We start from the raw sequence: 57671 nt of genomic DNA, 5'->3' as shown, positions 1-57671 counted from the left end.
CAATGGCAAATGGCACGAATTGCTGGAGGCTGCGGCACAGACCGATACCTCAATACTCGATAATCTGGTGCGGCGTTTTGCTGCAGCACGTTTTCAGGAAGGCTATCAAAAAGGTGTACATGATCATGATGCAAGCGCCATCCTGCGCGACCTGGTTCCCATGGTGGAGAATGCCGGACTATTGCGCTACAAGCCACTGGCAAGGGCAGTCGCTGTGCTGTACTGGCAACATCTGAGCAATACCCCCAGCCTGCAAGTAGCAGCGCAGACTTTGCAGCATCAGGCTGAGCAGGCGGAACTGATGAGCAAGCAATTTGGCAATGGCCGCCTGTTACGCCAGCTCGCCGTTGAACAACAGCAAGCTCTGCAAAAGTATGTGCAGCAACAGCACCTGGATTTCAGTCACTGCATGGAAGCAGGCACAGAATCCATGTCCATGTTAATGGAAGAAGCAGCCAGCTATTTACTCGATGAACTCAGCCAGGATGCTGGTGGCGTCAAACGTGCAACGGCGCATGAATGGATATGCAGCCGCGCTGCTAATGACATCATGCAGGGCATCTTGCAGCATCTGACCAGAAATGCCATCCCCCTGCCGTGGCAAGAGCAAACCCTGGCATTGCATGCACGCTGGCAACTCGCCAGTGAATGGGTGCATGGTTATATCACGCATCAGCAACTGGACCACAATCTTTTGCCAGAAGTCAGTGCAGCCTTGCTGTGTAATTTGCCGCGCCGCATACATTCAGCAGATTTGCAGGCACAGGTTAGCGGTATGCTGGGTGAACATGTGCTTGTCACTACGCCAGCAGATGCGCAAGACAAGAGCCCGGTCTTGAATCTGCAGCTCAATGACTACCTGCGCAAGCTCTCGCACCATGTCAAGCTCATCGTTCCTGCTTATCAGGAATTGCAAACCCTGCGCCTGCAACTGGTACAGGAAGAAAAAGCCCGTCTGCATCTTGAGCAATTCCAGGCCAAGCCTTTGTCCAGCTTTGTCCGCAATCGTCTGATTGATGAAGTCTACCTGCCCATGGTGGGTGATAACCTGGCCAAGCAGATAGGTGCAGCCGGGGCGCAAAGGCGCACTGACTCCATGGGCATGCTCTTGCTGATTTCACCGCCGGGTTATGGCAAGACTACGCTGATGGAATATCTGGGTGACAGGCTGGGGATGATCTTTGTCCGTATCAATTGCCCGGTGCTGGGTCACAATGTCACTTCGCTTGATCCTGCGCAAGCCAGCAGCAGTGCTGCCCGCATGGAATTGGAGAAGCTTAATCTCGGTCTGGCCATGGGTAATAATGTGATGCTGTATCTGGATGATATCCAGCATACTCATCCTGAGTTCCTGCAAAAATTCATTGCCCTGGCCGACGGTACGCGCCGCATCGAAGGCGTCTGGCGCGGTGCCAGCCAGAGTTATGACTTGCGCGGCAAGCGCTTTGCCATTGTCATGGCTGGTAACCCGTATACTGAATCGGGCGAGATGTTCAAGATTCCCGATATGCTGGCAAATCGTGCCGATATTTATAATCTGGGTGATGTGCTGAGCGGCAAAGAAGATGCCTTTGCCTTGTCATACATAGAAAATGCCCTGGTATCACACCCGGCCCTGCATTTGTTGAGTACGCGTGACCCGCAAGACACCTATCAACTGATCAGGATGGCGCAGGGTGAACTCATACCGGCCAGCGATTTGAAGCACGTCTACAGCCAGCAAGAAACTTCAGAAATCTGCGCGCTTTTGCAACGCCTGTTCAAAGTACGTGATGCCTTGCTGAAGGTGAACCGGGCTTACATCGCTTCTGCCTCGCAAGATGATCATTTCCGTACCGAACCGGCATTCAAGCTGCAAGGTAGTTACCGCAATATGAGCAAGCTGACGCCAAAAATATCAGCACTGATGCATGATGATGAACTGGATCTTTTATTACGTGATCACTACCGTGGCGAGGCACAGACCCTGACCATGGGTGCAGAAGAAAATCTCTTGAAACTCGCACATCTGCTGGGCCAGCCCCAGCCAGAAGAGCAGGCACGCTGGCAAGACCTGCTGCATGAATTTGGCCGCTTGCGCAAGCAGGGCGGTGCAGATGCGGATGGTGCCACCAAGGTCGCCAATTTGCTGGCTGATATCAGTCAACAAATTGCTGCGCTGGGACAGAAGGCACGCAGTGATGTACATATCAACATGCCGGACCAGGAGGTATTGCAAGCAACCCTGAAGCGTCTGGCAGAAAGTTATGAGCAAACCTTGTTGCCCATCATCAGCGCCATGAACCACAAGATGCGCCTTGACCATAGCATCTGGGACAATGTGCGCGAAATGTCCACCAGTCTGCATGATCTGGAAAAGCATCTGATCCCAGGACGTTATGCAGAAAAAAAGAAAAAAGAGAAAGATGCCAGGCCTGCGGAAGACAAGTCCTGAATATTTGCCTCCTGAGTGATGAAGCTGATACTTGCTGTGATGAAAACCCGGCAAGCAAAAATTTCAGTGTGATTGCGCTGCTATACTGCAAAGTATGGATACCAGCATCTCTCATACGTCTTCAAACCCTTTGCCGCAGCCTGCGCCACAGACCTGGCAGGCGGCAGGCAAGGTATTGCTGCTGAATATAGTCCTGTGGAGCACGCTAAGCCTGATCGGCGCACTGACTTCGCTTAATGATGATTTGCGCGAGGGAAATCAGGGTGATTTCTGGCTGATATTTCAAAGCTGGGGCAGGAGCGCTATCGCACTGGCGATACTTGGCTACATCCTGGCGTATTGTTTCAAACGCTGGCCGTGGTTTTACAGTAGTGCTTTGCATATTGCTGTTGGATATGGCTTGTTATTGCTGATCGTTCTACCAGGACAGTTGCTGTATGTAGGCAAGCTGTTTACCCTGGATGGCCCGCATGATATAAACTGGGGGCAGATACAGGCAGAGTTGCAGGTCTTCGACAAGCTGGCGGCGCTGTTGCGCTTATCTTCCATCAGTGCCGTATATTTTGCTGTGGTCGCCATCAAGATATGGCAGCAAAGCCAGGAACGGGGTCGTGCCTGGGCGCAGGAGCGAGAAGATACCCTGGCCCTGCGGCTGGAGCTGGAACAGCAAAAATCCCTGGCGCTGCGGGCGCAGTTGGAACCGCATTTCATGTTCAATGCCCTGAATGCGATCAGTGCCCTGGTGATTTCTGACAACAAGGATGTTGCCCTGAGTGGCATACAGGGTCTCAGTGAACTCTTGCGCTATGCACTGGCTGCCGGCGATAAAAACTGGGTCAGGTTTGCCGAAGAACTGGCTTTTGTGCAGGATTACCTGGCCCTGCAGGCCCTGCGCTATGGTGAACGCCTGCATGTCGCCATCGTCGGGGTGGATGAACAGGTACTGGCCTGTGATTGTCCACCCTTATTATTGCAGCCGCTGATAGAAAATGCACTCAGGCATGACCTGGATTGCCATGAAGAAGCCAGTGACATCTTGTGCAGTTTTGAATGCCGGGAAGGTAATCTGCTGATACGCATCAGTAATCCCGTACATGTTGAGGCTGCGGCCAACCCCGGCGTTGGCCTGGGTTTGCGCAATACCATGGCGCGGCTGCAACTGGCCTATGGTGATGCCGCATCCTTGCAGACAGGGATAGACGCAGGCCGTTTCCAGGTCACGATCAGGCTGCCTGTTAATACTGCTGGCAACCTGGCATGACTATGGCTATCCGCAGCATCATTGTCGATGATGAAGAGCATGCACGCATCACCCTGGGTTATGCCCTGGGCAAATATGCTGAATGGCAGGTGTTGGCCGTGCTTAAAAATGCGGCGGCAGCGCGTGATTTTCTCGCGCAAATACGGTCGATGTGGTGTTCCTGGATATACAAATGCCCAGGGAATCAGGGCTGGAACTGGCCCGCAGTCTGGCTGCGCAGTCGAGACCACCACTGATCATCTTTGTGACTGCTTACAATGTCCATGCGATAGATGCCTTTGAGCTGCATGCACTGGATTACCTGCTCAAGCCTTTCAGCCAGGACAGATTTGCCACAACCCTGGAGCGTGCCAGGCAAATGCTGAGCCTGACACAGCAGCCTGCGTATGCTCAGGCTCTGGCAGCCTGCCTGGTTGCCGGCCAGCATAAAGCTGCTGAGCCAACATATCTGCAGCAAGTCACGGTCAGGTCGGTGGGCGAGATGGAGTGCATACGGCTCGCTGACGTGCACTGGATAGGGGCGGCAGGTAATTATGTAGAGCTGCACCTGGGCCAGCGTGTAGTCTTGCACAGAGTAGCGCTCAGCAAGCTGGAAGAATATCTCGACCCCCGCCAGTTCATCCGGGTACACCGGGGTGTCATCGTCAGGACAGACCAGCCCATCCATTTGCAGGTAATGGGCAACGGCGGCTACCAACTGACATTGCGTAGCGGTGACGAAGTCGCCGTCAGCAAGAATTATATTGATGCCCTGCGCCAGCTCATGCTGGAGCCCGCCCTGCCCCGAATTTGAGCACGCTCCTGAACTTATCCCCGCCTATTGGGTCTGATTCCCTGTAATTCAAGCAAGTCTGTTTGCATTTCAGTACGCCAAATCAGCATTTCATCCATAAAAAAGTGCACTTCAAAACCAAGGCGATTGAACTGGACAGGACTACAGGGAATACTCTCTCATCCAATTTCCCCACACTAATAGCGACAGGGACCATCATGTTACGTAAAACTCTACTTGTTCTTGCCATAGCCTCAGCGCTGGCAGCTTGCAGCAAAGACAAAGCTGCAGAAAAAGCAGACGCGAGCTCCAGTGCAAGTGCCAGCTCTAGTGCCGTGGCTGGCAAGGGTGGTGCAAACGACAAAAAAGACAAAGCACCCGTCAAGCTCGTCATTGCACCGGAAGACGTGATGACAGTACAGAGCAATGCGATGGCATCTGGCCCGGTAGTGACAGGCTCAATACAGCCAGAGCGCAAGGCTGACCTGCGTGCAGAGGTGAGCGCGGTTGTTTTGCAGGTATTGAAAGAAAACGGTGATGTCGTCAAGCGTGGCGATATCCTGGTCAAGCTTGATGAAACCTCTATCCGCGATAACCTCAATTCAGCAGAAGATGCATCCCGTAATGCGGCCCTGGCGCTGGATCAGTCAGACCGCGCCCTGCAAAGGCTCAAAACCCTGCGTGCATCCGGCATGACATCCCTGCAGGCACTGGATGATGCAGAAGTACGCCGTAACAGTGCCCAGAGTGAGCTGTCGGCTGCTAAAGCACGCGCCGTGACGGCACGCCAGCAATTGCAGCGCACTGTCGTGCGCGCACCATTTGATGGCGTTGTCAGCGAACGCAAAGTATCGGCTGGCGATACTGCCGCCATAGGCAAGGAACTGGTCAAGGTCATCGACCCGACCAGCATGCGCTTTGCTGGTCGCGTATCGACCGACAAGATTGCCATGGTCAAGGTTGGCCAGCCGGTAGGTTTCCGCATCAATGGCTATGCCGGGCAAGAGTTCCGTGGCAAGGTCACCCGCGTTGATCCGGCAGCGAATGATGTTACCCGTCAGGTTGAAGTGCTGGTGGCCTTTGCCGACAGCAAGCAACCCAGCGTGTCTGGCCTGTATGCCGAAGGCAATATAGAAGCAGCAACCGTCAGTGCCCTGATGTTGCCTGAAGCTGCCGTCGTCAAATCTGGCGACAAGGCCTATGCCTGGAAAGTGGCAGGCAAGACGCTCAGCAAGGTAGATCTGCAAATTGGAAAGCGTGACCAGCGCACCGGCAATTATGAAGTCCGTAGCGGCCTTGCCGCAGGGGATGTCGTCATGCGCAGCCCCAGCTCCAGTTTCAAGGATGGCCAGAACATAGAGCTGGCTGCTGCCAAAGTGGCAGTGGCTGACGCGACCCCAGCACAAGGGAAATAATCATGTTCTTATCTGACTTCAGTATCAAAAAGCCGACGGCGACCATCGTCCTGATCGTCGCCCTCATGGCTTTGGGTTTGCTGGCTCTCAGCAAGCTCAGGGTGAACCAGAACCCTGACGTCGAAGTACCTGGCTTGTCAGTCGTGATTGCCTATCCTGGCGCTTCGCCGGATACGGTAGAGCGCGAAGTCATCAACCGCCTCGAGAAATCCCTGCAAGCAGTGGCCGGTGTCGAAGAAGTCTGGGCCACGGCATCAGAAAACAATGGCCGCTTCGACATGCGTTTCAGCTTCAAGAAAAACATGATCGAGGCTTCTGATGAAGTCCGTAACGTCATCTCTGGCCTGCGCTATAAGATGCCGACAGAAATGCGCGAACCCATGATACGCCGCTGGGACCCGGGTTCACAGCCTATCGTCAATATGGCTTTGTCATCCAATAAACAGAGCCACGCCGAAATTTCCCGCCTGGCTGAAGATACGCTGGCCGACAAACTGCGCAGTATCAATGGCGTGGCAACCGTAGAAGTCAGTGGCTCGCTGAAGCGTGAATTATCTGTGCTCCTGCGTGCAGAAAAATTGCGTGAATTCAATGTCTCCGTCGGCGAAGTCGTCAATGCCCTGCGCAATCAGAATACCAATGCGCCAGTAGGCAAGATACGCGGCACGCTGGATGAAGAAAGCATACGCCTGGTAGGCCGTATAGAAACACCAGAAGAATTCCAGGGCATCGTCATTAAACGTACTGGCGACCAGGTAGTGCGCCTGTCACAGGTAGCGACCATAGAAGACAGTTTTGCTGACAAGGATGGCCTTAGCATACGCAGTGGCAAACCGAATGTCGGTATCTTTGTGACCCGTGCACGTGATGCGAGTACCGTCAGCGTCGCAAAAGCTGTCAATGATAAAGTTGAAGAAATCAACAAGGAACTTGAGAAAACACAACCGGGTACCAAGTTGGAAATCACCCGTGATGGTGGCAAGGATGCACAACGCAGTCTGAACAACGTTATCGAATCCCTGGTGCTCGGCGCTGGGCTGACCATCTTTGTTGTATATGCATTTTTGAATTCATGGCGTTCTACCCTGATCACGGCCCTGAGTTTGCCAACTTCCGTCATCGCTGCTTTCATCGCCGTCTGGCTGTGTGGCTTTACACTGAACTTCATGACTTTGCTGGGTCTGTCACTGGCGATTGGTGTGCTGATTGATGATGCAATTGTGGTGCGGGAAAATATTGTGCGTCACATGCAAAATGGTTCAGACCGCCGTACTGCTGCACTTGAAGGTACGGCAGAGATAGGCCTGGCCGTAGCAGCAACGACGTTTTCTATCATAGCGGTATTTATTCCTGTCGCCTTCATGCCTGGCATGCCCGGTGAATGGTTCCGCCCGTTTGCCCTGACTGTGGCTTGTTCGGTGCTGGTCAGTCTGGGTATTTCGTTCACGCTTGATCCTATGTTGTCGGCATACTGGGGTGACCCACCGGACCACCATACTGCACCGAAAAAAGGCATCAGCAAGGTTCTGGCACGTTTCAATGACTGGTTTGATCATCAGTCTGACCGTTACGGTAATGTGATTGCCTGGGCCCTGCATCACCGCCGTTCCATGGGCGCGATTGCCCTGTTGACGCTGGTGGCTGCGCTGGCTGTACAAGTCAAATGGGGTGGCACCAGTTTCCTGCCGGCCTCTGACTCTGGCAACCTGATGATCACCGTGCGCACTCCTGCTTCATCTTCACTGGAATATGCACGCCTGAAAATGGAAAGGGCAGCAGAAATAGCACGTACCTTGCCAGAGACTAAAGAAACCAATAGCAATATCACGCCTGCCGGTGGCCGCATCTATGTCGATATCGGCAAACGTACCGAACGGAAACGCGGTGCCAAAGAAATTGCTGCCGAATTGCGCGAGAAAGTACGTGTCCTGGTTGGCGCAGAATACGTGGTGCTGGATGACCTCAACAATGGCGCACAAAAACCGGTGCAGATAGAATTTACCGGCCCCGATTCACGCAAGTTGCTGGAAATTACCAGTGCCTACATGGATAAATTGCGCCAGGTGCCAGGCGCAGTTGATGTCGGCTTGTCTGAGCAGGATCCGAAAAAAGAACTGAAGATAGAACTGAACCGTGGCCTTGCCAATTCCATGGGTATTTCTTCCAATGATGCAGCGCAGGCCTTGCGGGTTGCCTTTGCCGGTATCGAGGTTGGCGACTGGGTAGATCCTACTGGTGAGACCCGCGATGTGGCCGTACGACTGCATCCTGATGACCGCGTCAGCAAGGAAAACATAGAACGCCTGCCTATCGCTGTATCAGGCACCAGCCAGATGGTACCGCTCGACCAGATCGCCACCATCACCATGGGCAAAGGGCCATCAGGTATCGAACATGCGAATGGCAAACGCACGATTACCGTATCTGCCAATGCGCAGGGCCGCTCGAATGGTGAAGTGATTGATGACGCCATGAAGCTGGCCAAGTCCTTTGACTACCCGCCTGGTTATGGCCTGTCACTGGGTGGTTCTGGTCAGGATCAGCAAGAAGTATTTGGTGCCATGCTGATCGCTCTTTTGTCTGGCATAGGTTTGATGTATCTGATACTTGTGATACAGTTCGGCTCCTTCACGGCACCGCTGGGCGTCATGTTGTCCTTGCCGCTGTCACTGATAGGTGTCGTACTGTCCTTGCTGGTCACCGGCAGTACCCTGAACCTGATGAGCTTTATCGGCATCATCATGCTCATGGGCTTAGTGGCAAAGAATGCGATTCTCTTGCTCGATGCGGCCCGCAAACAGGAAGCCGAAGGCTATGACCGTGAAGAGGCATTGATGCATGCTGGCCGTGTGCGTCTGCGCCCTATTCTGATGACAACCTTTGCGCTGATTGCAGGTATGTTGCCAGTGGCCTTGGGCCTGGGTGAAGGTGGTGAGTTCTACCGCCCGCTGGCGATCGCGATTATCGGTGGCACCATCACTTCGACGATCTTGACTTTGCTGGTCGTGCCTACCTTCTATGACAGCATAGAAATTTCACGTGACCGCATGATGGCAAAAATGCACAGACGCATGGAAGAGCGCAACCCATTGCTGGGATTTTGCATGACCATGCTGGAAGCATTATTCACTTTGCTGTTGGTACGCTTTATATATCGCATGTTGATGAAACTTTTTGGTCTCGTCACTGGTCGAAACCGTAAAGCAAATGCAGGTATGGATATCAAGGCAGAAAATGCCTGAGACACATCTCAGTGAAACTTGAAAGTGTGCAGCATTGCAGCAGTAAAGAATTGTAGTGGTAAAAAACTGGAGTAGTAAAATTTTGCAGTAGTAAAAAATTGAAGTAGTAACGCTTCCCTCTTGCTGATAGATCATTGTTCTCTGGTCAGCAATTTAACAGCCTGCGCAACGAGGTGTGCGCAGGCTTTTTTTTATTTTAAAATTACACCCCAAAAAAAACCCGCAATCTGCGGGTTTTTTGTTGCTCATCATCCTGCCTGCACTTATCTGCTTTTTACCAGGTCCGCTTCTACAATTTTCAAGAAATCATTCATCGACCAGGCTATGTCAGTCACCGTGATCGCAGGTGTATAAATCTGTCCCGCAGCGCGTGGCCGGTTGACATACACCTTGTTGGGAATGACGACCCGTGCCAGGCCTGACGGCAGTGGCTTGATACGGACTTCCATATAAGTGGAATCCGCAGAGCTGGGCGCGCCTATGAGTTTGGTATTGTCAAAGCGAGTGAATACATCCAGAGCATCGAGGCAGGCACTGGCACACTGGCCGGGAACAATGACATAGACCGGGGTTTTGAGACTGGAAGTATCTTCTGGCAAAGCCTTGTTGCCAGTCTTTGCAGCATCTTTAGTCACGCTGGAAGATTGCACATAAAAGAGCTCACCCTTGTCAAGCGCCGCCTGCATACCGCTGGCATTCGCTTGTGCCCAGGCTGCACTGTCTGCCCTGTGTTCGCTGTTGAATTGCGTTATCAGATTTTGCATATACGCAGTGTTATCCCTGGATGCGCGCCACCAGACATCCGTATTCGGGGAATAAGCCTGCATCAGCTTAGTCACTCTATTCTTACCCCATAATGCTTCGGCAAATTTTTTACTCCACTCGGAAGATCCGCCCTGGTTTTCGCGCAAGTCAATCACGATGGCATCGGCATGCAATGCACGGTCACGGTGTTCAGTGATCTCCTGCGTCATTTTATTGAGGGTTTCGCGTTCAGCCTGATTCGGTTGAAAGCTGGGCATCGCGACCCATAAGAGATTCTTTCTAGGCTCGGTCAAACCAGTGGGCAATGACTCCCCATTATATGAACGTGCGCGCCAGGTCTCGAAATTATCATTGACTGGCTGCCAGGCCAGCGTCTGTGTCATCGTCTTTGTCAGCGTCTTGTTCTGATGGCTGAATACACATTGTTTAGGCATCTGGATAAAGGGATTGCCATAATCGATCATGAACTGCCTGGCAAAATACCACCAGTGACCTGCTTCATCACTGCGGCCCTTGAAGGAAAAAACGTTTTCCATGATGAGGTCTTTAACTGGCTTGCCATCGCAACTGACTAGTCTGGACCCAACGGCAGGCTGATCGGTTTCTGATGCATAGACATACAGCGCATCACCACGCCAGACTGTGATGAAACCCGGCCAGCGTATGCGTGGCGCCAGAGAAGGAGGCAACGTTGCCTGTGCACCTGCATGCCCATCATGCAGGCTGACATTGAAGCGATTGAAAGCTGCCTCGTAGCCTGCCGCATCTTTTACTCTGTCAGCCAGAGCCATTGCATTGCTACGTGCCAGATCAAGGTTCTTGCGAAAATCCGGATTGCGGGGATCATGCGAACCCGGATGGTTTTCCAGGGTTTCCTGATAAGCCAGGTCCAGGTCTTTTTTGAATGCCTCAGTCCAGGCGGCTGGTGTTGCAGGCAAATTGCTTTGTGTCTGAGCGACACCATTCAAGCTGGCAGCCATGAACAGTGCTGCAATAGCTGTGAGAGTAAAGCGATGCGAGATATTTTTCATGTTCTTTTTTGTCAACAAAACTCAAGTGTAGCTCAGGACAAGTAAAGAACTCTGGAAATTTTTTGGGCACTCGCGCCGCTTTACAGCCATGCCATATCAAATCTTGACTGCAGGTTTAATACGCAAACCTGCCTGTGCAGCAATCTCATAAGAATGCAGACGCGCAGCATGATTGTGAATTTGCGCCGTGATCATCAATTCATCTGCGCCAGTGTAGTTGATGAAGGTCTGCATTTTTTCAGCAACGGTATCCGGCGCGCCTAGTGCAGAACAGGACAAAACCTGCTCCAGCAAGGCATGCTCCTGCGGGCCGATTTTTTGCAGGAAGCCATGCACAGGCAAAGGCAGCTTTGCCGGACGGCCACTACGCAAATTGATAAATGCCTGCTGGGCAGAGCTGGCCAGGTAATAGGCTTCATCATCCGTATCAGCCGCAAACACATTAAAGCCCAGCATGACGTATGGTTTGTCCAATTGCGCCGATGGGCGGAAGGTGGCACGGTAAATTTCTATCGCCTGCATCATTTGCTGGGGCGCAAAATGTGAGGCAAACGCATACGGCAAGCCCATGGCTGCCGCCAGTTGCGCACCAAACAGGCTGGAACCCAAAATCCAGATAGGCACTTTCAAACCGTGCCCAGGCACAGCACGCACCGCCTGCTGTGAATCTTCACTGAGATAATCCATCAGTTCAGCCACATCCTGCGGGAACTCATCGGCATCGCTGGAGAGATTGCGACGCAAGGCACGCGCAGTGCGCTGGTCTGAACCAGGTGCACGCCCCAGGCCCAGGTCTATGCGGCCAGGGTAAAGCGATTCCAGCGTACCAAATTGTTCAGCGATGACGAGTGGCGAATGATTTGGCAACATGATGCCACCAGCCCCAACGCGTATGCTTTTGGTACCGCCAGCAATATGACCTATCATTACAGAAGTGGCAGCACTGGCAATACCAGGCATGCCGTGGTGTTCTGCCAGCCAGTAACGCTGATAACCCCAGCTTTCGCCATGCTGCGCCAGACTGAGGGAATTGCGGAAAGATTGCGCAGCATCACTGCCTTCGGCAATCGGTGACAGATCGAGTATGGATAAGGGATATGGAGAAGACATAGCCTGCAATTTCAAATGGAGAGAAAACCATTATGGTTGAAATTGCGATTCTCTGTTGGCAGGCTCAAATTTCTTACGATTGTTGCAAAACAAATCGGACTAACTGTTCGAATTACTTTAACGCCGGCCTGCGTCTGGTAGGGTGCGCCGTGCGCACCGCTTTTTTTATGGCAAGGACAACAGTGCGCACGGCGCACCTTACAAATTTACGCGGTATTTTTCATCACCGTCTCCAGCAAAAGCCGGTCAAGCACAGAGAAATCCATATCGCCGGTGCTGCTGGTCCTGACACTGTCCAGCCTTTCCAACTGGCTTTCAATAAAGCGGTTGATGACAGGCATGGGGACTGATAATTCTGATTCCTTGGCACGGCGTTTGATGACGAGCAATTCAGCGATGGCTGCCAGCAATTCCTGGTCTTCAATTGTCGCATCCACCATGTTCTGAAAACGCATGGGTACAGGACCCAGGTCCCGTTCTATCCACAAACAAGCCAGCAAGGGGCGCAAGACATACAGGTATTTTTTCAGCTTGACCATTTCCCCCTGCAAATGCTCGCGATAATTTTTGCTGGCCATGTGCAGGTAATGATAGTAAGCCCTTTCCGGCCTGTGCACTTCACGTGCGGCTGCCTGCAAAGCTTGCAAAAAGACTGGATCGGCGGCATACACTACCGGTGAAGACAGCCACTCTATCAAAGTCGCATTGCCATTGCGCAGCAAGCCCAGGGCCTTGCGCACTTCCCAGCCGCTGACATCATAGATTTCATTGACAGGCAATTCGATGACATCGCGCCCAGGGAAGACGGTCAGGTACCAATCGAGCTTGTTGGCATAGATAAAACGCACATCATAGTCGCTGTCTGGGGAAGCAAAGCCCCAGCCACGGCTGCCTGATTCGCAGGCAAACAAGACTTTGACATCATGCGTCTGTTCTATGCGTTGCAGGGTCGCATTGATCTCTGCGCGTATCGCCGGATCTATAGGATGTTCTTGTTCTTCCAGTGGCAGGGTAGTCGTGTTCATGATGATCTTTGAGAATGGTTTTGCAGAAAATGATACATGTTTTCAGCCTGGCAATTTGTAAGAAAATGCAATTCGTATTGTCGGCCCAGGATTTCAAGACTAGTCTGATTTTCCCATGCCGTATGTCAAGAGTAAAACCATGCCACCATATTCCCTGTCAAAACTGTCTGCCCTCGCATTGATACTGACCCTGGTTGCTTGCGGCGGTGGCGGCGGTTCTGCACCTGCCAATACGGGCACGACTGGTACAACGACTACCGGGACCACTGGTAGTGGCGGCACCACAGGAACCACTACTGCTACTGCGCCAGTGATCAATAGCTTCAGCGCCAATCCTGCGAGCATCAATGTCGGGTCAAGTACGCAACTGAGCTGGACAGTCACTGGTGCCACCAGCCTGACGCTGAATGGTACTACGCTTACTGGCAACAGCCTTGCAGTCAATCCGGCTACGACCACGACTTATACACTGACAGCCAGTAATTCTGCCTGCAGCACTGCCTGCAATACCGGCGCTACGGTCACAGTGACTGTGAACAGCGCAGGTACAGGTAACACGGCAGGCAATGCAGTGTATGGCGATTTGCGCAAGGCTGACCTCGGTGCCGGCGCCAATCTGAATGGCAGCCTGCCCTTCCCTGCCAACAATGCCTGGAATACGGATATCTCGGCCGCGCCTGTCGATCCTGCTTCCGACGCACTGATCAGCAGCATAGGCCTGGGTACCGGCCTGCACCCTGATTTTGGCGCTGGCCTGTATGACGGCTCACCGATAGGCATACCTTATGTCGTCGTCGCAAGCAGTCAGCCCAAGGTCAGCGTGCAATTTACGGATTATGGCGATGAGAGCGAACCCGGCCCTTACCCCATACCAGCTAACGCACCGATAGAAGGGCAAAAAGCCAACGGCAGCAGCTTTGACGGCGACCGCCATGTGCTGGTCATCGACCGCGATGCGAATCGTCTGTATGAAGTTGGTAATGCCTATCCACAAACAGGCGGTAGCTGGAAGGTCAGTGGCGGTGCGATATTCGACCTGACATCCAACATAGTCCGGCCTGGCGGCAAACCAGGCTGGACCAGTGCCGACGCCGCAGGCCTGCCCATCTTCCCCGGCCTGGTACGCTATGAAGAAGCTGCCAGCGGCGTTATACGCCATGCCTTCCGCTTTACCGTCAGCCGCACCCGTCGCGCCTATGTGCCACCAGCGACTCACTATGCTTCATCAAACACCAGCAATACCCTGCCACCCATGGGCATGCGCGTGCGCCTGAAAGCCAGTTACCAGATACCTGCGAATTTTTCCAATGAGAGCAAGGCCATCCTGCAAGCCATGAAAACCTATGGCATGCTGGTGGCCGACAATGGCTCCAACTGGTACATCAGCGGCGCGCCAGATGCGCGCTGGAATAACGATAAACTGCTGTCAGAACTGGGCAGTGTCAAGGGCAGCAGCTTTGAAGTAATCCGCATGGACGGTCTGGTTACCCCCTGATTGCGCAGGCAGCCTTATTTGGGAAGTTCATGACGGCAGGATTAATGCCGCTTCCTTTAAAAACCTGGCTTTGACAACCTCAAAGTCAGCTTCAAGAAAGAAGTTTTCAAAACTGGTTTCATCAATAAATGAATGACGCACTTGCGCCATCAATTCACCTAGCCGTTTGCCAGACAGGCCAGTGATGTCAGCCGCAAGCTCACCATTGAATTGTTGTTTCAATTGTTTCTTGCGGGCGTATTTTTCCAGCGCCTGATCATAAGCCTGCTTGAAGTCAGGAAAGCGCAAAAAAGTCGCTTCCAGAAATTCCTGTTTTTGCTCATCACGCGCAGCCGTGCCTGCTACTGCCCAAGGGTAGGCTGGCAGTGTGATTTCATCCTGCTCGTCCAGCCACGATAAAAAGGCATTGTAAGTCGCACGCTTGGCATCACGTATCCTGGCCTTGTGATTACGGTTATCCAGCAGATAAATCTCGCGATTGACATACGGCGAAGACACAACATAGCGAAAAATATCTTGCAGGTTTTTGAATTGCCCGTTCACTCGCATATTCTCATACAGCGGGGCATCATATCCGAGCAGCTTCAGTGCTTCACTAAAGTCCCTGGTGATGCACAATTCTGCAAGCAAATGATCTTTGTCATCCGGAGCACGTAGTGGATACAACAAGCCCAGGTGACCAAACTTGGCACCAAATTTATGCGCTATGCGGCCTATCAGGTTACCAAAGTCATTGTAGCCAAAATAGCGTGAAGCAAAATCAAATGAGTCAGACTCTGTCCTGATCAGATCAAGCTGGAACACGCCTTCTGTTACCGCCAGGCCTATGCTGGTGACGTCACCATTCAAGACGATTTCGGTCGCCTGCAATGCCGCAGCGAATTGCGCTGCATCGTAGTCATCATCAGCTTCGATCAAAATATCGAGATCACCAAAGTCTGCCTTGTCAGCGTAAGCGGTGATTGCCTCGATACGGCGTTGTGGAAAATGCCGCTGCAATATAGTCACAGCTTCATGTTCCACTTCGCGATAGCGTGCAGCAGGCAAACGAACCGATTCAGCTTTTAATGCATTTCCACCCATGATCTTCCTACCTGTCTCCGTGTTTCAGCAAATATGTGTTTGAAATCGCCTTGAACGACATGCTGCCATCGAGACGTTTGAAGACTACACCTTCCCTGGACGTGGCCGGGTTCAGCGAACCGCCCTCAGCATAATCCAGCACTTTACTCACATCGCCGCCAAAGCGTTCCAGTGTCATGTTTTCCAGCCACGGCACTTCATGCACAGTAGCACCCAGGGCACGTAGCCCGGCCAGTACTTCCTGACGTTCTGCCCTGCCCAGATATCTACTGGCATCAATATCAAAAATATCGAACAGATAAAAATCCTGGCCGCGCATCTTTTCAGGATTACCCTGTATGCCTTCACCTATGATCTCACCTTGTAGGGCCAGATTACGACCATAAGCAAGCAAAGCAGTCAGTATTTGATTTTGCTTTGCCACACGCCACAGGCTATTGGCTTCAGATTCCCTGATCCACCAGTTTCTGCCGCACACACCAGAGACACCTGCATTGTGAAAGACCGTCATGCTGGAACCATCGAGCTTGATGGTGACTTCAAATTCTTCCTGTGCCTGAGTGCTCAAGACTTCAGTCAGGTTTTGTATGCGCTCTTGATCCGTCTTGCGTATGTATTCAGGAAAAGCGCCTTCCACTTCACCAGACAGTGAGGCTGGAATGACAGGTTCCCATTTTTCTATACCCAGTACCTGGCTAAAATCTGCGTTGCCGTCATCGGTAAGTTCAATCAATTCTGGAAACTGATTCAGCGGCAGTATCATGCCCTGTGAAATCTGGCCACGCAGTTTAATCGTGCGCAGCCTGATTCCGTTTTTTTCATTCCAGATGATTTTGTTTTTTTCAAGAAAAACAAAACGTGCATCGCTCAAAGGCAGGAAGGAATCGATCTCAAAATAGACACAGGCATCACCAACCTGGAATTCATTTTTCTTGACGACCACAGACCAGCCATCCACGCTGGCGCATTCTATGGCATCTGCATCAGGGATAGGCCTGATATTGCTGACGGTTCTGATAGTGACTAATTTTCTCATGGGGATTCCTTTTTATTTTTATGTGATTTTGAATGACGGCAATTGTAAGCGAATGGAATTAAGTGGGGAATGAAAACGGGAAATAGTGGTCTAGATTGCTGGATTTGAACCAGCGACCGCTCGCATATAGCATCTTGAAAAAAGCGAATGCTCTGCCAACTGAGCTAAATCTCGTATGGTCAAGGGATGGAGGAATGATCGCCACGAATCGGCAAGGCCGAAACGGGTCTGTGTGTGGCGATCAAAGATGGTGCGTCAGGCGGGATCAGTGGACTGTAATAGTGAAAGCGAAAGTGAAGGACATGCGCCCGGCGAACCAGGGCAAGGCGCAAAACACAGCGATAGCGGGGCTATCGCGAGTATTTGCAACGCCGCCATGGTCGGCGCGCGCATGGCAGGCACTTCGCTTTTCACTGTTACAGTCCACTACAACCCGCAACAGTCGGTGTAGAAGACCGGGGCTCTATCCTTTGAGCTACTGACACGAATTGAGATGGAGGAAGCGGTGAGATTCGAACTCACGGGCCCCATCGGGCCTACTGTTTTCAAGACAGTTGCATTACCACTCTGCCACGCTTCCATAGATGGCGCCCTATAGCGGAATCGAACCGCTGACATTTCGCTAGACAGGCGAACACTCTACCATTGAGTTAATAGGGCAAAACTGGTGCCGGCTGCAGGATTCGAACCCGCGACCCACTGATTACAAATCAGTTGCTCTACCAGACTGAGCTAAACCGGCAAAACTGGCGGAAGATGTGCGACTCGAACGCACACAGGCTCGGGAGAACCATGCCGGGTTAGCAACCCGGTGCAATACCATTATGCGAATCTTCCTTTGTTATCAGGGCGTACGTAAAATTGTCCCAGCAAGGCTATCGCTTTAGGAAACCACCCTTGCAAGGGTGGTTCGTTGCGTTGGCGGACAACATGTTGTCTGAAACCCCAAAACACCGTAGCGACGAAGACAGTACTTTAGTACGCGGCTCCTAGGAGAGGAGCTGCAACGAAGCTGGGGCGGTTTTACGTAAGTCCCAATAAAAAATACCGCGCATGTGTGTGTACACATCCCACTGGTGAGGTAGTGAGGATCACATGATCACACGGTAAAACTGGACCCGCCTGCAGGGGTCGAACCTGCGGCCTCAACATTCGTATTGTTGCGCTCTTCCAACTGAGCTAAGGCGAGAAAAAATGTTTGGCATCCCAGGCAGGACTTGAACCTGCAACCTTCGGTTTTGGAGACCGCGACTCTGCCAATTGAGCTACTGAGATAATGGCTATGCATTTCATGCTGATGAAATGCATACAAAAACTGGTACTTGCAGATGGAGTTGAACCATCAGCCTCTGCCTTATCAAGGCAACGCTCTGACCAATTGAGCTATGCAAGTAAAGATAAAATGGTGCCCCTTGCTGGTTTTGAACCAGCGACCCACCGGTTATGAGCCGGTTGCTCTCCCACTGAGCTAAAGGGACGTTATGGCTCCTCGACCTGGATTCGAACCAGGGACAGATGCATTAACAGTGCATCGCTCTGCCAGCTGAGCTATCGGGGAATTAAACTGAAATACAGCTCTCATTGTTGAAGAAATACGTTCAAAAACATCGGTTAAAACGACTACGCTTTAATCGGTATTCTTGTTGGTCGGGATAGAGAGAATCGAACTCTCGCCGTCCGGTTAAAAGCCGGATGCTCTACCTTTGAGCTACATCCCGTGAGATGATTAAGTGTGGCATCTGACGATGCATGGTCTTTCGCTTCATGATTTACTCCTGTTATTGAAATGAAAAAAATGGTGGAGGTGGACGGAATTGAACCGACGACATACTGCATGCAAAGCAGGCGCTCTTCCAACTGAGCTACACCCCCGTAATCTGTAAGGTAATTGCACGTGACATTGAAAATGCCATGTTATTTACTGCGAATAAAATGGTGCGTCCCCGTGGTAACGATCCACGCTCTCCGATTCTTCAAAACGGCGCTTTCACCTGGTTAGCTTGAGACACAAAAAAATGGTGGATGGTGATGGAATCGAACCACCTATGAGCGGGCGCTCGTGCGATTTACAGTCGCATCCCTTACCGGTCGGGTAACCATCCTTAAAACTGTTGATACTGGAGTCTCTGAGCGGAATCGAACCGCCATTCGCTGATAGAAAGTCAGCTGTCCTCACCATTAGACGACAAAGACATCATGAAAAAAACCTCGGCAATAGCAAGTACTTATAAAGTCACTTTCATGATGGAGCGGGAGAAGAGAATCGAACTCTTACCGTAAGCTTGGAAGGCTTCAGCTCTACCTTTGAGCTACACCCGCATATAAACGTGTTTCATCTTCAATGATGAAACGAGTTTTTGTATTCAGCCTTACCCCAAAAGCAGATGTTCCTGCCCTTGGGATAAAACTGTTTGAACTTCCCAAATTGTTAAAGAGCTCCCATGATCCGGTGTTGTCCGGTCACGACCGCCTTGGCGGGTTTAACTGCTGTGGTTTGCCTTGGATACTGCAAGCAAACTAAAAATCTAAATAAAAATCAAAACCAAAAAATCAAAAAGCCCGGAGCTTTTCAGGGCATCCGGGCTTTTCAGCGCTAGGGTCTTGGGTGGCTTTAACTGCCGCCTGTGACCTTCAGGGTTTCCCCTCGAATGCTTGTGTTGCTAAACCATGTGGCCGCAAAATTAATTGGGCTGACATCATTGAACATCTCACTATCTGTATCTTTAGTTGTGCGTGTATCTGTATTTGTACGATACGAGGCTTCATAGGTACTCCATGTGCCGCCTGCTGCACTGCCAACTTTGGCAACCGACGCCAAAGCCCGCGCTGTCTTGCGCAAGTTTTGTATCAGTTGTTGTGTCAAAGTTGTTTTCACGATCATTCCTAAATAGTGTGGTGTTGCTTGGTTGATGTACGTATCTTGCCACAGCTTTTTTTAAAAAACAAGCATGGCATGAAGAATTTATTCAAATTAATGATGTTTTTGTGCGACTGATGCAAATGTGAGGCTTGTTGCTTCATATCTGCAAAAGCGCTTGCTGGCCCTCGCCGCACTATGAAAAGCTGGCCCAAATCGCGCCTCATTTATTGCTTTGACCATCATTTGGTATGGTGATTTTGATGCGTCTGATTTTCGCAAAATGTTTTGAACAGAGTTTTTCGACCTCATCTATAGATGCGGGCTGTCAGGTACCTATATTTGCATAAAGCACTCAACTACAAAAATAATGTAGTCAAATTACTTAATATGCATTGTTGTGTGCCAACAACCGTAAATACACTTGATTTCAGCAAATTCAAGAATGAATTTCAAATTTACATACTAAATCCTTGCTGCATAACAGCATGAATATATTTATATATTGATAGTTTTTGTATTAAAACTACTGCACAATTTTTAAGCTTATCAAAATCTCATGTGGCAAATCAATAGCCGCAGAGGTAGGTAAGCCTTGCAGCTGAGGTGGATTTTTCACTTGGCTTGCCATCAATGGTGCCGCCAGGCAAGACGGGCGGTGAGTTTGGGGCTGTTGAGGCAGGGCACGAATTAAGCTGCATGAAATTGGGGGCAGTTCAAATCCTCAGGGTTTGAGTTTGCCAAGGCAAATAGTGAGGGGACAATATGAATCAAAATACAAGCAAGGAAAGTAGTAAATGCGATAGCAGAGGCGGTATCAAGGACGGTATAAGGGGCGCATTACAAAAAGCATTTTTTTGTGGTGTGGCAGGCATGACTATGGCGGCAGCAAGTGCGCCTGCTCACGCCTTTAATCCGCGTGACACTTCGGTGCAGATGTTTCACTGGAAGTGGACCGATATCGCCAAAGAATGCAGCAATTTCCTCGGCCCGCAAGGCTATGGTGGTGTGCAGATATCACCACCCAGTTCAGCCAATCGTGGCAGTAACTGGTGGGATATTTACCAGCCTGTCGATTACACCAATCTGACCAGCAAGATGGGCTCGGGGGCCGAACTGCAGGCCATGATCAATACCTGTCACGCTGCAGGCGTGCGTGTGTATGCGGATATCGTCGTCAATCATCTGGCAGCAGGCAGTGGCACTTCTACCGCTGGCGCAAACTGGGTAGCTGCCAGCAGTTACCCGCGTTTCAGCGCTGCTGATTTTCATCCGGCCTGCGATATCCAGGGCAGTGATTACAGTAATAACCGCAATGCCGTCACGCAGTGCCGCCTGGTCGGCCTGCCCGATCTGGATACGGGTGCCAGCTATGTACAAGGCCAGATCAGGAATTATCTGAGCAGCCTGATAGGCATGGGCATAGATGGCTTTCGTTTTGATGCGGCCAAGCATATACGCCAGAGTGATTTGCAAACCATCGTGAATGGTGTGACGCATACGACCACTGCTGGCGAGCCTTTATGGATCACGCAAGAAATCATTACCGATGGCACGGTAGATCGCAATTCTTACCTGAGCATAGGCACCATCAATGAATTCAAGTATGCAACGGCGATGAAAGAAACTTTCCGTAACCTCAATGGTGCCAGCATTTCACAAATGCGCAGCATCATGGGCACGCCCGGTAACTGGGGTGGTACCTGGGGCTTTTTCACAGACAGCAGCAAGGCCACCGTGTTTATCAATAACTGGGATACTGAGCGCAATGGTGATTCCATGAACGCCAGTAACCGCAGTGGTGCGACGAATGATACACAGGGCAGCAAACGCTATGACCTGGCGAATATTTTCATGCTGGCCTGGCCTTATGGTGAGGCGCAAGTGCATTCCGGTTTTATCTTCACGAACACCAATGCTGATGCCCCGGCAGCCAGCCCCTTTGATGCGAATGGCAATCCACTGATCAACCAGCAATGGGATTTCATCCATCGCTGGGCTGACATCGCCAATATGGTGGCTTTTCGTGCGGTGACATCGGGCCAGGGTGTCGATAATTTTACCAGCGGTAGCGCCAACCAGATCGCCTTTAATCGTGGCAGCAAAGGTTTTGTCGCCATCAATAATGAGTTCAGTGCATGGAACCAAAGCTTCCAGACCTTGCTGCCTGCCGGCACCTACTGTAATGTCGTGCATGGTGTCGCCAACGCTGGCAAAACCGCGTGTACGGCAGATGCGGTGGTGGTCGCGGCGAATGGCATGGTCACTCTCAGCATACCCGCAAATGGTGGCAGCACAGTGCCAGCGGTGGCCTTGCACATCAACCAGAAACTCGGTAGCGCATCGAATGACACGACCGCCCCCTCAGTACCAACCAGCCTGACGGCAACTGCCGCCAGCAGTAGCAGCATCAACCTGAGCTGGAATGCTGCTACCGACAATGCCGGTGGCAGCGGCGTGAAAGGCTATAACATTGCACGCAATGGCGGCAGCTCTGTGTTCAGCGCCAGCACCAGCTTCGCTGACAGCGGTTTGTCGCCAGCCACCACGTATAGCTATACTGTCGCAGCGGTCGATAATGCCAATAATGTGTCAGTCAGCAGCATTGCGGCCAGTGCAAAAACGCTGGCGGGTGCTTGTCAGGTACAAGTGAATTTCCAGGTGACCAATAACACTACCGTGGTCGGGCAGGATGTTTACCTCACCGGCAGCGGGGCAGAACTAGGGAACTGGAATACCGTAACCGCCACGAAGTTGTCAGGCAACCTCTGGCCCTTGTGGACAGTGTCGCGCAACCTGAATGCCAGTACGACTTATGAATACAAATACCTGACCCAGGGCGTCAAACCTCTGGCTTGGGAAGTGGGGGCAAACCGTGTAATTAATGTACCTGCCTGCGGCAGCGCGCCAGTGACTGTACCGGCCAGCACTTTTCGCCAGTAAGCTATATCAGGTAGCAATTTCGTCCGGTAGAAAATAACCTGGACCAAGGTGAGTATGAGGATCAATGACAAATGCTTGTCATTGATCCTTTCTTATTTTTGCAGTGCCTCTATCTGCTTTTGCAGGGATGGATCAACAATGAACCCCGGATAGCTGGCACGGAATTTACGCCACTCTTCCAGTGCTTCTTTGTTACGGCGGTTCTTCAATAGCTGTTCAATTTTCTCCAGCCACTCATAGGCACCCGGATGTATTTCAGGCACCAGTGCGGCTGACAGCGGCGGTGCAGCTGCCACAGGTGGTGGCGCCATGACAACGCGTGGCGCTGACTGTGCGGCAGGGAATGGTACAGCCGCAGGCATATCAGCTTTTTTATCTGCCGATGCTGTCACTACTGGCTTTTCTGCCATGGCTGCTGACGCCCTGGATTCTGTTTCACTGGTTTTCGCCAGCATGCCTGTAGCCTCTGCTTTGGCGGCACTGGCATTCGCCGCTAGTGCACGCATTTTTGCGTTACCGGTATATTGGCTGTCTGCTGCCACTTTTTCTTCCGCGCTGACCACTTGCGCGGGTGCCGCAGCCATGTCTTGCCTGCGTATTGCCGACCCTGTGATTGTCACTCTCGGAGGCTCAGGTGCTGCGGCCACCATGGGTGCTGGAGCCGGGACAGGAGCCGGAGCAGATCTTAGTGCAGGCGGCAGTTCGGCTTGCTGCTCAGCTTGCTTGATTTCGCTGCGTGGTTTTGCCGCGCTGGCACGTCTGGCGTCATCGGCCACCTGGCTTTCTTTGGCCTTGCTGGCCTCCATGGCAGGTGCTGCTGTACTGTTCATGTTCGCTGCCGGTGCCGCCGCTGGCGGGGCAACTTCGGCGGCGACCTTTGCCTGCTTCGTCAAGTCTGCTTGTGCCAGTTGTGGCAATGCTGATGTGTCTTTTTCTTGTATCGCAGGTACCGCAGGTGCATTTGGAGCACGCACAGTCACTGGATCTGCCGGATAGGATTCCTGGTTTTGCTGCATGACCACGGGTATGGCAAACAGTATGCTGGCAGCCAGACTCAGTGGCAGCTTCCAGCGCCATAAAAATGATGGCGCTTTGCCGCTGCCTTCAGGGCCTGTGGCATCATTGGCTGCGGGTGGCACAATGGCTGGTGCTGTCCTTGTTGCTAATGGGTCCGCAAGGGCACGTTTTGCCTCAGCGATGATCGCCGCATCCAGCTCTGCCGATGGTTGTGCTTGCGGCAAATCTTGCAGCAGGCTGGCGAGTTCGCCCTTGCCTTGCAGGAAATCCTCAAATTCAGCTTCGTGCATATCGTCATTCCTGGATGTCATGCTGGCTCCCCTTGTGTCTGGGTATGCAATTCGGCACGCAATTTTTGCATGGCATAACGTAATCTGCTTTTTACGGTCTCCGTGGATACGGCGGTAATGGTGGCAATTTCTTCCAGGCTCAGGCCATTGAATTGCTGCAAGACCAGCGCTTCTTTCTGTTCGCTGGGCAGGCTCCTGATTGCTTCATGCAGACGCTCGGTCTGCTGTTTTTTTTCCAGCCGGGTTTCTGGCGACCTGGTCAGCGGCGTCGATTCCTGTGTGCTTTCCAGCGTGTGTTCATACTGGTCAGGGTCGGCGTCAAGCAAGCTTTCTCGCTGGCGCAATATGTCAATCAAACGGTTGCGGGCGATCTGGTACAAATAGGTTTTGAAACTGGCAAGCGCTGTGTATTGCGACCGTGCCGCATGCAGTGCAGCCCAGCTGTCCTGCACGATTTCATCTACCCATTCCTGACGTGGTGAACGCCAGTCTATAAAGCGGTACAAACCCAGGCGATGACGCTGATACAACTCTTTGAAGGCGAGCAGGTCGCCATCGCAATAGAGCAGCATCAGTGCCTCGTCTGTTTGTGGTTCGGTTATCATGGCCGCTAGTTTAACGGAAAATCCCGTCTCACCAGCATAATTTCCATGCACTGTCAGGGTAAAACTGTCATGCATCCAAGCCACTTCCGGCGTTTTTCTGACAATCAGCAACTTGCCAAAAAAACGCCCTGATAGTGCTTTAGCTGATGCTAAGGCGCGATGCGTATTGCCAGCGGAGTTGTCCACGTCTTGTCAGTATCGTTATAGTACAGATAGGCAGAAGAAGCGGGCCCGGTATAGCTGCCTGGAACTGTTGCCACCAGATCTACCGCCAGTTTTTTCACTTCGCCCGGTTTCATGTCACGGAAATACAGTATCACTTCACGGGCACGGGTTTCATAGAAATCTATCTGTCCTTTCTCACGCATTTCTTTCAACTGCCAGTTCTGGAAAGTCAGGCCACCAGGCAAGCCCAGACGTACCAGGCTCATGGGCTGGCCGGTTTGTGTCTTGTTGCTGATGACCGCATTCAACCTGACGGTCTCACCCATTTTTAAATCAGCTTTAGCAAGGCTGGTGTTCAGGTTAATGACGGCAGTATTGGATGATGCCGGTTCATTGCTGCGGTATTCAATCGCCATGGAATACGGCAGCGCAGATCCGCTGCTGGTTTTGAGCGTGATATTATGTTTGCCAGGTGTCAGCAGGTTTTCAAAATCATTGAACAATAAAGGTTCACGCTTGCCAGCCTCATAGCTCTTCTCGCTGACCACGACACCATCAACCAGCAGGCTGACTTTGCCGGCCGTGGGTGCAACCCTGGTCGCTTCGTCAAAGGCGATCATTGCCTTCAGGGCCAGCACAGTGGCCTGGGTTGCGCCCCATTGACCAAAGCCGCTGCGATTTGCCTGCAACCAGGTGATGCCTTTGCGTGCCTGTTCCAGGTGGCCATCTGATTTGAGCATGGTCAGTATCGCCAGCGAGGTGGTTTCTATATGCAGATTGCTGCCGCCGCTGCGGGTGATGGAATGATCCGCATTCGTCCAGGAACCATTGGCATTTTGCATGCCCACCAGTTTATCTACTGCAGCGCGCCTTGCCTTGTCTGATACCGCCGTTTTTGCAGAGGGTGCCAGCATGGTGCCGCTGGCCAGTGCCAGTTGATATGCATCTTGCGTGGTTTCCGCCAGTTTGACGGATTTACCTATTTCTTTGTCCAAGCCGCTTTCACCAGCGCTGACCAGGGCCCAGGTGATATAGGCATCAGTCACTTCTGGTGCTGCACGGCCAAAGCTGTCGAGCGCCTTGGCATCGCGTTGGTAACCGCCATTGCCATCACGTCTGGCTTTAAGCCAGTTTGCAGTACGCGCCAGCATGGCGGTATCGACGGAGCCATAGATATTTTTCATATCCGCAAATTCCAGCAAGCCATAGGCAGTCAGCGCTTCATGGCCGGGGTCGCCACCAAACCATTCATAGCCTTTTTTCGGCGATTCAAAGCCCGCCAGTTTCTTGTAGCCGCTATCGAGCAATTTGCCGGTACGTTCCAGCAAGGCGCTGTCGGCCACATCATGCTGCTTCAGGTATTGCATGATCATGACGTTAGGGTAATTGGTCGATGAGGTTTGCTCGAAACAGCCTGACGGTTCGCGCAACATGCCTTCCAGGCCAGATACCATGGTAGCGAGTGGCGAGGTATATACCTTGATCGATGTCTGCACACTACCCTTGTTGGCTTTGCTTAGATCGATGTCATGCGTAACTTGTCCCTTGATTTGCCCTGACTTCTCCAGCAATTGCGGAAAGCCAGGGGCGACCACCGGTATGCTGCGCAAGACTTCATCTTTCAAGCCTGAGGCAGTCGCCGACAACTGTACCTGCGACAAACCCTGTGTGCCCGTGACTTCAAGCGGAATGAACATGCTCTTGCGCTGACCAGCAGCAATAGTGCCCACTTTGTCATTGCTGTCACTGGCTTTCAAGAGTCTGCCAAAATTGCTATTGAGCGTGACATTAACAGCCTGCTCGCCCTCATTGCTCAGGGTGACGGGGATCAGCGGCTTGTCACCTGCTGATATTTCCAGTGGCAGCTTGGCCGACAAAGAAAATGGCAAGGAAGATTTGAGGATGTTTTCACTATGCCCGGCCTGCCCGCCACCAACACCTTCTGCCGTGACGCGGAAGGACGTCACTGCATCTGACAAGGCTAGCTTCAAGGTCGCTTTGCCCTGCTTGTCGGTTTTTACTGAAGGAGCCCACATCACGGTATCGCGGTAATCATCACGCGGCCCGGCATAATCAGGCGTATAGGCAGGAACCGGAAACACCCGCACTGCAGCCCATGCCCGTGGTCTGACGTCCAGGTTCTCATCGGCGCGGGCGAAGTCCTTGTCAGCCATGGGTTCTGCCGGAAAATATCTGGCTTCCATCTGCACCGGAGCCGCGGCCACAATCCGGCCCGCAGCAAATTCTTCTTTCATTTTTGCTGCGACAGGTTTTTGTGGTGCCGCCGGTGCAACTGCTACTGTAGCTGCAGCCAGTTTTTTCAATTCTGGCAGCGCTGCCGGAACAGGCGCAGGCGCAGGTGCAAGTGCTGGCATGGGCGCCGCCGTTGGTAACGCCAACGGTGCTGCTTTCATCAAAGGAACAAGGTTGGCTGGTGCTACGGCATTTGCCTCTTGTCGCCTGATATTGCTGCCAGTAACAGTGACACGCTGAATCGGGTTGGTTACCTGTACCCAGTCAAAGCGCCTGTAGCCACGCGTACCCATCAGCATATCCAGCGCCAGGGCACTTTTGTCTTCACCCAGGTCGGTATAAAAATTAGGCTCTTCTATCTTGCCGGGCAATTCACTTTCCAGCAAAAGACGCGACAGCATATTGGCGCTCTTGTCATCGGCAAATGACAACACCGTGTCATCAACAACCGACAGGGCCAGTTCTGCTGGCACAGCTTTGCCGCTGGCATCTTTGGTTGTGATGTTCAGGGCGACTTCGCCGCGCGGTACATAGGCTTTTTTGTCTTGTTCTACCTTAATCTCAAGCCGGTTACGGCGATTGCGGAACACCAGGCGCTCTGCGAGCGGATCCAGGTTCTGGTTAAACAGGGTAACACGGGCGATGCCTGCAGTAGCAGTCGTGGCCGGGTCTTTGGCTTGCAAATACATAACAGCCGGTTTACTTGGGCCTGCTTCCATGCTGCCCGCATCAAATAATTTATCGCGCACGGTGGCTGCGACCACGACCTTTTGCGTAGTGCTGCATTGCACGGCTACGCGCAAGGCTTTTTCCTGGCCATCCAGATCATCATAGCTGCGCATGACACAGCCCGCTTCTTCTGCCAATGGCAAAGCATAATGCTCAGTCACGCTGCTGGGTTTGCTGACTTCTGCATGATAGATACGACCTGTAGCTGGCGTAAACGCCATACGGCCCAGACCATTTTTATAGGTACTGAATCTGGCAACAGTATTACCCAGATCATCGACCAGTTTGCCCTCAGCATCTGCCGGTTTTCCCAACCTGGTTTTGGCCTCAAAATAGAGACGGGCAGGCAAGCCCGCCACCATCTTGCCACCTTCAGGGAAGAAAGACAGTGCCAGCTTGTTTTGCAGGATGGGTATGGATTTTGAAATCGATTCAGTGATGCCGCCATCTTCTACCAGTATCGTCAACAAGCCATCACCGGTGCTGATGTTCTTCGGTAAATCAAATTTCACCAGTGCCTCACCTGTGGCATCTGTCGTAACATTCACGCGGGGTAATTCCACACCATCGACAGTAGCCACCGCAACCAGGCGCTTGCCTGACATGATCTCACCAGTAGGACGCTTGACGGCGATCGTGGCGCTAACCTGTTCACCCGCACCATAAGATTTTTTGACGAATTCCAGGGTTTTCTTCATGCGTGGTGCTTCAAATGCAGAGACGATGATGGCGCGTTCCAGGGTTTTTCCATTACTGCTGGTGATACGTATCTTGTATTCACCACCCTGCGCCTCTGCTGGCAATTCAAAATCATTGGCAGCACTACCAGCCTCGACACGCAAGCGTTTCTTGATCACGCTGGCGCCTTTGGGCGAGATCAGCTCCACCGTTGCTGCTTGCGTTTCGCTGCCAGTCAAATTGCGGGCTTTCAGGTCCCAGCTCTTGAACCAGATGGTTTCACCGGGTTTGTAGAGCGGCTTATCTACCTGTATGTACAGGTTGCGGCTCTCATGCGTGTCGAAATAACTATTGATCAGGGCTGGCAATTCCTCCGCGCGCACTTGCTTGATCCTGGTCGATGCCGCCGGGGCTGGTTCAGCCGCAACCGGACCCAGCACCGGTTTTTGCCCGTCCTGAGAGGCGATCGTTTTGTTCTTCTTGTTGCCAGCTTGTCGGGAAGCTGTTTCGTCAGACTGCGGGATTACAATCACATCACCCGTGGCAGCCACGGTCTCTGCGACATCGCCAAACTGACAACCGCCCAGCATCAGTAACAGCAAGGGACACAAGATCGGTGCTTTAAAGTAGTGGCCAGATTTTTTCATTATTGACAATTTCCTGTATTTTTAGTGTGAAAGGGGGCCTGGGGAACCCCCATGGAAGTGCTGCATGACATCAGGTAGTTGTGGTGCGCTATATTTGCGGCGCTTTAATTCGGGTCAGGTACGAAACCGCCAGGGAAGGGATTGGCATCCTGATAGCGGTTACGCGGGATAATGCCGCGTGCTACCAGATGAGCGTAGGTGTCATACTGAATACTGATGATTTCGTCAGGCTGCTGGCTGGCACGGCGAAAATCGGTGTTCCGCACGCTGCTGTCTATGCGTTCACCATGGCCTGTACCTATCCTCGCATCCATAGATTTCTCTGCCATGTCAGACTTGCTTTTTGCCAGATTGCCGGTCGCTTCAACAGGAGGTAAGGCAGAAGCAGTTGGGGCAACGGGTGCAGGTGCAGCAGCTTCACTCCGGCGTGAATACCAGGGTTCTACAGGGAGAGGTTCCCTGTATTCCCTGAGTTCCCTGAACAGGGCCACGCCGATGACGCCGACATTGTCAGGCCTGCCAGTGCGTGCCGCATACGAATCAGGCAACTGGGTAAAATAGAAAGCCGCCACTTCATCCATATTCTTGCGCCAGCCTTTGATCTCTACTGGCTGCCTGCTCGCCAATACATAGCCTGATTGCTGTGGCGATGCCGTGGCACCCGTCAATACATTGACACCATCGACAGACAAGACCGACAAAATACGCCCACCAGTCTTGTTGGTGATTTCTACCGCATAACGCTCACCGGGCTTGCCCGCTACATAATTATTGCCCTGATGACGCCATATAGGCAGCCTTTCACCCGTGCTTTGATTGATGATGCTGACGCCAGCAAGCTGCCCCGCATGTGCGATTGTGCTCATCGACGCCATTGTCCCTATTGCCAGGGCTGCCAGTAAAGATGTCCATTTATTCATTTTGTTCTCCATATTGTTCTACATAAAAAGCGAGATTCATACTCATTAAACGGAGCAGCAAAACAAAAGGGGTTAAGATTTTTAAAAAATAATTGAATAGATGACGGCGTTCTTATGATGCAGTGTCACATTTTCAATTTTTAGGGATAATATGAAGCCATCGCGAGCTTAAGTTTCTTAAATGGGCCAAGTTGCCTAAGTTATTTGAGTTGCTCGCAGCAATCACCTCAGGAAGAGCCATGAACACAGAAAACACCAGCGAGTCAGCCAGCGCACCTGCCAACCCTACAGCAGATGCGCAATACCTCGATGCAGTAGAAGTACGCGTCCTCGGCGTGCTGGCAGAAAAAGAAGCAGCCACTCCCGACAATTATCCCCTGTCACTCAATACCCTTGTGAATGCCTGCAACCAGCTCACCAGCCGCGACCCCGTCATGTCGGTCACCGAGTCTGAAGTGCTGGAAGCCATAGACAGGCTGGCCGCCAAGAAACTAGTCAATGCCATCCACCAGGCCGGTGCCCGCGTCGCCAAGTATGAGCACCGCATGCGTATCAAATGGATGCTCGACCAGCCCAAGGTCGCCGTGCTGACCATACTCATGCTGCGCGGCTTCCAGACCGCCGGTGAAATCCGCGCCCGCGTTGGCCGCCTGCATGAATTTGCCAGCGTCGCCGATGTTGAGAAATCCCTCGACTACCTGATGGACAAATATCCACCTCTGGTCGCGCGTTTGAACCTGACACCAGGCACCAAGGAGCCGCGCTATGCGCACCTGCTGTCTTGCGATGAAGCCAGCCTGGATCAGGCAGAAGCTATTGGTTTTTCCAGCGGTGGTGGTGCTTCAAAAAATGACAGGGTAAGCCAGTTGGAAGCAGAAGTCCTGCAACTCAAGCAACAGGTCAGCGATTTGAGTGCGCAGTTTGCGGAGTTCAAGAAGCAGTTTGAGTAAGATTTTTCAGATACTCTATTTTCATATTCATGCTTAAGACTCACATATCAACCTTGCATTATTTGTTGTGCAAATTATTGGATTCGACAATTACCGAACAAAAATTCCATTCCGAATTTGGACACGCGCTCTCTAAATATGCCAAGTACATTAATGACAGACCGTATTACCCACTGAACGACCTGACATCAATGTCGGGTGAAAAATTGCGAAAGTACGCGTCAGATGCGTTAGCGCGGCTTCCGAGAGAGGAATTAGATCGAAGTACCAGGAAGTGGATCGAAGATAATTTGGTCGATGAGGATGCGTTCAGTTTTCATGATAAAGATGGGCAACCAAAATTTGGTCAAATTTTGCAGCTTTATCATACTGAAATTGAAAAAGAGTCTTTTCTACTCTCTGCACTGAATGGAACAATACAACAACCAACATTCAAATATGCAGATTTACTGGCAGTCTTAAAGGAACAAAGTTCGAATGAATTGGGGGCGTGGGTATTATGCAATGAGCCCGATAATGCTTTTGCAAATATTGAATACCTATGGACATTGGGTGAGGTTTATGAGGAGCCGGAGCAGCTTGCAAAAATTGAGCGGATTCGAGGTGACTCAGTACAATGGGGTAATTGTTTTTTGATGCTGCTGCCGAAAAGCAAGAATTGGTTGCTATTGAATACCTACCGTTTTTCGAGCTTTGAGATTTCGCTACATGCAAAAGAGGAATTTTTTGACGCAGTGCTTTCTGACGCGCGTCTTTTCAATTCCATGTCTGCCAGAGTGCGGCGAGGGGATTAATTTGCAAAGTTTAAGAAATAATTTGAGTAGTACGAGGCGGTATGAGCCGGAATTGCGTGATTCAGCATGATTTCAAAACAGTACGTCAGCCGCGTCAGCCTGCGCAGAGATATCGTCGAGTCTTTTGAACGTTACCCTTTCTCTTTGCCTGCGATAAAAAACTTCGAGTATGTGGATCTGCATCCCAAGATCACTTACTTTGTTGGTGAAAATGGCTCGGGCAAATCTACCTTGCTCGAAGCGATCGCGGTTTCTTTGGGTTTTAACGCTGAGGGTGGTACCAAGAACTTCAGCTTTGGTACACGTCGCTCACATTCAGTACTGGATGAGTATTTGCGTATTGCCAAAGGCATACGCAAGCCGCGCGATGGCTTTTTCTTGCGGGCTGAGAGCTTCTTCAATGTGGCTACTGAAATTGAAAGACTGGATGAAGAACCAGGTGGCACGCCGATTATCAATTCCTACGGTGGCATCTCATTGCACGAGCAATCACACGGCGAATCCTTCCTGAAGCTGATGACAGAACGCTTCGGTGGCCAGGGCCTGTACATACTCGATGAACCTGAGGCTGCGCTATCACCACAAAGGCAACTCGCGGTCTTGTCTCGCATCCATGATCTGATAGAAGATAATTCCCAATTCATTATCGCTACCCATTCACCGATACTCATGGCTTATCCTGATGCCTGCATCTACCAATGCGGTAAAGACGGTATCTCTGAAATTGCCTATGAAGACACCGAACACTACAAGGTCACACGGGATTTTCTGGCGAATCCCAAGCGCATGATGGATGTGTTGATGGAGCGTTGAGTTTTTGAATTAGGTTGATTTCTGAAAGACCAAAAAGCTCACCACAGAGGCACTGAGGGAAGAAAGACTGCTGGCAAGCAGCCTTCGTTACGCAGGCGAACGGCATGCCGTTCGATTTCCCTGCTACACCACAGAGGATACACAGAGAAAATTCTTTGATGAACTCTCTGTACAGCCCCAGTGTCTCTGTGTTGATAGATCTTACCGTGACTTGATTACTTGTGATTGAGCATGGCAATCACGACGACGACAGCGATGGCCAGCAACACCGCCCCTGCAATCTTCCACGCTGAATACGGACGCTCACCCTGCACCTGGCCGGTCTGGCCATTCACCAGAAAGCGGTAAGTTTTGTCGCCATATTTATAAGACGACAGCCAAATAGGCAGCAGGATGTGTTTAAAACTGATATTCGAATAGCGCGGCTGCATGGCAATGATGCGCTGGTGGTCACCACCAATGTCGCGGCAGATGGCATTGCGGATTTCGCCTTCCATCTTGCCCTGGGCATCGACAAAGCCAGGTTCCAGTCCCACCTGGTATGCCTCTACCGTAAAGCCTGAAACATAATCGTCACGGTAACCCTGCAGTTTTTCGAGGCGCCATGGCGCGAGGTTTTCTGCATACGAAGTTGGCAGGGTTTTTGAACCCACGACCAGTACATCGTCAAACGATACCTGTACTGCACCCACTGCCGGGTACCAGTTGGTACGGGTCACCTGGCGGCTCTTGGTTTCGCCGTTTTCAGTATAGTTTTCTGTGACCGTGTAATCAACACCGCGCTGGCCTTGATAGGTGGTGTCGCTGTCGGCATCATACGTCCAGTAAGGGGTGTAGATACCCTTGAGGCCACGTTCCGCTCTATAAGCCTGCTTCAGCGCATTTGGCGCGAACCACAGGCCAGTAATCCAATTGGAAAACTTGCTGCGCGCTTCTGATTCCTTGATATCAAATGGGGCAATCGCCTTGGGCCTGATCTTGCGTGCAGAATAAGCATTGGCAGCGATCAGCGGCACCGCGCAAAACGGGCAGCGGTCAGACACCAGATTGGCCGCCAGTTGCGACTCTGCCCCGCAGCCTGTGCATTTCACATGCTGGCTGGCGAGCATGGGTTCATTGCCAGCCTGTTCTGCCAGGTAAGCCTGATAGTCCAGCTCTTCTACCGCTGCGACCGTGGCTTCCTTGTCTTCAGGGATTTCATTCTTGGCACCGCAATACGGGCATTGCAGGGCGTGCTGACCAGGCGCGTATTCAAGCTTGGCACCACAAGATTTGCAGGGATAGTTTTTTGTCGTCACAGGTGATGATTCCAGAACAAAATAGAAGGCGTCGCTACCATCAGGCGCGACGCCACATCAGAGGATGATTTATTGCGGTGGCAGCGGTGGAGGCATCGCCGCAAACAAGCCAGACAAATCAGCCTGTTCACCGGCTTTGCCCCAGGCAGCCATGCCCTGACGCCATACCAGGCTGTCACGCGTCAAACTGCCATTGCCCACATGAGATTGCAATACACCCAGATCAAACGGCCCGGTCTGCGCACCGTTTTGCGCGACAAAATAAGATACCGCCGTTGGCAAAGGTGGTGGCATACCGCCGCCTGCCGCCGGTGCAGATGCTGCAGGAGCGGCAGCAGGTGCTGCTGCCGGTTGTGGATTATTACCAAACATCGTGCCCATGCTCTGGCTCAGCATACCACCCACGCCCACGCCCATCATGGCACCAGCCATGCCCGGGTTTTGCGCTGCATCACGCAAAGCCTGCGCCCCCTGATACTGAGCGAACTGGTTCATATTACCGATCACGCGCATGGCACCCTGCTGGTCGATGGCTTTTTCCACTTCTTCCGGCAAACCTATGTCCTGCACCTGCACTTCGCACAGTTCCAGACCATATTGCACAAAGTCCGCAGCAATTTTTTCCTGTATGCGCTTGCCCACTTCAGTGACCTTGGCTTCCAGGTCAATGACAGGCACGCCAATTTCAGGCATCACTTCCTTGATGCGCATGCCTATCTTGCCGCGCAGGTTTTCTTCTATATCCGCAGTCGTAAAATCAGCCTTGGTGCCGACCAGCTCAGACAGCATGGCCTTGGCATCCACGATGCGTATGCCATAGATACCAAACGCAGTCACACGCACCACGCCAAATTCAGGGTCGCGCATGGTGGCAGGGCCAGCCGTGCCCCACTTCATATTGGTAAAGCGGGTAGTCTTGAAGAAATACACTTCCGCCTTGAAAGGGCTGTTAAAGCCATATTTCCAGCCCTTGAGCGTACTCAGCAAAGGCATGTTCTCGGTCGATAGTTCATACATGCCCGGCGTGAACACATCCGCCACCTGCCCCTTGCCCACCTGGCCCTCATTGACCATGATAGCAATCTGCCCTTCGCGCACCGTCAGCTTGGCACCCATCTTGATTTCATTCTGATAGCGCTCAAAGCGATGCACCATCACATCGGGACTGTCATCCAGCCATTCGACAATATCGATAAATTCATTGCTGAGCTTATTCCACAGACCCATAGTGTTCTCCAAAAAACAAAATTCTTGCAGGATGCTGGCAGGCAATTCTATTGATAGCGGCCAACAGCTATTCGGCGGATACCAGTATATCCGGCGTAGGCGAAGTATTGCTGAATTGGTACATTATCACAAGGGTTGGGAAGGGAAATTGTGATGTAAGCATTTGTAAATGTTTAAGCGACAAAAAAATTGCTTATGCTTAAGCATAGTTGGTATGGTGTTGATAGAAAATAAATAATAATTCGAAGTAAAATTGAATCTCGCGCCTTATAGAGATAGTTACGTTTAGGTAAACATAAGACGTATTTTGAATGTGAACTTATTCTTCTCTGAAAGGTTTGCAAATACTGATTAAATGCTTTTCAATTTTTGAGACAAATATGAATCGCCCAATTCTTGAACTTCGATTTTATGAAACTTACTATTTTGCCAATGCTGTGCAAAATATTCTAAAGGATCAATTTTCATTTATCCGACATCTCAACGATTTTTATGGGGATGATAAACACTTTCATTTTACAAAACCATTTCAACGTTTTTCAGCTTTTCATTGTTTTTTGGAATTTGTGATTGATGTGTTGCTTTGCGAGCCAACCGAGCAAGTTGACTTAAGTGAAAGACTTCAAACTATTGAGAGATTTAAAGATATTCCTTCGGCAATTGCATCCCAGAATCCAATGACTCTGCCCATTGAGGCTGCTTTTCGCTTTCATGGATATAAATACGAGAGTTTTTGTGAATGGCTTAGTGAAAACGACACCATATTTGAAGATGCGACTTCAGATCACATATATGACTATCTTAATGAACTTCGTTTAAGTGGTCCGTATGATGATCTGCTGCTCCACTCCGTAAGGGAAGTGTTTTATCTACTTTTTCGAGATAGACAAGTCTTACTGTTATTTAATGACATGATTGCACGCCAAGTATCAAAAAGTTCAATCTCTGAAATTCCTACGGAGTTTACGCCTTATTTTTCAAGATCTGGAATATTAAAACGAACGCACATTCCGGAATGGGTCCGAAGAGCTATCTTCTTCCGAGACCGAGGAATGTGTGTTGCATGCAGGATTGATCTTTCTGGGATTCTGAATATATGGTCTGAAGATCATTTCGATCATATAGTTCCACTTGCTTCGGGAGGACTAAATGATGTTACAAATATTCAATTGTTATGCGCTGCCTGTAATTTGAAAAAGGGTGGAGATAAAATTTTCACCTCGAATTCCTATGAAGATTGGTACCCATTCCCTTAACGATTAACTAAAATTTGATCTGTCTGAGACATTGGTTTACTAATGTAGACTTGATCGATTTACCTCAATCACTTTGCTCACCATCGTCACGGTCTTTTTCGAAATAGGCAAATCCCATGCAGTATTCTTGAAATCAGCAGCAGTAATTAACTCCAACATCTCATCAATAATATTCTGCGCTTCTTTTTCTTTCATTCCACCGTCTTGCGCAACTTTCAAAATATGTGCCCGCGTTGGTGATTTCCCTTCACCTGCAACATCCATAAAATGTTCGCCGCGATAACCGGCACAATAAGTCAAATCATAGGGTGGTGCGAGTTCCCATTCATTATTTTTGTTGAGCAGGTAAGACAGGTTTTTGGCGTGGTCGTCGCGGTTGTTCATCAATACGTTGAAAACGCAACGTTGTAATGCTTTTTTTAGTTCTCTTGCATCCCTTGTCAGCCTGCGGGTTGCTCGCATGAATTCGCTATAACCTAAAGAGGGTATCTGGAAATGAACGTGCAACATGCCCGCCAATGAATGGACGTGAACGCGCTGCTCATTATCGCGGTCAAAACGTTTGGTGCCGAATGCTGTTATACCGTCTGGTAATTCAAAGAATTGTGTTTCACCCATGCCGAGGCCGCATTTGCGCGCCAGCCGGGCATACAGTTCTTCCAGTGCGCAGCTATCGCTGGCATCGTCTTTTGCCGGGAATTTAATGAGCCAGGATTCTGCATCTGGTATGTATTCAGTGCTCATTTTTCCTGTCGCAGGCTGGTAGTAAACCAGTGCCTTCGGTCGTGCACCACCGGGTGAGCCACCTGCCTTGGCTAGCTCGTCCAATACTTCATGGCTGTCATCTGTGAGTATTGCCTGAACTTCTTTCGCCAGATCGATCAGGGCAAGGTCGCTGACTGCCAGATGGGTTTCGCTGCCGGGTTCATAGGTCAATGCCCCCATGGTGTTGTCGCCAAGATAGGCGAGCATGTCCAGCACGGAGACAGTGTCGGTATCTATGCCTTTGGCTTTCATGCGGCGGCTCATCAACTGCAAGCCCCAACTGTCGGGCAAGGAATCGTAGATTAATCCTGGCAGACGCATGATGGGCAGGTAATCTGCCTGTTTGTCAGGGTAGGCAGATGACCGCAGTGGCAGGCGTATGGGGGATAGTTCCAGGCCACTTGCGAGTGCTGCTGGCGAATACTGGAACAAGATATCGCTGCCATCATCGGCCAGTGTGCCCAGCCAAAGCGACTCGCCTTGCGCCTTGTAATTGACCTTGAGCTCTTTCATGATGGGCTCTTGGGTTTGCGATACGCCCGTTGCCTGACTTGCACTGCAGACTTTGCCCGCATCTCTTCTATGGTATTGGTTTGCGGCACCAGAACTGTCTGCAAATCTGGCGTGGCATTCAATGACTCAAGTATGCGGACAAAATTGGCCAGAGTGCATTTGCCAGTGCGTTCAAAACTGCTGACAGTTTGGGCGGAGATACCTGTGCGTTGCGCCAATTCTTCTACACTGATGTTCAACAGCAAGCGCCGTTCGCGTGCTCGTTCGCCGAGTTTGAGGCAAATCTCATCAGGTAAGAGTAAGGAGAAATCCATTGGTTTTATATAGGTTAGGCTTAGATAATCTAACTTTCCAATAGAATTATACTGGTTATGATCTTGATATAGGCTTATTTTTGAGCAGATTGCCCTGTAAAATGTTGCTTTTTGATTAGCCCTCATCCTCGATATGACAAGAATGAGGGTATTTGTAGCATGGGATTCGGATAGTTAACTTACCCTGCCTGATCCACCCTTTCCAATCTCCTCTGACCGGCTCCCCAGCTCCTCAATTTATGCCCCTTCACCGCATAAAAGAAAATCATCAAGTAACAAGGCAGCATGACCCAGTAGGCGGTTTGGGAATTGCCTGCGTCTGAGAATTTACCGTACAGCATGGGCAGCAGTGCGCCACCGGCGATGCCCATGATGAGCAGGGCGGAACCGGCTGCGGTGTATTTGCCCAGGCCTTGCAGGGCAAGTGGCCAAATGGATGGCCAGACCAGGGCGTTGGCGAGGCCCAGCATGGCGAGGAACATCACGGTGTTTGGCACTACTGGCACGCCTGCCCAGCCGACTATTGCCTGGGCAATGCCGGTGTCCGTGGCAGAACTGGTGGCGACGCCAACGGTGAACAGCAGGCCGCTCACTGCCGAGAACAACAGGGCAGTTTTTTGTGTCATCAGTTTGGGGATGGTAGTGGCACCGAGGATGTAGCCTATGACCATGAAGCTCATGGTGTATGAGGTCAGCACGGTGTAGTTGTGCACACCGAGGTTGCGGCCATACAGGCCTATGGTGTCACCGGCGATCACTTCTACACCGACATAGGCAAACAGCGACAATGCACCCAGTACCAGTTGCGGGTATTGCAGCACGCCCCATTTGGTGACTTCGGGCTGGTTTTTTTCTTCTTCTGCCCGCAATTCCGGCAGTGAAGAAAAATGCACGATAAACATCACCACCAGCAAGCCAGCCGCCATGATGGCATAGGGATAAACAAGGCGCGATGACAGCTCAGAACGCAAGGCCAGACGGCCAGCATGATCAAGTGCTGCCAGTGCCGTGTCAGAATATTTTTCTATACCGGACAAGATCAGTGCAGAAAACACCAGTGGCACGACGATGCCTGCGCCCTTGTTGAACAGACCCATGATACTGATGCGCATGGCGGCACTCTCGCGTGAACCTATGCAGACGATGTAGGGGTTGATGGCAGTTTGCATGAGTGTCATGCCGGTTGCCAGCGTGAACAGAGCGAGCAAAAAGAAGGCGTAATAGCTGGTCTTTGCGGCGGGGATGAATAGCAATGCCCCTACTGCCATGATGCCCAGGCCCAGTGTCATGCCGTTCTTGTAGCCGGTACGGCTGAGTATGGCGGCGGATGGCAGGGCCATGACGGTGTAAGCGATATAAAACGCAAACGTCACCCATAGCGCCTGGAAGTTATTGAGGTCGCAGACTATTTTTAAAAACGGGATCAGCGAGCCATTGAGCCAGGTGGCAAAGCCCAGGATAAAAAACAAGAGGCTGATAAAGAACATGGCAACGACCACATCCTTTGTTGATCCCGTTGCTTGATCATTGTTGTTCATGAGGTGTTCCAGACATATTTTAAATGGTCACTTTGAGCTGACGAACTATCATCGTCCTTGCCAGGACATCGGGCAAAAAAGCCTCCCCCACAGAGTGATCAGGGGAGGCTTTGTGCTACTGGCCTGGATTGCTCCTGGCCATCATCGTGCAGATCAGAACTTGGCCCTGACACCTACGCTGTAACGTGCGCCGTTTTCATAGACGCCAACGGGCAGGCCATCTGTAGTGTTGGTGCGTATCACAGAATTGGTCAGGTTGACGGCTGTCGCAAACAGGCTGATCTTTGGTGTGATGTCCCAGTTGGCCGTAGCATCCCACTGACCATAGGCGCTGGTGACATCCTGTCCACCTTCATCCAGGCCACCGTAGGATTTGGAACGGTAGTTATACGACAGACGGAAGCTGATGCCGTTCTTTTCATAGTAGCCACTGGCATTCAACTGATTGCGTGAGTTACCGATGACATTCAGTTTTTGTCCGCCAGCGATGGAGCCAGCTTTTGCATCAGTGAAGGTGTAGTTCACGATGGCGCCAAAACCATTACCAAAAGCCTGTTGCCATTGCAGTTCCAGACCATTGATGACCGCACCGTTGTCGGCATTATGCGGACGTGTTACCGGACGCGTTACGCCGCCTACGTTTTCTTGCGCAGTCGAAGTGTAGATGAAGGTATCCAGGCGCTTGGTGAACAGCGTGGCAGACAACATCGAGGCATCAGCAAAATACCATTCTGCACCTATCTCTGCCTGGTCGGCGTGGTAAGGTTTCAGCAAAGGGTTACCAGCTGTTGCGGCATTGGTGGTGCCGCTGACTTCGGTACTGGCGCTGAGGTCGCTATAGGTGTTACGTGCCATGACGCGGGCTATGGCACCGCGTATGATCAGGTCTTTGCGCAAGTCATACACGACGTTCACGCTAGGCAAGACATCGTTGTAAGTACGTGTCGTGCTGCCAATGACGTAGTTGCCCTTGCCGGTCAGGTCCTGGTAGGCTTCAGATGTCTGTTCAGTCTTGACCAGGCGTACACCAAAGTCACCGCGCCATTTGTCGATGGCATAGTCAGCCTTGACATAAGCAGCAGTAATTTTTTCTTGTATCTTGTAGTACTCGCCCTTGGCTTCGTTATAGACCATGCCCTTGTCATACATGGCAAAACCCTTGCTCGCAGCCAGTGCATCATTGACCCATGCATATTGGGTTAATGAACCTGAGGTCGCTGCAGCCTGGCTCAATAGTGGTGATGGGCCAGTGGACAAGTCTGCCAGACTGAATGATTGCCAGCCTGGGCTGCCCGGTCCTACCGTGCCTATGGTGCGGTGATTTTGCACGGTGTTGTCACGGTATTTCAAGCCAAATTTCACATCCTTGATGAAGGAGCCAGTCAGGTCCAGCGTCAGGTCACCCTGTACATAATTTTCTTTGCTCTCCATCTTGCGTATCCAGTCACGTGCATTTTGCAGCGTGAGCTTGGTCGGGTCCAGCGGGCTCATGTCCAGGTAAGACACTTCATAAGTATCCGGCGCAATATTCACAGTGGCGCGGGTATTGCCAGTGAACCAGAAGTTACGGTCATGCTTGCTGCCACCCTCAGCAGAGGTGGAACCTAACTGGCCGTGCAGTTTCCAGCCATCGCCTTCATAATTGCCTTCCAGATCGAGTATCTTGGATTTGATATAGGCTTCACGATAGATAGGTTCAAACGACACGCCAGTTGTCGGGCCGACTGTGCCGCCGACCACGGCCTTGGTGCCATCAGAGGTCGTGATGAAACGTGGATTGGTGATATTGATGACATTTTGCTTGTTGGCCAGGCCACCTATCTGCCAAAGGTAGTTCTGGTTATTATTATCCATGTTCATGTCTGAATTGATGTAATTCAGAGAGATATCGCTGTCACGGTTAGGCTTGATCTGCAGGGTCACATTGCCAGTCGTGCGTTCACGGTCCTGGCGGAAAATCGCTGAACCACCACCCCATGATGCATAAGCGTTCGGTGTCGCTACATTGTTTTGATCGATGATGGTGTATTTGGTGGAATCAGTAAAATTCTCCAGACCATCGCGGCGCATGGTGCGTTTTTGTTTACTCAGGGACAGCAAGATACCCAGCGTGTTTTCATCATTCTTCCAGTTCACCAGACCAGAGATTTGTGGGTCAGTCTTTTTGGGCAAGTCAGAGTAAGTTGCTTCCAGTGAGAATTGCGCGGTCAAGGGTGTTTTGAATTGCAAAGGCTTGCGCGTCTTGACATTGACCAAACCGCCTATGCTGCCCTCATCCAGATCAGCAGATGGGCTTTTGTAAACATCAAGACTGCCTACCAGTTCAGAAGGCAAAATGTCATAGTTGAAGCCACGGCTTTGTGAATCGTTTTTCCACCAGTAAGCTGAAGCGACTGACTGACCATTCAACTGCGTCATGTTCAGGCTTTTGTCGGTGCCACGTACGAAAATGTCGCGGCCTTCACCCCAGGTGCGGTCGACAGAAATACCTGGCACGCGTTGCAGTGAATCGGCGACGTTTTTGTCCGGGAATTTACCGAGGTCTTCTGAATTGACTGTATCAACAATATTTTGTGAATCGCGTTTGCCAGCAAGGTTTTTTTTCAATGTGTCGCGTATGCCGCGCACTTCTACGACTTGTGAACCTGGTGCAGTTTCTGGTGTTTCATCGGCAGCATAGACAATATTAAACGCGGTGGTGCTGACGATCAGGGCAATCAGTTGCGGTAACAGCTTCTTCTTGAATACGGGGGTGTTCATGCAAATCTCCTTCAGTTGGTTTTACTCGTTGGTATCACATCTTCTTCTTTTGGCGCAGCAATTTTGACCTCGTTCTGAATTGCTTTAATCAAGGCAAAAAATCTTTACTATCTTCTCTAATGCTGGAATCTTCAGTTGCGCATCAAGCGCTAAAAAAAGCCGACGCCGCGCTGGGCGTCGGCAAATCAATCATACGACTTGGGGGAGGTATGATCTTAACGCTTGAACTCTCATCGCTTAAACTCTCATCGTTTAAACTTACTTGCACTTGCAACACTGTTTTGTATTCTTGCAGCGGCTTCTTTACCTGTGACCGTGCCATTCAAAAGATCGGCATTCACATTCCATAATTCCTGTTCCATGCTCGGCTGGCCACGGTTCAATATCTGTGCATTGACACGTATGCTGGATTCGCACGCTGTCCGCCACTCCATCATTTGCTTGCCTATCGGGTCACGCACTGCGATCAGATGATTCGACAACGAAAAAAATCCGGTGACGCGATTGGTATACAGGTCAGCAAATTCTTGTGAGCCCAGCCATTCGAGAAATTTGTAGGCATCTTCTTTATTGCGTGATTTTTTGTTGATGCCTATGCCTATGTCCATGTGATCGAGGATGTAGCACTTGTCACCGGCTGCGCGCACGGGTGGTGCAAATACACCAAAATCCAGGCCCTGTACCTGATTGAAATAAGAGATATCCCAGGAACCGACGGGGTAGACTGCTGCCTTGCCAGAAGCGAATTGATGCTGGCTGTCGCTATAGGTTTGCGTGCTGGCCGTGCTGGGCAGATACGACCCCAGCTTTGCCGCATACTCAAAGGCGGCGACATACTGTGGATCAGTAAATCTTGCCTTGCCTGCGATAAGCGCCTTGCGGCCTGCTTCACCATGCCAGTAGTTGGGGCCTATACTGGTGAACAGAGTTTGTGTGGCTTCCCATTTTTCTGCAGTACCCAATGCGAGAGGAACATAGCTGCCATTCTTTTTTACCGCATCCAGCACCGTCAAAAATTCTGCCTGAGTTTTTGGCGCCTGCAGATTGAGTTTCTTGAAGATTTTTTTGTTGTACAAGAAGCCGTGTATGACAGAAGCCACCGGCATGCAAAAAGTCGCTTTTGCGTCATCGGTTTGCCAGGCCAACAGGGCTGTTGCTTCAAAATGTTCCATGCCCGGTTTGCCATCCAGCTTGTCCAGATAACCCTTGTTATATAAAGACTGCGATACATCAAAAGGGCGGCAAGCTACCAGGTCACCGGCGGTGCCATTGGCAAAATGTGCTTGCAGGCTGCTGTCGTATTCCGTCGGTGTGGTAGGTGCAAAGCGTATGTCTATGCCGGGATGGCGTTTGGCAAATGCCGGTATCAGGACTGTCTCCCACAAGGCCTTGTCATCTACGCGCCAGCTTTCCAGGACGAGCGTGCCAGCATTGGCGGTGCTCATCATGGCGGCGGCGCATAACATGGCGATGTGGCAGATGCGGTTCAAGGGAAATTCCGTCAAGAATATTTTCAGGCTCAACAATTCGGTATAAATAAATTACTTGAAACCGATACTAGCAATGCGATGAATGTAATGCCACTTGCATATCTGTTTAGTGCATTTTTTTATAAGTGTTTGATTTTTTGGAGTTTTGTGTGAACTGGTCAGGTGAACAGCTTACAAATCCTTACCCGGTTTTTTCGTCGGTATTGCTGTGCACTAGGGCGTGAATAATTTACAGGCGTGTGAATTCCTAAGCTGACAAAACTTAACTTAAGAATTCCTTACAAAACTTTACAAAAGTCCAGATTCAGGTGTTGTGAATCGTGCAGAGAGACCTGAGCTTGTCCGTACGTGACAAGCTGGAACAGGAAAGGATGAATGGGAGAAGTGCCAGGTCAGGCGGTGTCTTCGTTAGGCAGGGTGATGATAGCCTTCAAGCCGCCTTCAGCATGATTTTCCAGCACCAGCGTGCCGCCATGGGCTTCGATGACGCTGCGGGCTATACCCAGCCCCAGACCCATGCCGCTTTCATTCTGGTTGCGGCCATGTACCAGACGTACATAAGGATCAAACAGGCTGGGTAGAGCGTCTTCCGGCACGCCAGGGCCGTGGTCGCGTACTTCTATGATGACGCTATCGGCAGCAGCACGTACGCAGATTTCTGCGCGTTCGCCATAGTAAAGGGCATTGTCGAGCAGATTACCTATTGCCCGTTTCAACGCCAGTGGTTTGCCATAGACGGTCACGCCTGAGTCTGCAAACTCCACATTGTGTTTGGCCAGATGGGCGCTGCGTACCAGCCTGCGTATCAAAGGGTCCAGTCTGACTTCGGTCGGGTTTTCATGGATGTCGCTATCTTTCACGCATTGCAACGCGCCCTTGACCATCATGTCGAGATCATCCAGGTCTTCTTCAAATTCACCACGCAAGACATCATCATCAAGTAATTCTGAACGCAGCTTGAGACGGGTGATCGGCGTGCGCAGGTCGTGTGAGATAGAGATGAACAGGCGTTCACGGTCTTCGATATAGCTTTGTATGCGCTGGCGCATGGCGCTAAAGGCGCGGGCGGTGTTGATGAATTCCTTGCTGCCAGTCTCTGGCAAGTCTGGTACCTGCTCACCCTTGCCAAACGCGGCTGCCGCATCTGACAAGGCCGCCAGAGGCCGCGTGATCCAGCGTACTACCATGATGGAGAGCAGTAATACCGCAGCCAGTGACAGACCCTGCAAGACCAGGCGGTCAAAAGACAGAGGATCGTTGCCCTTCAAAAAATAAGGGTTGGGCATGAGGGCAGCCAGGTATAACCAGTTGCCTGGTTCCAGCTCGGTCTGTATCACCAGCACAGGAGCAGGTTCAGGCTTGATCAGCAAAATATGCTGTACCCAGCTCTCGGGCAGGTCGGTGATACGGGTGCCATCGACAGCCGTAGTCAGTTGATCTGGCCAGGCGAAAGCCAGCTTGAATTCAGGGTACTGCGGCAAGTCAGCCTTGAGGGTATTGCCGACCTTGCCCAGCACGGTATGGGCCAGTGCCTGCGGTTCTATTTCTGTGATGGGGACATAGGCATTATTCGCCTGTACAAAAAAACGCGTGCCCCCCATCTCGCGAAACTGCTGTATCAGCACGGTGCGGTAATTCGGCGGCAGGCTGCGAAAAAACCGTATTGCGCTTGACGCACTGTGCGCCAGGTATTGTGCTGCCGTGGTGGCTTCTATCTCGGCCTTGGCGCGTTGCTGGGTGGTCCAGATGGCGCTGCCTACCAGCTGTGTCAGCAGCACGCCGCACACCATGACCAGCGACAGGCGGCCCAGCAGCGATTGCGGCAGCCAGCGCCGCAGCACAATGGCAGCTTCAGGCACTGGCCACGCTCACGTCAGCAGAGAATACATAGCCGGCACCGCGTACAGTCTTGATCAGGGTAGGCTGCTTGCTGTCATCCTTGAGCAGCAGGCGCAGGCGGCTGATCTGTACGTCGAGTGAGCGATCCAGTGGGCCGGCATCGCGGCCACGGGTTTCTTCTGACAGTACATTGCGGTCGAGTACATCACCCGGGTGTTCGACAAAATATTTCAGTAACTGATAATCCAGTCCCGTCAGTGCCACCAGTTCTCCAGTGTTGTCGGTGACCTTGCGTTCTATCAGGTCCAGCGTGAAGCCCAGGAAGCGGTAATAACGCGGCGCTGCTGCCACATCGGCAGAGCCAGTGCGCCGCAAGATCGCCTTGATACGCGCCAACAGTTCGCGCGGGTTATAAGGCTTGGCGATATAGTCATCGGCCCCCAGTTCCAGCCCGACAATGCGGTCAGTGTCGTCTGAACTGGCAGTCAGCATGATGATGGGGATATTGGATTTTTGCCGTACTACCTTGCACAGGGCAAAGCCATCGGTATCGGGCAACATCACATCAAGTATCACCAGTGACAACTGATTCATCTGGCTATTGAACTCGGCCACGAAGCTCTCGCCATTGTGCGAGAGTATGACTTCATACTGATTTTTTTCCAGGTAGGTTTTCAGTAATACCCGGGTTTTCTGGTCATCATCAACGATCAGTATTTTGCGTGTCATCTTTGTCTGCCTCACATCTTATAGGTTTTGTTTTTTATTATTGCCAAATGTCTTGTACATCGCCACCAGCCTGGCCTGGGTGTCGGCTGGGCTGACGGTTGCATCGATAAAGTATCTGTGTATCACGGCGATGATGGCGTCCTTGCTGGTTTCATCGGTAGCCATGCGGTGCACCAGGCTGGGGGCTTGCGTCGCTGCGCCCTGGGCAAAGGCATTCCAGGATGCACGGGCACAGCTATCCATGCGCGCCGGGTCGGCATCGCGCCTTACCGATACCGAACCCTTGACGGCATTGTAGTCAGCCTGCACCGCTGGCGTGGCGACCAGGCGAGCCAGTTTTTCTTGCGCGGCAATGCGCGAATAATCATTGGTGAACATCGAAAAAGTATCGACGCTATACAAATGGTATTTGCCCGTACCCGGCATGGCCGTGCAGGAAAAAGCCTCGTCAGTGACAAAACCGCCGTCATTGAGTTCACCCTTGACCCAGTCGCCGGTGATCATCATCGCCGCCTCGTTTTTGGAAAACTGCTTCACCACTTCCGTCCAGGGACGTTCATCGACAGGATTATTCATCCAGCCTTTCATCTGGCGCAAGCGTTCCAGCGCATGGGCAAAGCGTTTGTCCATCACGGCCTGGGCATTTTGCTTGACGAATAATTCGCGGTGATATTCAGGCCCGCCCTCGGCCAGTATCAGGTTTTCAAACAGGGTGGCAACTTGCCAGGGTTCGCTGCTTTGTGCCAGTGGTATCAGGCCTGCGGCTTTCAGCCTGGCTGCAACGGTGACCAGCTCATCCCAGTTTTCTGGTGGTGACAGCTTCAGCGTGCTGAATATTTTCTTGTTATAAAACAGGGTGTTGATGCGATGTATGCCGAGCGGCGCTGCCACTACATGCTTGCGGTGTTGTATCAGGTTTTGTATGGTCGGGAAGAAACTGGTATTCCATTTATTGGCCGCCGCAACCTTGTCGAGCTCCAGCAAGAAACCCAGGTCTGCCCATTCGCGTATCGAGACACCAATGATTTGCGTGACCTCGGGCGCGTCATTCGCCAGCACACGACTCTTCAATACTTTGCCCGCCCCTATGCCTGCACCGCCGGGTATGCCTGCATCGCGCCAAGTGATACCTTCATCTGCCATGCGTGCCGCCAGCAGGCTGGCTGCCTTGCGTTCGCTGGCCGAGGTCCACCAGTGCAAGACCTGCAGCGTGCTATCGGATTGCGGTGTGGCTGCATGAACTTTGACTGTGCAAAATGCCACGCACAACACCCCAAGCGCCGCCGCCCTGGCAAAGCGCCAGGCTAGTGGTGATGCAGCGAGATGATGGGCGGGCGAAATCAAAAGAGCTTTTCCGGGCAGGTTATTGCGGCAGGGAAATCAGGTTTTCAGGCTTGATCAGGAAGATCGAACCGGATGCATATTACCAAAGGGGGCAGCTTTCTGGTAGGCATTGTTCTTTTGTGTACACAATCACGTTTGAGATGTAACGCCTTGTTATGCTCACTGTGGAAGTGGTCACATATCCGTAAAATCGTAGGTTGGGCTACGCTTCATCAGCCCAACACTGGGCATTTAATAAACGTACACGTTATTCCCAGGCCGAGTGTTGGGCTGATGAAGCTTAGCCCAACCTACGGTGTACCGCATTTTTGATCAATCCCTTCTCCTCACCACCACCCTCTCCAGCAAATCAAATGCCCACTGCGTCAACAAAGCCAAGGCCGCCGCAGGCAAGGCACCTGCGAGCAGCATCTGGTTGTCATTCAAGGCCAGGCCTATGGTGATGCGTTCACCATAACCACCGGCACCGATGAAGGCGGCGATGGTTGCAGTGCCCACGCTCATGACTGCTGCAGTTTTAACTCCTGCCAGTATCATGGGCAAGGCCAGAGGCAAATCTATATTCGACAGGCGGTCTCGCGATGACAGCCCCAGGGCTTGCGCTGCCAGGAGTAAACCGGCTGGTACCTGCACCAGGCCTACACAGGTATTGCGGACTATGGGCAGCAAGGCATATAGCGACAGGGTGATCAGGGCTGGGACAAAACCTATCCTGCCCAGCAGAGGGATCAGCATCGCCAGCAAGGCCAGTGAGGGGATGGTTTGCAAAATGCCGACAGTCGCCATGACGACTTCACGCAAGCGCGGGGCAAAGGCGGCAATGATGCCCAACGGGATACCCACTAAACAGGCCAGCGCAACTGACAGCAATACCAGCGTCAGATGCTGCCAGGTCAGTTTCAAAAAATCTGCACCAAACAGTTTGGACATGACACCGGCGCGTTCAGCAGTTAGTGGTGACTTCGCCACAAATTGCTGCGCCGCCTGGGCAAAGCTCTGCCCGTCAATTTCTACTGTTGCATTCATCGCTATCATTTGCGCATTGTCTATCTTGCCCTCCAGTTTCTGTATGGCTGCCCAAGCTTGCGGAAAGCGGGCTGGCACATCCAGTCGGTACAGCAAAACTGCGTCATAACGCGGAAAATAATTTGCATCATCCACCAGCACACGCAAACCCAGTTGTTTGATTTTGGCATCGGTGGAATAAATATCGATGACATCTATCTGTTTGGCAGTCAGTGCTTCATAAGCAATACCATGATCTAGCCCGCTAGCTTGTTGCGGTAAGTGATAGCGTTTGACCAGCCCTGGCCAGCCATCGGCACGGCCTAAAAATTCATGGGAGAGGCCAAAGCGCAACTCGGATTTTGTCGCAAGATCAGTCAGTGATTTAATATCCCCAGCATCAGGCCGCATCGCCAGTGCATAGGTATTATTAAAACCCAGAGGCACGGTAACTCCTAAACCCTGTTTAGCCAGTTCCGCCTGCATCTCCTGCATACTGATTGCTTGCTCATGTTTCAGTATCTCGGTATTGATGGTGCCCATGTATTCAGGGTAAACATCGATGCTGCCATTTTTTAATGCATTGAAGACGATGGCGGTATTACCCAACCCTTGCTGGTGCAGTGCAGGACTATGGGCTGCAGCAGTCTGCGTCAGAATCTCGCCCAGCACATAGGATTCAGTGAAACGTTTGGAGCCAACTTTGAGTGTATCGGCAGCCTGTGCCTGTACTGCAAAACTGCTTATTATTAGCAGTTTCAAGGCTAAAGACAAAAGGTATTGCAGCCTGTACCAGATCAGCATGGGTTTGTGCTCCGCTAAATTGTGATCGAAACTGCGATTGAAGGTACCGTATTCTACATGCCGTTTGCCAATGTCCAATTACGCCCTGATTCTGGCGGAACTGCCGCTATTCCTGTATCTGACACAGACCTACACTGCAAGCTCCAGATAAATCAGGAGTCGCCATGTCAAGCGCAGGAACTACGCACATACCAATTGCAGCAAGCACATTTAGCACTAAACAGAACATGCATGCCGATGACCCACTCAGTGACTTCAGTGCACGCGAGATCACGCTCAATGAAGTCAGCAAGCGTGTCTATGTTGCAGGAACTGGGCCCGCCGTCATCGTCATGACAGAGATGCCCGGCATCAGCCCGCATGTGGCCCGCTTTGCGCGCTGGGTACGCGATGCGGGTTTTACGGTGTATATGCCCTCCTTATTTGGGCGCGATGGCGTGGTAGCATCGGCAGAAGAGGGAGCGGCTGTGTTTCAGAAAGCCTGTGTCAGTGCAGAGTTCCGCGCCTTTGCAGGTAAAGGTTCCAGCCCTGTTACGCTATGGCTGAGGGCACTGGCAAGGCTCGCGCATGAAGAATCTGGTGGCCCTGGAGTGGGGGCGATAGGTATGTGCTTTACCGGTAATTTCGCCTTGTCGATGATGCTGGAACCCGCAGTACTTGCCCCGGTAGTATCGCAACCATCCTTGCCTATGGACGATCCGGCAGGTACAGGTATAGAAGCTGCCGACTTGCAAGCCGTACGCCAGCGTCTGGAGGCAGAAGACCTGACTGTCATGGCTTACCGTTTTGCTGGCGATGCATTTTGCCGTGCCCAGCGCTTTGCCGCATTTTCAGAAGCTTTGGGTGAACGCTTCGTCAGCAAGGTATTACCTGACAGCGCTGCCAATCAGGATACTGCGCCGTTCTTCAAACGCTATGTAACAACACCGCATAGCGTGGTGACCGCGCACCTGATAGATGAGGCAGGTCAGCCGACCATCGCTGCGCGGGATGAAATACTGGCTTTCTTTGCCCATCGTTTGAAACAGACGTAAAAAAAAATACGTAAAAAAATGCCTGGATCAGGATCCAGGCACTGCATTAATACTGTAAAGAAGCTTACTTCTTGAATGCCGTCACAGCAGCACGGCCAACGGCCGGATCATCGGTAAAGAAGCCATCGATACCAGCTTTCAAATAAGCTGTGATTTCTGCGATTGAGTCACCACGTTGCGTCAGTGAGGCGGGGTCGCCAAGGCGCATGCTGGGTGGCAGGAAAGGATTTTCCGGACGTAGTGTCCAGGTATGCACTTTCAAGCCAGCGGCGTGGGCATCTGCGACAAAGCTGGTCGCCGCACCCAGTTCATTCTTCGTATCACGCGGGATGATGACTTCCTTGTAAGGCGATACAGCGTCGGCGTACTGTGCGATTTCTTTCAGACCTGCTGGTGTGACGAGGTCGGCATAAGTGCGGTTGCTGCCAGCGGCGACAAAGTCATACGGTGCATTGCGCGGTACGCCATTGACAGGCGGGTTGAGCGGATTATCAACCAGTTGCACCAGACGCATATCTGTCATGCCACGCAATTCTTTTAGGTTCGCCACTTCAAATGACTGAATGAATACCGCCGCATTTTTGCCCTTGTAGCCATTCGCTACCAAAACATCAACCAGACGTTTTTCCAGCGGCAGGCCTATGGATTTGAAATAAGTCGGATGCTTGGTTTCAGGATAAATACCGATGACACGGTTCTTTTCTTTGGCCTGTTGCTTGACCAGGTCGATGACTTCTTGCAGTGTCGGTATTTCAAACTGACCATCAAAAGCCGTGTTGGCAGGGCGGTTTGCAGGTATACGTTCCTTGGCGCGTATGGTCTTCAATTCTGCCAGCGTAAAATCTTCGGTGAACCAGCCACTGACAGGGATGCCGTCTATGGTCTTGGTGGTTTTGCGGGCAGCGAATTGCGGCAGTGTTGATACATTGGTGGTACCTGAAATTTCATTTTCATGACGCGCGACCAAGACACCATCCTTGGTGGCTACGAGGTCAGGCTCAACAATATCTGCACCGTCATCTATTGCTCTTTGATAAGAAGCCAGCGTATGTTCAGGGCGCAGTGCAGATGCACCACGGTGGCCGGTGACTGTCGGCAATGGTGGCCATGACAGTCCTGGATTCTGGAAATCTACAGGCTCAGTGCTACTGCCACCGCAGGCACTCATGCTGATTGTTGCAAAGGCCGCACACAGCAAGCGTGCAGCATGTTTGGGTAAATGTCTCATCAAGATGTTCCTCAGGATTCATTACAAAAAATGAGGCCAATGCAATTGGCCTCATATGCGTAATACCGTCATGACGGCGTTGGCAGGAATGTAAGGGCTAAGAGTTACCAGATGATGACTTAAGGCAATGCCTTACAAATTGTTTCACCTCAAGATTCTCAGGCATTTCAAATAAAAAAGGCCAGCCAAAACTGGCCAGCCTTTCATGCATATACGTGCATTACACGTACTACAAGCGCATATATTATGCAGCTTGCAGGCTAGGATAATCCGTATAGCCTTTTGCGCCTGGTGTATAGAAAGTCGCTGCATCAGGTGCATTCAAAGCTGCGCCTTGCTTGATACGTGCAGGCAGGTCAGGGTTAGCCAGGAAGCTGGTACCAAAAGCTACCGCATCCAGTGTGGAATTACTGATCGCTTGCGCAGCTTCGTCGGCGTTGTAACCCATATTGCCGATCAACACACCTTTGTAATTGGCGCGTGCAACAGTCAAGACATCACCAGTCTGTGCCTGGAAGAAGTCAGAACGCATCACATGCAAATAGGCCAGGTTGAATTCATTCAGACGTGTCGTCAGATAAGAAATCAGGGCCAGTGGCTCGCTGTCTTTCATGCTGTTATAGCTGTTGATCGGTGACAGACGCAGGCCAACTTTATCAGAGCCAATTGCAGCACTGACCGCAGTCAATACTTCAAACAAAAAGCGTGCGCGGTTTTCTATGGAACCACCATAGCTGTCGGTGCGCTTGTTGGCACTGTCACGCAGGAATTGATCAATCAGGTAGCCATTCGCACCATGCACTTCTACACCATCAAAGCCGGCAGCAATCGCATTTTTTGCGCCTTGTGCATAAGCCGCAACCAGCGCAGGGATTTCATCGAGACGCAATTCGCGTGGCACTGCATTTGGGATTTTACCGTCTGGTGTATGCACTTCGCTGTCAATCGCGATGGCGCTAGGGCCGACGTTTTCAACACCATTGTTGAATGCTGGAACAGCAGCACGGCCAGCATGCCATATCTGCATGAAAATCTTGCCGCCTTTGGCGTGCACAGCTTCAGTTACCAGTTTCCAGGCAGCGATTTGTTCTGCATTGTAGATCCCTGGTTCAGCATAGAAAGCGGATGTATTTTCAGCCACCATGGTGCACTCGGTCACGATCAGACCTGCGCTAGCGCGCTGGCTATAGTATTCGGCCATCAGGGCGTTAGGCATGTGACCTGCATCCGCACGTGCACGTGTCAGCGGGGCCATCAGGATGCGATTAGCGAGGGATACAGAACCGGTTTGCAGAGGATTGAATAACATTTCTTAATTCCTTTATTGGGCATGTTGGGGGCAGCAAAAATCGATGGTAAAACTCATACGGGCAACTTATATGGGCAAACCTATGGCAAAACTTATTGGGTAAGCAAATCCACAACTCCATGTATAGCCAACCCAGGGTACTTCAAGATAAAAATTAGACTGGTCGTCTAGAAAAAACTGATAAAAATAAATGCTTTATTACTATTGTATGCAAGTAAACAATATGTTTCGAGTTTAGAGGTTGATGCAAAGTTAAGCTGGCTAGGCTATCGCTAAGGAGGCATCTCTTTCAAGGGATGCCCGTTTTGTCGGCAGACAATATATTGTCTGAAACCCCGACTTCACCGACGCTGCCGCAGACAGTACTTTAGTACAAGTTTCACAAGCAGGCAGCGCAACAACGCCAGATTAACTTTTCATCGACCTCTACAGCTTGAGCATCTTGCGGGTGGCAAGCATGGCGCTTTCCAGCGCGCTCATGTCACGCCGCATCTTGGTCAGCAAACCCGCACCCAGCCACATCTGGTACAGGGTCAGCGCGCATGCATCAGCATCCAGGTCTGCGGGCAGCGAACCATCGATGATACCCTCGCGCATGCAATCGGCCAGTTTGGCAATGATACTGTCGGTACCACGTTGCAAGGTGACGCGCATGGCTTCAGACAAATCAGACACCTCACCACCGAGTTTGGTCGCCAGGCACTGGCATTGCACACCTTCACCCGGGCGCTCCGGTAACCAACCCTGCCAGTAACGCATGAGGCGCTTGGCTGCGGGTATGTCCTGATTTTTCAACACCACATCAACTGCTGCCAGGTAGCCGGCAAAATAATCTTCCAGCAAAGCTTCGCCAAATAATTCCTTGGACTTGAAATAATGATAAAACGAACCCTTGGGCACTGCCGCCGCCTTTAATACCTCGTTCAAGCCGACCACAGAAAAGCCCTTGCCCAGGATAATGGGTTTGGCTGTATCTAGGATGTGTTGCCTGACATCGGTGCGCGGAGTGTTCATGGTTTGAATTCTAAAACAAATTAGACCAGTCGTCTAGTGATTTTTTTGCAGAAAAAATGTATCAAAAAGGGACGAGAACAGGTAAATAAGATTGGTCAATGTTTTGAAAGTGGATGTCATAGGCCGCGTATATTGAGTCGCTTGATTGGTTAGCAACAAACGCCGCTGGGCTCCAGCCTGCACTCACTATTGTCCAGAATAGTGTCCTTGACAAACAATCACGAGTAAATTCCCTCCCTTTCAAGGGGAGGGTTAGGGTGGGGATGGGTTTCGATCGATTGACGGTAAATGAATTTGCTACAGAAACCCATCCCCATCCCAGCCATTCCACCGCACCGCTTGCAAGCGGCTTAGATATTTGTGGCACAAAGCTTCGCTTTGCGAATTCCCACAAATCTCCCCTTGAAGGGGAAGGTGCTTTAAGCACGGCCCTTTGCAAATAATATTCAATTGCACAATTAAGTCTCCAACGCAGAAAAATCGCTAGGACACTCCGTGTACTCGATGTTCAGAACGAGAATTATGCCGGACAGCCGTGTCCGCAGGCTGGAGCCCAGCGGCTTTCGCTGATCATCATAGACATCTTTTGCTGGCAAGCACCAAACCTGAAGTTATCGTAACAAAAGCTGCAAGCGCCCAAGCTGTCACCCGCCAAAAAACTCCGCATGTATCGCCTGCAAAGCCAGCTTCCTGTCCTCTTGCTGTACCAGCATATATGCGGCCACCTCGCTGGCACCTGCCGCCGCGAGGCACACATGTACGCCAGCCGCAATCGCTGCCGACAAAGCACGGCTGGCAATTGCGCCGCCCACGTCAGACGCTTCAAGTACGCCATCGCCAACCACGGCGACAATCGCCACATCCGCGTTGCGTGACACTTCCACTACACCGGCCAGGTGATGTTCCACCAGTGCAGCGTAAGCCGCATCCAGATGGTCGCGTGATACCAGGATATTAATGGCAGTCTGTGCCGTCAGCACGCTCTTGATATTGATGCCGTTGGCATCGAGCGTATTGGTCACTTGCGCCAGGATGCCAGGTTTGAATCCCACGCCGGGGCCGTGTAATTTTAATATCGCCACGTCTTCTGTCGAGGTCACACTCTTTACTACATCACGCGTCACCTTGCGTTGTGCATTGATGACGGTATACGGCAGGAGACCACGTTCAGGACGGGTGATGTTCAAAATACGGATAGGGATATTCTGGTCAAAGAGAGGCTCTACCGTGCGCGGATGCAAGATCTTGGCACCGAAGTAAGACAGCTCTGCGGCCTCCAGATAATTCAATTGTGTAATCGTATGCGGCGCGCTTACTGTACCTGGGTCGGCACTGAGAAAACCATCCACGTCCTTCCATACATCCAGTGATTCTGCGCCTATGCAGCAGGCGATGGATGCTGCTGAATAATCAGAGCCACCGCGGCCAAACAGGGTCGCCTTGCCATCGCGGTCTACGCCATAAAAGCCCGGCACGACGATGACTTCATTGCCTTGCAAGGCTTTCGAGACAGCCGGGGCGCTGGCATCAAAATCGCAAGCGGCATTGCCAAATACGCCATCGGTGACCAGACCTATGTCTTCGGGCAAGGCTTCGCGTGCCCGTATGCCGTGGCTGAGCAAGACCTCGGTCAGCAGCAGGCTGGACAGACGCTCACCATAGCTGAGGATGGCATCATTAACGAAGGTAGGCACATCACCTATGCAGTGTATGCCAGTCAGGTAGCGGTCGAGCTGGTCAAGGCGTACTGACAGTGCTTTTTCTATACGTGCGCGGTTGGTGGCATCGCTGATATTCGCTTCCAGTATCTGCTTTTTCAGGGCTCGCAGGTTTTGCGTGTAATCCCGGCTTTCGGCCAGGGCGGCTGCGGTTCCCGCGCCTTCCCTTGCGGCTTGCACGCAAGCGATGAGGGCATTGGTAATGCCATAAAAGGCAGATACCACCAGCACCAGCGGCTGTTGGTAAGTTTGCACGACATTGACAACGCGGTTGATATCTTCAGGCTGGCGCAGATTGGAGCCACCAAATTTAACGACGATTTTTTTCATTGCAATTTCCAGGACAGGGATAGCGTGTTGATCACAGACATCCCGCAAAATGCGAAATGGCATATATCGAAACAACAAGGGTAATGCAGCAGACGGGGCAGGTCAACGCAGTATCCATCTTCATCCAGCAAGCAGGCAGTAAAAAGCAGCAGTATTCCAGCATTTGATCTGGCACTGCGGCCCTTATAGTCGCATCATCGCCGTGACTGCGCATGTCAAATTCTGTACCTCACTTGCACCCCTTGCCAGACATCATGAAAAAATGCCACAGCCCTGATCATCCTTATTGCACACACTGGGTGGCAGAGGGTGAGTCTGCATGTGCGGCAGGCCATGCGCAAGCTGCCAATCCCTTGCGGCGTGAATTACTGCATGCATCTGCCGGCAAGCTGACAAAAAAAATAGATGCGCATGCACCAGCCAGCCTGCAGCTGCATTTCGGCGGCTATGACCCGCGTGCCGCCGGTGGCCGCCAAACCCTCAGGCTGGAATTGCGCGGCACCTTGCCGGCAAATGTCAGCATCATTGAAGTGCAATTACGATGCGAGCTCATTGCCGCAGGCGCAACCAGGCAACGCCTGTTGCGTACTGCCTCTGGACTATGGCAACCTTTGCTAATCAGTTTTTCATCGAAAAACAAGGAGTACGGGCAATACCCGATTGAAATCAGCTTGTCGCACGAGCAAGAACCCATGGCCAGACGCAAATGGCTGTGCACCAGCGTCATCTTCGTGCCGCGTGCAGATGCTAGCCTGACAGAAATACACAGTGTCTTTCTGGCCGCGCAAAAAAACGTCAGGGTCATTGCCGAAGATGGGGCGATTGCCACACTCAGCGGGCTGGGCCAGTCCCACGGCTATGCGCAGGGCAATATGAATATAGAAATCAATGCCAGGGACGCCTCGGTGGCCAAGCTCGACATGCTGCCACCTGCAGGCAAATATGAAATCGCCATGGGGACAATAGCCTGGGATGAAGAACTCATTGAGGTTGCTGCAGATGAATCAACCGCCGCACCCGGGCTTAAACAAATACCGGCGCTGACGGCAGCACCGGACAGGGGAGCAGCAGTCAAGCCGGTAACTGGCAAGCCAGCAACAAAATACGCCAGTCTGGCTACCGGCCATACCAGCCGTCATCAGCCACACAGGCATATCCAGCTCTTCGCCCTCGAAGAATACGTGCTTGGCCGTATGGAAGAACAAGCACAGGCCGATATCCAGCTTAGCCACAATGCCAATAACCCGGCAGAAAACGCCAGGCTGACACGCCGTATCAGCGCCCGCCATGCCATCATCCGCAGAAAAGGTATGGGCGCAGAAATCACTGATGTATCTCGATATGGCACTTTGCTGGATGGCATGACGATGGAAAAAGACCAGGCCTATGCTTTGCGCGCAGGCATGCAAATCGAGTTTTGTGCCAGTGTCAGGGGCATAGTCAAACTGCAGGTCATGGCAATCCTGCTGCATGCCATTATTCTCAGTGACCTGGATGTCAAGACAGGGAGCGGTCTGCTATACCTGCTCAAACCTGAAACAAGGCCGATGGTATCGCCACCAAATATGCCGGACGGCTTGCCATTGATATTTCATTTTCAGGATGCGTTCTGGAGCAGGGATATGCTTACTGCTCAGGAAAACACGCTTGAAAACAGGCTTGATACTGATGCAGACTTAAAGCTGCGTCCTCCAGTGCCATTGTCAAATCCCTATCCAGGAAGGATAAATGCCCGATAGTGCTACTGAGTGAAGCTGGCCCAAATGACAATGGCATTGAAAATTTTTGTTAATCCAGCCAATTTGCTTTACATTGACTGAGCGGCA

Annotated in this window: 39 protein-coding genes and 16 tRNA genes (1 of these 55 running past the window's edge); 14 read left to right on the top strand and 41 right to left on the bottom strand. The window is 51.5% G+C overall.

Annotated features, from left to right (window positions below):
* The 6 genes from ACO0LL_RS19335 to ACO0LL_RS19310 all read left to right on the top strand — a co-directional run.
* Positions 1–2434: the final stretch of a DNA repair ATPase gene (locus tag ACO0LL_RS19335; RefSeq protein WP_422952446.1), read on the top strand. 2891 nt of this gene lie to the left of the window's left edge; the window shows 2434 of its 5325 coding nt (coding positions 2892–5325); its start codon lies beyond the left edge, outside the window; the stop codon is at positions 2432–2434.
* Between the two features lie 94 nt (positions 2435–2528).
* On the top strand, positions 2529–3695 hold the full coding sequence (locus tag ACO0LL_RS19330; RefSeq protein ID WP_422952445.1) for a sensor histidine kinase: 1167 nt from the start codon (positions 2529–2531) through the stop codon (positions 3693–3695).
* Entirely contained in the window at positions 3692–3931 is a 240-nt protein-coding gene (locus tag ACO0LL_RS19325) for a hypothetical protein (protein WP_422952444.1), read from the top strand. Before ACO0LL_RS19330 ends, ACO0LL_RS19325 begins: the two co-directional genes overlap by 4 nt.
* Entirely contained in the window at positions 3868–4488 is a 621-nt protein-coding gene (locus ACO0LL_RS19320; protein WP_422952443.1) for a LytR/AlgR family response regulator transcription factor, read from the top strand. The genes ACO0LL_RS19325 and ACO0LL_RS19320 overlap by 64 nt, the downstream gene beginning before the upstream one ends.
* A 197-nt stretch (positions 4489–4685) precedes the next feature.
* Positions 4686–5882, top strand: a complete 1197-nt coding sequence (locus tag ACO0LL_RS19315) for an efflux RND transporter periplasmic adaptor subunit (RefSeq protein ID WP_422952442.1) — start codon at positions 4686–4688, stop codon at positions 5880–5882.
* Between the two features lie 2 nt (positions 5883–5884).
* On the top strand, positions 5885–9124 hold the full coding sequence (locus ACO0LL_RS19310) for an efflux RND transporter permease subunit (protein WP_422952441.1): 3240 nt from the start codon (positions 5885–5887) through the stop codon (positions 9122–9124).
* Between the two features lie 263 nt (positions 9125–9387).
* Here the strand turns inward: ACO0LL_RS19310 and ACO0LL_RS19305 are convergent, their stop codons facing one another.
* The 3 genes from ACO0LL_RS19305 to ACO0LL_RS19295 all read right to left on the bottom strand — a co-directional run bounded on the left by ACO0LL_RS19305 (position 9388) and on the right by ACO0LL_RS19295 (position 13055).
* Complete coding sequence (locus ACO0LL_RS19305; RefSeq protein WP_422952440.1) at positions 9388–10920, bottom strand: S41 family peptidase; 1533 nt, start codon at positions 10918–10920, stop codon at positions 9388–9390.
* Positions 10921–11016: 96 nt separating this feature from the next.
* On the bottom strand, positions 11017–12030 hold the full coding sequence (locus ACO0LL_RS19300; RefSeq protein WP_422952439.1) for an LLM class flavin-dependent oxidoreductase: 1014 nt from the start codon (positions 12028–12030) through the stop codon (positions 11017–11019).
* A gap of 206 nt (positions 12031–12236) precedes the next feature.
* Positions 12237–13055 carry a nucleotidyltransferase domain-containing protein gene (locus tag ACO0LL_RS19295; RefSeq protein ID WP_422952438.1) on the bottom strand — a complete coding sequence of 273 codons (819 nt, stop codon included), beginning with the start codon at positions 13053–13055 and terminating at the stop codon, positions 12237–12239.
* Between the two features lie 139 nt (positions 13056–13194).
* On the opposite strand from ACO0LL_RS19295, the gene ACO0LL_RS19290 reads away from it, so the two are divergent.
* Positions 13195–14550: a hypothetical protein gene (locus ACO0LL_RS19290; RefSeq protein WP_422952437.1), complete on the top strand. Its 1356-nt coding sequence runs from the start codon at positions 13195–13197 to the stop codon at positions 14548–14550.
* A 27-nt stretch (positions 14551–14577) separates the two neighbouring features.
* Here the strand turns inward: ACO0LL_RS19290 and ACO0LL_RS19285 are convergent, their stop codons facing one another.
* From ACO0LL_RS19285 to ACO0LL_RS19195, 19 genes are all read right to left on the bottom strand, one after another.
* Entirely contained in the window at positions 14578–15633 is a 1056-nt protein-coding gene (locus ACO0LL_RS19285) for a hypothetical protein (RefSeq protein ID WP_422952436.1), read from the bottom strand.
* A gap of 7 nt (positions 15634–15640) precedes the next feature.
* Entirely contained in the window at positions 15641–16669 is a 1029-nt protein-coding gene (locus tag ACO0LL_RS19280; protein WP_422952435.1) for an RNA ligase (ATP), read from the bottom strand.
* Between the two features lie 86 nt (positions 16670–16755).
* Positions 16756–16843, bottom strand: a tRNA-OTHER gene (locus ACO0LL_RS19275).
* Positions 16844–16917: 74 nt separating this feature from the next.
* Positions 16918–17154, bottom strand: a tRNA-Arg gene (locus tag ACO0LL_RS19270).
* Between the two features lie 9 nt (positions 17155–17163).
* A tRNA-Ser gene (locus ACO0LL_RS19265) sits at positions 17164–17249 on the bottom strand.
* 5 nt (positions 17250–17254) lie between these two features.
* Positions 17255–17329: transfer RNA gene (locus ACO0LL_RS19260), tRNA-Asp, on the bottom strand.
* 5 nt (positions 17330–17334) lie between these two features.
* Positions 17335–17411, bottom strand: a tRNA-Thr gene (locus ACO0LL_RS19255).
* 5 nt (positions 17412–17416) lie between these two features.
* Positions 17417–17506 (bottom strand) — tRNA-Ser (locus ACO0LL_RS19250).
* A gap of 276 nt (positions 17507–17782) precedes the next feature.
* Positions 17783–17858 (bottom strand) — tRNA-Arg (locus tag ACO0LL_RS19245).
* Positions 17859–17868: 10 nt separating this feature from the next.
* Positions 17869–17944, bottom strand: a tRNA-Trp gene (locus ACO0LL_RS19240).
* Positions 17945–17985: 41 nt separating this feature from the next.
* Positions 17986–18062 (bottom strand) — tRNA-Ile (locus ACO0LL_RS19235).
* Positions 18063–18072: 10 nt separating this feature from the next.
* Positions 18073–18147 (bottom strand) — tRNA-Ile (locus ACO0LL_RS19230).
* Between the two features lie 4 nt (positions 18148–18151).
* Positions 18152–18227 (bottom strand) — tRNA-Asn (locus tag ACO0LL_RS19225).
* Between the two features lie 86 nt (positions 18228–18313).
* Positions 18314–18387, bottom strand: a tRNA-Lys gene (locus ACO0LL_RS19220).
* A gap of 78 nt (positions 18388–18465) precedes the next feature.
* A tRNA-Ala gene (locus ACO0LL_RS19215) sits at positions 18466–18541 on the bottom strand.
* 144 nt (positions 18542–18685) lie between these two features.
* Positions 18686–18771, bottom strand: a tRNA-Tyr gene (locus tag ACO0LL_RS19210).
* A 16-nt stretch (positions 18772–18787) separates the two neighbouring features.
* Positions 18788–18862: transfer RNA gene (locus ACO0LL_RS19205), tRNA-Glu, on the bottom strand.
* 52 nt (positions 18863–18914) lie between these two features.
* Positions 18915–18988, bottom strand: a tRNA-Gly gene (locus tag ACO0LL_RS19200).
* A gap of 292 nt (positions 18989–19280) precedes the next feature.
* Entirely contained in the window at positions 19281–19544 is a 264-nt protein-coding gene (locus tag ACO0LL_RS19195) for a hypothetical protein (protein WP_422952434.1), read from the bottom strand.
* A gap of 747 nt (positions 19545–20291) precedes the next feature.
* Here ACO0LL_RS19195 and ACO0LL_RS19190 point away from each other — a divergent pair.
* The gene (locus tag ACO0LL_RS19190) at positions 20292–22469 is read left to right on the top strand and encodes a carbohydrate-binding module family 20 domain-containing protein (protein ID WP_422952433.1); all 2178 of its coding nucleotides are present in this window, start codon (positions 20292–20294) and stop codon (positions 22467–22469) included.
* A 92-nt stretch (positions 22470–22561) separates the two neighbouring features.
* Here the strand turns inward: ACO0LL_RS19190 and ACO0LL_RS19185 are convergent, their stop codons facing one another.
* The 4 genes from ACO0LL_RS19185 to ACO0LL_RS19170 form a co-directional block, all read right to left on the bottom strand.
* Positions 22562–23797 (bottom strand): hypothetical protein, encoded by a 1236-nt coding sequence (locus ACO0LL_RS19185; protein ID WP_422952432.1) that lies wholly within the window; start codon positions 23795–23797, stop codon positions 22562–22564.
* Positions 23794–24567, bottom strand: coding sequence for a sigma-70 family RNA polymerase sigma factor (locus tag ACO0LL_RS19180; RefSeq protein WP_422952431.1), 774 nt, complete (start codon positions 24565–24567; stop codon positions 23794–23796). Before ACO0LL_RS19180 ends, ACO0LL_RS19185 begins: the two co-directional genes overlap by 4 nt.
* On the bottom strand, positions 24531–28853 hold the full coding sequence (locus ACO0LL_RS19175) for an MG2 domain-containing protein (protein WP_422952430.1): 4323 nt from the start codon (positions 28851–28853) through the stop codon (positions 24531–24533). Before ACO0LL_RS19175 ends, ACO0LL_RS19180 begins: the two co-directional genes overlap by 37 nt.
* A gap of 104 nt (positions 28854–28957) precedes the next feature.
* Complete coding sequence (locus ACO0LL_RS19170) at positions 28958–29773, bottom strand: hypothetical protein (protein ID WP_422952429.1); 816 nt, start codon at positions 29771–29773, stop codon at positions 28958–28960.
* Positions 29774–30012: 239 nt separating this feature from the next.
* On the opposite strand from ACO0LL_RS19170, the gene ACO0LL_RS19165 reads away from it, so the two are divergent.
* From ACO0LL_RS19165 to ACO0LL_RS19155, 3 genes are all read left to right on the top strand, one after another.
* Entirely contained in the window at positions 30013–30723 is a 711-nt protein-coding gene (locus tag ACO0LL_RS19165; protein WP_422952428.1) for a YceH family protein, read from the top strand.
* A 29-nt stretch (positions 30724–30752) separates the two neighbouring features.
* Positions 30753–31517: a hypothetical protein gene (locus ACO0LL_RS19160; protein WP_422952427.1), complete on the top strand. Its 765-nt coding sequence runs from the start codon at positions 30753–30755 to the stop codon at positions 31515–31517.
* Between the two features lie 66 nt (positions 31518–31583).
* A complete protein-coding gene (locus tag ACO0LL_RS19155; RefSeq protein ID WP_422952426.1) occupies positions 31584–32330 on the top strand; it encodes an AAA family ATPase in 747 nt (248 codons plus the stop codon).
* Between the two features lie 215 nt (positions 32331–32545).
* On the opposite strand, the gene ACO0LL_RS19150 is transcribed toward ACO0LL_RS19155, so the two are convergent.
* Positions 32546–33628 (bottom strand): hypothetical protein, encoded by a 1083-nt coding sequence (locus tag ACO0LL_RS19150; RefSeq protein ID WP_422952425.1) that lies wholly within the window; start codon positions 33626–33628, stop codon positions 32546–32548.
* 69 nt (positions 33629–33697) lie between these two features.
* A complete protein-coding gene (locus ACO0LL_RS19145; RefSeq protein ID WP_422952424.1) occupies positions 33698–34855 on the bottom strand; it encodes an SPFH domain-containing protein in 1158 nt (385 codons plus the stop codon).
* Positions 34856–35235: 380 nt separating this feature from the next.
* Between ACO0LL_RS19145 and ACO0LL_RS19140 the strand changes: the two genes are divergently transcribed.
* Positions 35236–36111, top strand: a complete 876-nt coding sequence (locus ACO0LL_RS19140) for an HNH endonuclease (RefSeq protein WP_422952423.1) — start codon at positions 35236–35238, stop codon at positions 36109–36111.
* Between the two features lie 39 nt (positions 36112–36150).
* On the opposite strand, the gene ACO0LL_RS19135 is transcribed toward ACO0LL_RS19140, so the two are convergent.
* From ACO0LL_RS19135 to ACO0LL_RS19095, 9 genes are all read right to left on the bottom strand, one after another.
* Complete coding sequence (locus tag ACO0LL_RS19135) at positions 36151–37389, bottom strand: type II toxin-antitoxin system HipA family toxin (RefSeq protein WP_422952422.1); 1239 nt, start codon at positions 37387–37389, stop codon at positions 36151–36153.
* On the bottom strand, positions 37386–37703 hold the full coding sequence (locus ACO0LL_RS19130; RefSeq protein ID WP_422952421.1) for a helix-turn-helix domain-containing protein: 318 nt from the start codon (positions 37701–37703) through the stop codon (positions 37386–37388). The genes ACO0LL_RS19135 and ACO0LL_RS19130 overlap by 4 nt, the downstream gene beginning before the upstream one ends.
* A gap of 179 nt (positions 37704–37882) precedes the next feature.
* Positions 37883–39241, bottom strand: a complete 1359-nt coding sequence (locus ACO0LL_RS19125; protein ID WP_422952420.1) for a sugar MFS transporter — start codon at positions 39239–39241, stop codon at positions 37883–37885.
* Between the two features lie 153 nt (positions 39242–39394).
* Positions 39395–42001 (bottom strand): TonB-dependent receptor, encoded by a 2607-nt coding sequence (locus ACO0LL_RS19120; protein WP_422952419.1) that lies wholly within the window; start codon positions 41999–42001, stop codon positions 39395–39397.
* 245 nt (positions 42002–42246) lie between these two features.
* A complete protein-coding gene (locus tag ACO0LL_RS19115; protein WP_422952502.1) occupies positions 42247–43467 on the bottom strand; it encodes an ABC transporter substrate-binding protein in 1221 nt (406 codons plus the stop codon).
* A gap of 416 nt (positions 43468–43883) precedes the next feature.
* Positions 43884–45281, bottom strand: coding sequence for an ATP-binding protein (locus tag ACO0LL_RS19110; RefSeq protein WP_422952501.1), 1398 nt, complete (start codon positions 45279–45281; stop codon positions 43884–43886).
* A gap of 61 nt (positions 45282–45342) precedes the next feature.
* Positions 45343–46059, bottom strand: coding sequence for a response regulator (locus tag ACO0LL_RS19105; protein WP_422952418.1), 717 nt, complete (start codon positions 46057–46059; stop codon positions 45343–45345).
* Between the two features lie 18 nt (positions 46060–46077).
* Positions 46078–47403, bottom strand: a complete 1326-nt coding sequence (locus tag ACO0LL_RS19100; RefSeq protein WP_422952417.1) for an ABC transporter substrate-binding protein — start codon at positions 47401–47403, stop codon at positions 46078–46080.
* Between the two features lie 312 nt (positions 47404–47715).
* On the bottom strand, positions 47716–49212 hold the full coding sequence (locus ACO0LL_RS19095; protein ID WP_422952416.1) for a glycine betaine ABC transporter substrate-binding protein: 1497 nt from the start codon (positions 49210–49212) through the stop codon (positions 47716–47718).
* Between the two features lie 227 nt (positions 49213–49439).
* Here ACO0LL_RS19095 and ACO0LL_RS19090 point away from each other — a divergent pair, with 227 nt between their 5' ends.
* The gene (locus ACO0LL_RS19090; RefSeq protein WP_422952500.1) at positions 49440–50246 is read left to right on the top strand and encodes a dienelactone hydrolase family protein; all 807 of its coding nucleotides are present in this window, start codon (positions 49440–49442) and stop codon (positions 50244–50246) included.
* A 64-nt stretch (positions 50247–50310) separates the two neighbouring features.
* Here the strand turns inward: ACO0LL_RS19090 and ACO0LL_RS19085 are convergent, their stop codons facing one another.
* From ACO0LL_RS19085 to ACO0LL_RS19070, 4 genes are all read right to left on the bottom strand, one after another.
* On the bottom strand, positions 50311–51474 hold the full coding sequence (locus ACO0LL_RS19085) for a glycerophosphodiester phosphodiesterase (RefSeq protein ID WP_422952415.1): 1164 nt from the start codon (positions 51472–51474) through the stop codon (positions 50311–50313).
* Between the two features lie 244 nt (positions 51475–51718).
* Positions 51719–52783 carry an alkene reductase gene (locus ACO0LL_RS19080; RefSeq protein ID WP_422952414.1) on the bottom strand — a complete coding sequence of 355 codons (1065 nt, stop codon included), beginning with the start codon at positions 52781–52783 and terminating at the stop codon, positions 51719–51721.
* A 426-nt stretch (positions 52784–53209) separates the two neighbouring features.
* Positions 53210–53797 (bottom strand): TetR/AcrR family transcriptional regulator, encoded by a 588-nt coding sequence (locus tag ACO0LL_RS19075; RefSeq protein WP_422952413.1) that lies wholly within the window; start codon positions 53795–53797, stop codon positions 53210–53212.
* A gap of 644 nt (positions 53798–54441) precedes the next feature.
* On the bottom strand, positions 54442–55845 hold the full coding sequence (locus tag ACO0LL_RS19070) for an aspartate kinase (protein ID WP_422952412.1): 1404 nt from the start codon (positions 55843–55845) through the stop codon (positions 54442–54444).
* A 212-nt stretch (positions 55846–56057) separates the two neighbouring features.
* Here ACO0LL_RS19070 and ACO0LL_RS19065 point away from each other — a divergent pair, with 212 nt between their 5' ends.
* The gene (locus ACO0LL_RS19065; protein ID WP_422952411.1) at positions 56058–57584 is read left to right on the top strand and encodes an FHA domain-containing protein; all 1527 of its coding nucleotides are present in this window, start codon (positions 56058–56060) and stop codon (positions 57582–57584) included.
* Positions 57585–57671: the final 87 nt, after the last annotated feature.

The sequence above is a fragment of the Undibacterium sp. TC4M20W genome (genome assembly GCF_049340245.1).
Classification (GTDB): domain Bacteria; phylum Pseudomonadota; class Gammaproteobacteria; order Burkholderiales; family Burkholderiaceae_D; genus Undibacterium.
This window is presented reverse-complemented; position numbering and strand designations above follow the sequence as displayed.

Bases quoted from the DNA above. Each gene is read 5' to 3' on its own strand.
- ACO0LL_RS19160 (WP_422952427.1), top strand. From the start codon at position 30,753: ATGCTTAAGACTCACATATCAACCTTGCATTATTTGTTGTGCAAATTA.
- ACO0LL_RS19085 (WP_422952415.1), bottom strand. From the start codon at position 51,474: ATGAGACATTTACCCAAACATGCTGCACGCTTGCTGTGTGCGGCCTTT.
- ACO0LL_RS19125 (WP_422952420.1), bottom strand. From the start codon at position 39,241: ATGAACAACAATGATCAAGCAACGGGATCAACAAAGGATGTGGTCGTT.
- ACO0LL_RS19190 (WP_422952433.1), top strand. From the start codon at position 20,292: ATGAATCAAAATACAAGCAAGGAAAGTAGTAAATGCGATAGCAGAGGC.
- ACO0LL_RS19330 (WP_422952445.1), top strand. From the start codon at position 2,529: ATGGATACCAGCATCTCTCATACGTCTTCAAACCCTTTGCCGCAGCCT.
- ACO0LL_RS19110 (WP_422952501.1), bottom strand. From the start codon at position 45,281: ATGGTGTGCGGCGTGCTGCTGACACAGCTGGTAGGCAGCGCCATCTGG.
- ACO0LL_RS19120 (WP_422952419.1), bottom strand. From the start codon at position 42,001: ATGAACACCCCCGTATTCAAGAAGAAGCTGTTACCGCAACTGATTGCC.
- ACO0LL_RS19130 (WP_422952421.1), bottom strand. From the start codon at position 37,703: ATGGATTTCTCCTTACTCTTACCTGATGAGATTTGCCTCAAACTCGGC.
- ACO0LL_RS19075 (WP_422952413.1), bottom strand. From the start codon at position 53,797: ATGAACACTCCGCGCACCGATGTCAGGCAACACATCCTAGATACAGCC.
- ACO0LL_RS19295 (WP_422952438.1), bottom strand. From the start codon at position 13,055: ATGAACACGACTACCCTGCCACTGGAAGAACAAGAACATCCTATAGAT.
- ACO0LL_RS19300 (WP_422952439.1), bottom strand. From the start codon at position 12,030: ATGTCTTCTCCATATCCCTTATCCATACTCGATCTGTCACCGATTGCC.
- ACO0LL_RS19170 (WP_422952429.1), bottom strand. From the start codon at position 29,773: ATGAATAAATGGACATCTTTACTGGCAGCCCTGGCAATAGGGACAATG.
- ACO0LL_RS19090 (WP_422952500.1), top strand. From the start codon at position 49,440: ATGCATGCCGATGACCCACTCAGTGACTTCAGTGCACGCGAGATCACG.
- ACO0LL_RS19315 (WP_422952442.1), top strand. From the start codon at position 4,686: ATGTTACGTAAAACTCTACTTGTTCTTGCCATAGCCTCAGCGCTGGCA.
- ACO0LL_RS19280 (WP_422952435.1), bottom strand. From the start codon at position 16,669: ATGAGAAAATTAGTCACTATCAGAACCGTCAGCAATATCAGGCCTATC.
- ACO0LL_RS19310 (WP_422952441.1), top strand. From the start codon at position 5,885: ATGTTCTTATCTGACTTCAGTATCAAAAAGCCGACGGCGACCATCGTC.
- ACO0LL_RS19080 (WP_422952414.1), bottom strand. From the start codon at position 52,783: ATGTTATTCAATCCTCTGCAAACCGGTTCTGTATCCCTCGCTAATCGC.
- ACO0LL_RS19325 (WP_422952444.1), top strand. From the start codon at position 3,692: ATGACTATGGCTATCCGCAGCATCATTGTCGATGATGAAGAGCATGCA.
- ACO0LL_RS19165 (WP_422952428.1), top strand. From the start codon at position 30,013: ATGAACACAGAAAACACCAGCGAGTCAGCCAGCGCACCTGCCAACCCT.
- ACO0LL_RS19135 (WP_422952422.1), bottom strand. From the start codon at position 37,389: ATGAAAGAGCTCAAGGTCAATTACAAGGCGCAAGGCGAGTCGCTTTGG.
- ACO0LL_RS19115 (WP_422952502.1), bottom strand. From the start codon at position 43,467: ATGTTATGCGCCGCCGCCATGATGAGCACCGCCAATGCTGGCACGCTC.
- ACO0LL_RS19140 (WP_422952423.1), top strand. From the start codon at position 35,236: ATGAATCGCCCAATTCTTGAACTTCGATTTTATGAAACTTACTATTTT.
- ACO0LL_RS19105 (WP_422952418.1), bottom strand. From the start codon at position 46,059: ATGACACGCAAAATACTGATCGTTGATGATGACCAGAAAACCCGGGTA.
- ACO0LL_RS19320 (WP_422952443.1), top strand. From the start codon at position 3,868: ATGCCCAGGGAATCAGGGCTGGAACTGGCCCGCAGTCTGGCTGCGCAG.
- ACO0LL_RS19290 (WP_422952437.1), top strand. From the start codon at position 13,195: ATGCCACCATATTCCCTGTCAAAACTGTCTGCCCTCGCATTGATACTG.
- ACO0LL_RS19095 (WP_422952416.1), bottom strand. From the start codon at position 49,212: ATGCTGATCTGGTACAGGCTGCAATACCTTTTGTCTTTAGCCTTGAAA.
- ACO0LL_RS19145 (WP_422952424.1), bottom strand. From the start codon at position 34,855: ATGGGTCTGTGGAATAAGCTCAGCAATGAATTTATCGATATTGTCGAA.
- ACO0LL_RS19065 (WP_422952411.1), top strand. From the start codon at position 56,058: ATGTCAAATTCTGTACCTCACTTGCACCCCTTGCCAGACATCATGAAA.
- ACO0LL_RS19305 (WP_422952440.1), bottom strand. From the start codon at position 10,920: ATGAAAAATATCTCGCATCGCTTTACTCTCACAGCTATTGCAGCACTG.
- ACO0LL_RS19175 (WP_422952430.1), bottom strand. From the start codon at position 28,853: ATGAAAAAATCTGGCCACTACTTTAAAGCACCGATCTTGTGTCCCTTG.
- ACO0LL_RS19185 (WP_422952432.1), bottom strand. From the start codon at position 23,797: ATGACATCCAGGAATGACGATATGCACGAAGCTGAATTTGAGGATTTC.
- ACO0LL_RS19070 (WP_422952412.1), bottom strand. From the start codon at position 55,845: ATGAAAAAAATCGTCGTTAAATTTGGTGGCTCCAATCTGCGCCAGCCT.
- ACO0LL_RS19285 (WP_422952436.1), bottom strand. From the start codon at position 15,633: ATGGGTGGAAATGCATTAAAAGCTGAATCGGTTCGTTTGCCTGCTGCA.
- ACO0LL_RS19155 (WP_422952426.1), top strand. From the start codon at position 31,584: ATGATTTCAAAACAGTACGTCAGCCGCGTCAGCCTGCGCAGAGATATC.